This window comes from Roseateles sp. (genome assembly GCF_044373315.1).
Taxonomy (GTDB): Bacteria; Pseudomonadota; Gammaproteobacteria; order Burkholderiales; family Burkholderiaceae_C; genus JACDQM01.
In genome coordinates, this window is sequence record NZ_JBILQK010000007.1 from 1 (window position 1) to 56,709 (window position 56,709).

Annotated in this window: 48 protein-coding genes and 2 tRNA genes (1 of these 50 only partly in view); 24 read left to right on the top strand and 26 right to left on the bottom strand. The window is 65.6% G+C overall.

What is annotated here, in order from left to right:
• Positions 1-167: 167 nt before the first annotated feature.
• From ACIQ67_RS03120 to uvrC, 7 genes are all read right to left on the bottom strand, one after another.
• A tRNA-His gene (locus tag ACIQ67_RS03120) sits at positions 168-243 on the bottom strand.
• A gap of 67 nt (positions 244-310) precedes the next feature.
• Complete coding sequence (locus tag ACIQ67_RS03125) at positions 311-2,218, bottom strand: SurA N-terminal domain-containing protein (RefSeq protein ID WP_397532894.1); 1,908 nt, start codon at positions 2,216-2,218, stop codon at positions 311-313.
• A 177-nt stretch (positions 2,219-2,395) separates the two neighbouring features.
• A tRNA-Val gene (locus ACIQ67_RS03130) sits at positions 2,396-2,471 on the bottom strand.
• 16 nt (positions 2,472-2,487) lie between these two features.
• Positions 2,488-2,760 carry an HU family DNA-binding protein gene (locus ACIQ67_RS03135; RefSeq protein WP_397532895.1) on the bottom strand — a complete coding sequence of 91 codons (273 nt, stop codon included), beginning with the start codon at positions 2,758-2,760 and terminating at the stop codon, positions 2,488-2,490.
• Positions 2,761-2,966: 206 nt separating this feature from the next.
• Complete coding sequence (pgsA, locus tag ACIQ67_RS03140; RefSeq protein WP_397532896.1) at positions 2,967-3,533, bottom strand: CDP-diacylglycerol--glycerol-3-phosphate 3-phosphatidyltransferase; 567 nt, start codon at positions 3,531-3,533, stop codon at positions 2,967-2,969.
• 75 nt (positions 3,534-3,608) lie between these two features.
• A complete protein-coding gene (locus ACIQ67_RS03145; protein ID WP_397532897.1) occupies positions 3,609-3,893 on the bottom strand; it encodes an energy transducer TonB in 285 nt (94 codons plus the stop codon).
• Positions 3,894-4,158: 265 nt separating this feature from the next.
• Complete coding sequence (gene uvrC / locus ACIQ67_RS03150; protein WP_397532898.1) at positions 4,159-6,210, bottom strand: excinuclease ABC subunit UvrC; 2,052 nt, start codon at positions 6,208-6,210, stop codon at positions 4,159-4,161.
• 40 nt (positions 6,211-6,250) lie between these two features.
• Here uvrC and earP point away from each other — a divergent pair, with 40 nt between their 5' ends.
• Together earP and efp are read left to right on the top strand one after the other, a co-directional pair.
• Positions 6,251-7,309: an elongation factor P maturation arginine rhamnosyltransferase EarP gene (earP, locus tag ACIQ67_RS03155; protein ID WP_397532899.1), complete on the top strand. Its 1,059-nt coding sequence runs from the start codon at positions 6,251-6,253 to the stop codon at positions 7,307-7,309.
• 171 nt (positions 7,310-7,480) lie between these two features.
• Complete coding sequence (efp, locus tag ACIQ67_RS03160; protein WP_397532900.1) at positions 7,481-8,035, top strand: elongation factor P; 555 nt, start codon at positions 7,481-7,483, stop codon at positions 8,033-8,035.
• Between the two features lie 81 nt (positions 8,036-8,116).
• Here the strand turns inward: efp and ilvB are convergent, their stop codons facing one another.
• Entirely contained in the window at positions 8,117-9,841 is a 1,725-nt protein-coding gene (gene ilvB, locus ACIQ67_RS03165; RefSeq protein WP_397532901.1) for a biosynthetic-type acetolactate synthase large subunit, read from the bottom strand.
• Positions 9,842-9,971: 130 nt separating this feature from the next.
• Here ilvB and ACIQ67_RS03170 point away from each other — a divergent pair, with 130 nt between their 5' ends.
• Positions 9,972-10,433 (top strand): Lrp/AsnC family transcriptional regulator, encoded by a 462-nt coding sequence (locus tag ACIQ67_RS03170; RefSeq protein WP_397532902.1) that lies wholly within the window; start codon positions 9,972-9,974, stop codon positions 10,431-10,433.
• Positions 10,434-10,459: 26 nt separating this feature from the next.
• Here the strand turns inward: ACIQ67_RS03170 and ACIQ67_RS03175 are convergent, their stop codons facing one another.
• The 10 genes from ACIQ67_RS03175 to dnaE all read right to left on the bottom strand — a co-directional run bounded on the left by ACIQ67_RS03175 (position 10,460) and on the right by dnaE (position 24,771).
• The gene (locus ACIQ67_RS03175) at positions 10,460-11,311 is read right to left on the bottom strand and encodes a 2OG-Fe(II) oxygenase (protein ID WP_397532903.1); all 852 of its coding nucleotides are present in this window, start codon (positions 11,309-11,311) and stop codon (positions 10,460-10,462) included.
• Between the two features lie 16 nt (positions 11,312-11,327).
• On the bottom strand, positions 11,328-12,110 hold the full coding sequence (gene yaaA, locus ACIQ67_RS03180; protein WP_397532904.1) for a peroxide stress protein YaaA: 783 nt from the start codon (positions 12,108-12,110) through the stop codon (positions 11,328-11,330).
• Between the two features lie 114 nt (positions 12,111-12,224).
• A complete protein-coding gene (locus tag ACIQ67_RS03185) occupies positions 12,225-13,580 on the bottom strand; it encodes a TolC family outer membrane protein (protein WP_397532905.1) in 1,356 nt (451 codons plus the stop codon).
• Positions 13,581-13,625: 45 nt separating this feature from the next.
• On the bottom strand, positions 13,626-13,967 hold the full coding sequence (locus ACIQ67_RS03190; protein ID WP_397532906.1) for a rhodanese-like domain-containing protein: 342 nt from the start codon (positions 13,965-13,967) through the stop codon (positions 13,626-13,628).
• Positions 13,968-13,980: 13 nt separating this feature from the next.
• Complete coding sequence (locus ACIQ67_RS03195) at positions 13,981-14,634, bottom strand: protein-L-isoaspartate O-methyltransferase (RefSeq protein ID WP_397532907.1); 654 nt, start codon at positions 14,632-14,634, stop codon at positions 13,981-13,983.
• 66 nt (positions 14,635-14,700) lie between these two features.
• A complete protein-coding gene (locus tag ACIQ67_RS03200; protein ID WP_397532908.1) occupies positions 14,701-17,883 on the bottom strand; it encodes an efflux RND transporter permease subunit in 3,183 nt (1,060 codons plus the stop codon).
• Between the two features lie 18 nt (positions 17,884-17,901).
• A complete protein-coding gene (locus ACIQ67_RS03205; RefSeq protein ID WP_397532909.1) occupies positions 17,902-19,059 on the bottom strand; it encodes an efflux RND transporter periplasmic adaptor subunit in 1,158 nt (385 codons plus the stop codon).
• A 13-nt stretch (positions 19,060-19,072) separates the two neighbouring features.
• The gene (locus ACIQ67_RS03210) at positions 19,073-19,864 is read right to left on the bottom strand and encodes a TetR/AcrR family transcriptional regulator (protein ID WP_397532910.1); all 792 of its coding nucleotides are present in this window, start codon (positions 19,862-19,864) and stop codon (positions 19,073-19,075) included.
• A complete protein-coding gene (locus ACIQ67_RS03215) occupies positions 19,861-21,120 on the bottom strand; it encodes a patatin-like phospholipase family protein (RefSeq protein WP_397532911.1) in 1,260 nt (419 codons plus the stop codon). Before ACIQ67_RS03215 ends, ACIQ67_RS03210 begins: the two co-directional genes overlap by 4 nt.
• Before the next feature lie 141 nt (positions 21,121-21,261).
• Positions 21,262-24,771, bottom strand: coding sequence for a DNA polymerase III subunit alpha (gene dnaE / locus ACIQ67_RS03220; RefSeq protein ID WP_397532912.1), 3,510 nt, complete (start codon positions 24,769-24,771; stop codon positions 21,262-21,264).
• Positions 24,772-24,854: 83 nt separating this feature from the next.
• On the opposite strand from dnaE, the gene ACIQ67_RS03225 reads away from it, so the two are divergent.
• From ACIQ67_RS03225 to ACIQ67_RS03265, 9 genes are all read left to right on the top strand, one after another.
• Positions 24,855-25,835 (top strand): peptidylprolyl isomerase, encoded by a 981-nt coding sequence (locus tag ACIQ67_RS03225; protein ID WP_397532913.1) that lies wholly within the window; start codon positions 24,855-24,857, stop codon positions 25,833-25,835.
• The gene (locus ACIQ67_RS03230; RefSeq protein WP_397532914.1) at positions 25,832-27,793 is read left to right on the top strand and encodes a DUF1631 family protein; all 1,962 of its coding nucleotides are present in this window, start codon (positions 25,832-25,834) and stop codon (positions 27,791-27,793) included. The genes ACIQ67_RS03225 and ACIQ67_RS03230 overlap by 4 nt, the downstream gene beginning before the upstream one ends.
• Before the next feature lie 27 nt (positions 27,794-27,820).
• A complete protein-coding gene (locus tag ACIQ67_RS03235; RefSeq protein ID WP_397532915.1) occupies positions 27,821-28,615 on the top strand; it encodes a sulfurtransferase in 795 nt (264 codons plus the stop codon).
• Positions 28,612-29,583 (top strand): alpha/beta fold hydrolase, encoded by a 972-nt coding sequence (locus tag ACIQ67_RS03240; RefSeq protein WP_397532916.1) that lies wholly within the window; start codon positions 28,612-28,614, stop codon positions 29,581-29,583. The genes ACIQ67_RS03235 and ACIQ67_RS03240 overlap by 4 nt, the downstream gene beginning before the upstream one ends.
• Positions 29,584-29,660: 77 nt before the next feature.
• Complete coding sequence (locus ACIQ67_RS03245) at positions 29,661-30,446, top strand: ABC transporter substrate-binding protein (RefSeq protein WP_397532917.1); 786 nt, start codon at positions 29,661-29,663, stop codon at positions 30,444-30,446.
• Positions 30,447-30,575: 129 nt separating this feature from the next.
• Positions 30,576-31,268, top strand: a complete 693-nt coding sequence (locus ACIQ67_RS03250) for an ABC transporter permease (RefSeq protein WP_397532918.1) — start codon at positions 30,576-30,578, stop codon at positions 31,266-31,268.
• Positions 31,265-31,951 carry an ABC transporter permease gene (locus ACIQ67_RS03255; RefSeq protein ID WP_397532919.1) on the top strand — a complete coding sequence of 229 codons (687 nt, stop codon included), beginning with the start codon at positions 31,265-31,267 and terminating at the stop codon, positions 31,949-31,951. Before ACIQ67_RS03250 ends, ACIQ67_RS03255 begins: the two co-directional genes overlap by 4 nt.
• A gap of 6 nt (positions 31,952-31,957) precedes the next feature.
• The gene (locus ACIQ67_RS03260) at positions 31,958-33,085 is read left to right on the top strand and encodes a succinylglutamate desuccinylase/aspartoacylase family protein (protein WP_397532920.1); all 1,128 of its coding nucleotides are present in this window, start codon (positions 31,958-31,960) and stop codon (positions 33,083-33,085) included.
• Between the two features lies 1 nt (position 33,086).
• Positions 33,087-33,857: an ABC transporter ATP-binding protein gene (locus ACIQ67_RS03265; protein ID WP_397532921.1), complete on the top strand. Its 771-nt coding sequence runs from the start codon at positions 33,087-33,089 to the stop codon at positions 33,855-33,857.
• Positions 33,858-33,866: 9 nt separating this feature from the next.
• Here the strand turns inward: ACIQ67_RS03265 and ACIQ67_RS03270 are convergent, their stop codons facing one another.
• Complete coding sequence (locus ACIQ67_RS03270) at positions 33,867-34,556, bottom strand: DJ-1/PfpI family protein (RefSeq protein WP_397532922.1); 690 nt, start codon at positions 34,554-34,556, stop codon at positions 33,867-33,869.
• A gap of 129 nt (positions 34,557-34,685) precedes the next feature.
• Between ACIQ67_RS03270 and mfd the strand changes: the two genes are divergently transcribed.
• The 4 genes from mfd to ACIQ67_RS03290 all read left to right on the top strand — a co-directional run bounded on the left by mfd (position 34,686) and on the right by ACIQ67_RS03290 (position 41,704).
• The gene (gene mfd / locus ACIQ67_RS03275; protein ID WP_397532923.1) at positions 34,686-38,150 is read left to right on the top strand and encodes a transcription-repair coupling factor; all 3,465 of its coding nucleotides are present in this window, start codon (positions 34,686-34,688) and stop codon (positions 38,148-38,150) included.
• Between the two features lie 16 nt (positions 38,151-38,166).
• Positions 38,167-38,874, top strand: coding sequence for a phosphoserine phosphatase SerB (gene serB / locus ACIQ67_RS03280; RefSeq protein ID WP_397532924.1), 708 nt, complete (start codon positions 38,167-38,169; stop codon positions 38,872-38,874).
• Positions 38,871-39,440, top strand: coding sequence for a flavin reductase family protein (locus ACIQ67_RS03285; protein WP_397532925.1), 570 nt, complete (start codon positions 38,871-38,873; stop codon positions 39,438-39,440). The genes serB and ACIQ67_RS03285 overlap by 4 nt, the downstream gene beginning before the upstream one ends.
• A gap of 80 nt (positions 39,441-39,520) precedes the next feature.
• Positions 39,521-41,704 (top strand): putative bifunctional diguanylate cyclase/phosphodiesterase, encoded by a 2,184-nt coding sequence (locus tag ACIQ67_RS03290; RefSeq protein ID WP_397532926.1) that lies wholly within the window; start codon positions 39,521-39,523, stop codon positions 41,702-41,704.
• Here the strand turns inward: ACIQ67_RS03290 and rraA are convergent.
• The 5 genes from rraA to ACIQ67_RS03315 all read right to left on the bottom strand — a co-directional run bounded on the left by rraA (position 41,664) and on the right by ACIQ67_RS03315 (position 46,069).
• On the bottom strand, positions 41,664-42,176 hold the full coding sequence (rraA, locus tag ACIQ67_RS03295; protein WP_397532927.1) for a ribonuclease E activity regulator RraA: 513 nt from the start codon (positions 42,174-42,176) through the stop codon (positions 41,664-41,666). The genes ACIQ67_RS03290 and rraA overlap by 41 nt on opposite strands.
• 7 nt (positions 42,177-42,183) lie before the next feature.
• Entirely contained in the window at positions 42,184-42,414 is a 231-nt protein-coding gene (locus tag ACIQ67_RS03300; protein WP_397532928.1) for an RNA-binding S4 domain-containing protein, read from the bottom strand.
• A complete protein-coding gene (locus ACIQ67_RS03305) occupies positions 42,401-44,152 on the bottom strand; it encodes a thiamine pyrophosphate-binding protein (RefSeq protein ID WP_397532929.1) in 1,752 nt (583 codons plus the stop codon). The genes ACIQ67_RS03300 and ACIQ67_RS03305 overlap by 14 nt, the downstream gene beginning before the upstream one ends.
• A gap of 28 nt (positions 44,153-44,180) precedes the next feature.
• Positions 44,181-45,413 carry an MFS transporter gene (locus ACIQ67_RS03310; protein ID WP_397532930.1) on the bottom strand — a complete coding sequence of 411 codons (1,233 nt, stop codon included), beginning with the start codon at positions 45,411-45,413 and terminating at the stop codon, positions 44,181-44,183.
• 131 nt (positions 45,414-45,544) lie between these two features.
• Positions 45,545-46,069, bottom strand: a complete 525-nt coding sequence (locus ACIQ67_RS03315; protein WP_397532931.1) for a hypothetical protein — start codon at positions 46,067-46,069, stop codon at positions 45,545-45,547.
• Positions 46,070-46,240: 171 nt separating this feature from the next.
• On the opposite strand from ACIQ67_RS03315, the gene nadA reads away from it, so the two are divergent.
• Both nadA and ACIQ67_RS03325 read left to right on the top strand, forming a co-directional pair.
• Positions 46,241-47,341: a quinolinate synthase NadA gene (gene nadA / locus ACIQ67_RS03320; protein ID WP_397532932.1), complete on the top strand. Its 1,101-nt coding sequence runs from the start codon at positions 46,241-46,243 to the stop codon at positions 47,339-47,341.
• Between the two features lie 94 nt (positions 47,342-47,435).
• The gene (locus ACIQ67_RS03325) at positions 47,436-47,720 is read left to right on the top strand and encodes a late competence development ComFB family protein (RefSeq protein ID WP_397532933.1); all 285 of its coding nucleotides are present in this window, start codon (positions 47,436-47,438) and stop codon (positions 47,718-47,720) included.
• An 11-nt stretch (positions 47,721-47,731) separates the two neighbouring features.
• Here the strand turns inward: ACIQ67_RS03325 and ACIQ67_RS03330 are convergent, their stop codons facing one another.
• Entirely contained in the window at positions 47,732-48,433 is a 702-nt protein-coding gene (locus ACIQ67_RS03330; protein WP_397532934.1) for a hypothetical protein, read from the bottom strand.
• A 93-nt stretch (positions 48,434-48,526) separates the two neighbouring features.
• Complete coding sequence (gene nadB, locus ACIQ67_RS03335; RefSeq protein WP_397532935.1) at positions 48,527-50,152, bottom strand: L-aspartate oxidase; 1,626 nt, start codon at positions 50,150-50,152, stop codon at positions 48,527-48,529.
• Positions 50,153-50,293: 141 nt separating this feature from the next.
• Here nadB and ACIQ67_RS03340 point away from each other — a divergent pair, with 141 nt between their 5' ends.
• The 6 genes in view from ACIQ67_RS03340 to ACIQ67_RS03365 are tightly spaced (at most 54 nt apart) and all read left to right on the top strand, a layout consistent with a single transcriptional unit that may run on beyond the window.
• On the top strand, positions 50,294-51,118 hold the full coding sequence (locus tag ACIQ67_RS03340) for an undecaprenyl-diphosphate phosphatase (protein WP_397532936.1): 825 nt from the start codon (positions 50,294-50,296) through the stop codon (positions 51,116-51,118).
• Between the two features lie 54 nt (positions 51,119-51,172).
• Positions 51,173-51,976 carry a type I methionyl aminopeptidase gene (gene map, locus ACIQ67_RS03345; protein ID WP_397532937.1) on the top strand — a complete coding sequence of 268 codons (804 nt, stop codon included), beginning with the start codon at positions 51,173-51,175 and terminating at the stop codon, positions 51,974-51,976.
• 7 nt (positions 51,977-51,983) lie between these two features.
• Positions 51,984-54,581, top strand: coding sequence for a [protein-PII] uridylyltransferase (locus ACIQ67_RS03350; RefSeq protein ID WP_397532938.1), 2,598 nt, complete (start codon positions 51,984-51,986; stop codon positions 54,579-54,581).
• A 34-nt stretch (positions 54,582-54,615) separates the two neighbouring features.
• Positions 54,616-55,680, top strand: coding sequence for a tRNA 2-selenouridine(34) synthase MnmH (mnmH, locus tag ACIQ67_RS03355; RefSeq protein WP_397532939.1), 1,065 nt, complete (start codon positions 54,616-54,618; stop codon positions 55,678-55,680).
• A gap of 48 nt (positions 55,681-55,728) precedes the next feature.
• Positions 55,729-56,508 carry a DUF2189 domain-containing protein gene (locus ACIQ67_RS03360; RefSeq protein WP_397532940.1) on the top strand — a complete coding sequence of 260 codons (780 nt, stop codon included), beginning with the start codon at positions 55,729-55,731 and terminating at the stop codon, positions 56,506-56,508.
• Positions 56,509-56,533: 25 nt separating this feature from the next.
• Positions 56,534-56,709, top strand: partial view of a DUF2788 domain-containing protein gene (locus ACIQ67_RS03365; protein ID WP_397532941.1) — the 5' portion only. Its footprint extends 43 nt past the window's final position; 176 of the gene's 219 nt are visible here — the first part of the coding sequence; it begins with the start codon at positions 56,534-56,536; its stop codon lies beyond the right edge, outside the window.

Sequence of the window (56,709 nt, forward strand, 5' to 3'; positions counted from 1 at the left end):
GCTCCACGCTTCCTCCCCACATTCGGTCGCCCTCGTGCAGTTGCGCTTCGCTTCGTTCGCTGTGATCAACTTACGGCGGGACTTGCACCCGCAAGAGTGCGCTCATGCTGAGCGCACATGAAAAAAGCCCAGAGGCTTGCGCCTCTGGGCTTTTGATCAATGTTTTTTGGGGTGGCTGATGGGACTCGAACCCACGACAACAGGAATCACAATCCTGGACTCTACCAACTGAGCTACAACCACCGCAGAGCCATAGATTATAGACAGGATTTTTAGCAGGCGCTACAGAAATTCAACGCCGCCTGAAAAATCATTGGGTAACGGCCGACGCCGCCACGCCGACCTTGATAACGGCCTTGTGCCGCGCCTTCAGCGCCTCATAGTAAGCTTGTGACTCGGCCGACGTCCAAGCCTGCGCATACTGCACAGCAGCGCGCTTGGCATCAATGATCGCAGGGTCGCGCGGCATCAGCTTGCTGATGCGGGCGACCACGTAGCCACCTTCATCACTCTTTGCACCAACGTACGCCGGCAGCTTAGAGGCGTCCGCACTCAGGATCGCCTTCACCACCGTGGGGGAAAGTCCGCCAAGCGCTGCGCGCGACACGACCAGGGAAGCGCTCAACCCATCACCTGAGTCGGAGGTCTTGAGGGCCTCCAAACGTTCCTGACCCTTCTTGATGGCCATCTCACCGGCGAGCTTCTGAATCAGTTGAGCGCGCACCTGGGCTTGCACATCCGCCAACTCAGGCAGGCGCGCTGGCATGTGTTTGATGACTCGAGCCGCCACCAACTGATTCGCACCCACCTCGACCGCTTCGGTGTTGCGCTTGTTGCGAACAGACTCTTCGCTGAACACCAATTCAAGAAGCTTGGGCGAAGCCAGTGCACCACTGATGCCCGGCGCCGGCTGGCGCTGGACGCTAGCCGTTTGAACCTTCAGCTTGGCCAGGTCTGCGGCTGGCTTGAGGCTGTCAGATTGCTCGTAGACGGTATTGCTGAACTGCTCGGCAAGCTCGGTATAGCGCTTCTGGGCCAGTTGCCGGCGCACTTCCTGCTCGATCTGCGGCCGCACACTCTCAAAGGTCTTGCGTTCGCCACCGCGCACGCCAGTGACCTGGATCACGTGGTATCCGAAATCAGACTCGACCACGTTGCTGATCTCACCTGCCTTCAGCGCGAAGGCAGCGTCTTCGAAGGGCTTCACCATCGCACCGCGGGCAAAGAAATCCAGATCGCCACCGTTGGCAGCCGAGCCTTCATCCTGCGAATGCTGGCGAGCCAACTCGGCAAAGCCGGCCGGGCTCTTCCGCGCCTGTATCAACAGTTCTTCAGCCTTGGCACGCGCCTTTGCACGAGCATCAGCAGAGCTGTCCTTCTCTGCCTTGATCAGAATGTGGCTTGCACGGCGCTCCTCGGCAACCGTGTAGCGCGACTCGTTCTCGCTATAGTACTTGCGGAGCTCTTCTTCGCCCATCTTGATGTCGCCTAGCAGCGCATCCAGATTCAACTGCACATATTCAATCTCAGCCGATTCGGGCAGTTGGAAGCGAGCAGAATTGGCTGGCACCTTGTAGAAGGCTTCCAGATCAGCCTGACTCGGGTTGATCTGAGCCAGATAGTCCCTCGGATCGAAGCGCTGCAGCTGCAATTCACGACGCTGCAGGAGCGCATCAAAGGCCACGCCTGAAACCGCTTCGACCGACAGCGCAGATTCGCTCACGCCAGCCATCACCTGACGGAGCGTCAGGTCCTGACGCAAGCGGCGCACAAACATTTCCGAACTCATGCCCTGAGCGGTCAGCAAAGCCTTGTTCACCGTGCCGTCCGGATTGCGCAGGAAGGCGAACTCCGGATCAGCCCTGAACAGGGCCTGGAGACGCTCATCGCTCACCACCAGGTGCTGCTTGACGGCTGTGGTCTGCATCACACGCTCACGCAGCAGCCCTTCGAGCGACTCACGCTTGACCTCCGGCGTGTCAAACTGCTTGAGATCGGCGGTCGGCATTTGGGCCCGCATGCGATCGACCTGCTCACGATGCACCGCGTCCCATTCGGCCTGAGTGATCTTCTGCCCATCAACACTGGCAACACTGGTCTTGCCTTCAGCCATGAAGCTGCTGTACCCCTCAACGCCAACCAGCACGAAGGCCGGCAGCACCAGGAGCAACAAGACGATCATGAAAAGTCGGTTGTGCTTGCGAACGAATTCAAACATGAATAACCTCTGACAGGCGGTACACCGCCGGGCGGCTCTGAGCCAAGCGCGCCAACCAAACAGGCTGTGCGCCAAGCGCAGTTGCAAACAAGACAAAGGCGAACCGGGGTTCGCCTTTGCTCTGGCTCATTGTAGCCAAAGGCTGGGTGCCGCCTCGCGACAGGACCAAGCCAAAACTGGTGGGTGCTAACGGGCTCGAACCGCTGACCTACTCCGTGTAAGGGAGCCGCTCTACCAACTGAGCTAAGCACCCGGATAAACCGGGGAAATCAGTTCACTGCGTCCTTCAAAGCCTTGCCTGGCTTGAACTTGGGCACCTTTGCCGACTTGATCTTGATCGTATCGCCCGTGCGGGGGTTGCGGCCGCTGCGTGCTGCCCGCTTGGTGACGCTGAAGGTACCAAAACCCACCAGCGACACTGTGCCGTTCTTCTTGAGCGTGGTCTTCACACCACCCACCAGGGCCTCCAAAGCGCGGCCGGCCGCCGCCTTGGAGATGTCAGCCTGCTTGGCGATGTGCTCGATCAGTTCGGACTTGTTCACAAAATACTCCCTGACATGAATGCAAGATGCCGCTCGGGCCGAAGTGCGGGAATTCGTCCCGGGTAGACCAGTGGCGCAAGCCAAGGTAGACACCGCGGGGATCGGATTCTAGATGCAATCCTGCCGTGCTCTGGGACAGGAAAAATCCTGATACATCTCGCCGGCAAATAGGGTCGCGACGCGCTCGGGACTGGCTGCCCTCTGAGCTACTTGGCGCGCGCCTTGATTTCCGGCACGGCCTTCTGCAGGTAGTAGACCATCGACCAGATCGTCAGGATGACTGCGGCAAAGATCAGCCAGGAGCCCCAAAGGCGGGTCGAGACAAAGCCAAACAGTTGACCATCAAACAGCAGGAACGGGATGGCGACCATCTGGACGGTTGTCTTGAGCTTTCCAACCATATGAACCGCAACACTGCGCGAGGCACCGATCTGGGCCATCCACTCACGAAGGGCAGAAATGGTGATTTCCCGCCCGATGATGACCAGCGCCACCAGTGCATTTACCCGCCCAAGTTCAAGCAAGACCAGTAGGGACGCACAAACCAGGATCTTGTCCGCCACCGGATCAAGAAAGGCACCGAAGGCCGATGTCTGATTGAGCTTGCGAGCGAGGTAGCCGTCCAACCAATCGGTCAGTGCAACAACGATAAAGAGCACAGTCGCGAATAGGTTCTGATGGGCCGGCGCCAGATCCAGGTAGAACACCCCGACGATCAATGGAATCGCCACGATGCGGGCCCAGGTGAACAGTGTTGGCAGCGTGAAGAACATCCGGGCATTGTGCCCAAATCCGCAGCACCGGCTGCATTGCTTGCGTGCCGGTGTCGTCTATTTGCCGAGGTCAGCTTAAAGGTCTAGCGTCATCGGCTTGAAGAGACGCTGATCGTTGAACAGAAAGGTCTCGCTGAATTTCCACGGCCGAGGCATGGCAGTGACATCACCAAACGGTGCCGCACGCCGCACCGCCGCGATAGCCAGGTCCAAGGTATCGAGGGCCTGTCCAGGCTTGCGAAGCACACCGATCTTCTTGATGCTGCCGTCGGCATTGAGCTCCACTTCAAGCACTGGAATCGCCAGCAACACCTGCGGCACCTCACCGGTGTAGACGCGGCCTGGATTGGCGGCAATCAAGCGCTGAGCAGCCTGCAGCCGCAACTCCGTCGCATTGCGAATTGGCTTGGGTGGCCCCAGCCTGGCATCAGCGGCGGGACGAGCAGGTTCGTTCGGCTTCGGCAGCGCTGGGCGAACGGCGCTTGTGCGGTCCGCAGCGCTTGCATCAGGCGTCTGCGCCGGCGGTGGAGCCGGCGGCAGGGAGCAGCCGGTAAGGCCCGCCATCAACCCCAGACTCAACCACGCAGCAAGGCGCCACCGGCCGGGCGAAGCAGCCGTCTGTCTTTCAATGCAGGACACGATAGATCTCCTCAGCCAGTTCTCTTGAAATACCTTTGACGCTGCACAGTTCGTCGACGCTAGCGGAAGCCACGCCGCGCACACCTCCAAAGCGTTGCAGCAGCTGCGCTCGTTTCTTTGGTCCCACACCCGGCACCTCTTCGAGCTTGGACCCACCTGTACGGACTGCGGCCCGCTTCGCCCGCATGCCTGTGATCGCGAATCGATGCGCCTCATCACGAATCTGAGCCACAAGCATCAATGCTGCCGAATCGCGCCCAAGATAGACCTTCTCGCGTCCATCGGCAAAAACCAGCTCTTCCAGGCCGACCTTGCGCCCCTCGCCCTTCTCGACACCGACGATCAGACCCAGGTCCAAGCCCAACTCCTCAAAGACACTTTTGGCCATGGAGACCTGCCCCTTGCCCCCGTCCACCAGCACCAGGTCGGGCATGCGCCCTGTGCCCAAAGTGGCGGCCTCGGCCAGTTTGCTGTAGCGCCGCGTAAGCACCTGCCGCATCGCGGCGTAGTCATCACCACCAACGATGCCTTCGATGTTGTAGCGCCGGTACTGGCTGCTTTGCATCTGATGCGCCTCGAAAACCACGCACGATGCCATCGTCGCCTCGCCGGCGGTATGGCTGATGTCGAAACACTCGATACGAAACTTGTCGAGCTCGGCCGCGCTGAGATCCAGCGCTTCCACCAGGGCGCGCGTGCGCGCCTGCTGCGAACCTTCCTCGGACAAGAGCCTGGCCAGCGCCAACTCCGCACCCTTGATGCACATCTCCTGCCAGATGCGACGCTGGCCACGAGGCTGGGCCTGCACCGTCACCTTGCCCCCAGCCTGGGCGCTGAGCGCCTCGGCCAGCCCCTCACCCACAGCATCGCTGACCACGATCAGGGACGGCAGCTGCGAGTCCAGGTAGTGCTGCGCCATGAAGGCCTCCAGCACCTGCTGCTCAATCGACACCGGCAAGGCCACGGTCTCGCCATCACCGTCGTCATCCGGCAACTGCACGGCAGCCGCATCTTCGACATGCTTGGGGAAGTAGGCGCGATCGCCCAGATGGCGACCGCCACGGACCATGGCGAGGTTGACACATGCACGCCCGCCCTTCACCCTCACCGCCAGAACATCAACATCGCGATCTCGCCCGGTCGCGCTGCTTTCATCGACAGCCTGCTGCTGAAGCACCTTAGACAGGGCCTGAATCTGGTTGCGAACCTCGGCCGCCAGTTCGTACTGGTAGGCCTCGGCATAGGCCATCATCTGCGCCTGCAGGCCTGCCATCACCTCATCCGTTTCACCAAGCAGGAAGCGCTCTGCATTGCTGACGTCGCGGCGGTATTCCTCGGTCTGCCCCTCGGGCACGCAAGGCCCGGAGCAGCGACGGATCTGATACAGCAAGCAAGGTCGGCTGCGGTTGTTGAACACCGTGTCCTCGCAGGTGCGCAGCCTGAAAACTTTTTGAATCAGCTGGATCGACTCCTTGACCGCCCAGCCACTGGGAAACGGCCCGAAGTAGCGATGCCGCTTGTCGACTGCGCCGCGGTAGTAGCTGACACGCGGCCAGGCGTGGCCCGACAGGCGCAGGTACGGATAGCTTTTGTCGTCCCGGAACAGGATGTTGAACTTGGGGTTCAGCGCCTTGATCAGGTTGTTTTCCAGCAGCAGCGCCTCGGCCTCGGTGCGCACCACCGTGGTCTCCAGACGCGCGATGCGGGCCACCATCATCCCGATGCGGGTGCCGCCATGGTCCTTCTGGAAATAGCTGGAGACCCGTTTCTTCAGGCTTTTCGCCTTGCCGACGTAGAGCACATGATCCTGCGCGTCGAAATAGCGATAGACGCCCGGCAGACCGGGCAATGCCGCCACCTCGGCCAACACCGCCTCGCGACGGGCCAGCGCGATCTGCTCGACCTCGGCCACCCGCTGGCGTTCTGCCGCCTCGCTGGCCGCACGCTCGGCCGCCCATTCGGCCTCCTTTTGAGCGCCCACTGCGGCGGCATCGCCCGCGAGCGCGGGCGCCGAATTGGACGAATCAGCTTCATGCATGGGGCGCGATTGTGCCGCGTGCCCCGGTCGATAATGAGCCATGGAACTGCGCTGGGACGTGTTTTGCCGGGTCATCGACAACTTTGGAGACATCGGCGTCAGCTGGCGCTTGGCACGCAATCTGGCCTTGCGCGGCCAGCATGTCAGGCTGTGGATCGATGACGCTTCAGCGCTGCGGTGGATGGCGCCTGAGGGAATTCCTGCGCGGATTGAAGTGCTGGAGTGGCAACAGAGCGTTCATGCCAGCTCAGTTGGGGACGTGGTCATCGAGACCTTCGGCTGCGAGCTACCCGAGGCCTTCATTGCCCGCATGGCTGCGAGGCAGCCCGCACCACGCTGGATCAACCTTGAGTACCTGAGCGCTGAGCCCTATGTCGAGCGAAGTCATGGCCTGACATCTCCTCAGTTCAGCGGCCCTGGCCAAGGCTTGAAGAAGCGTTTCTTCTATCCCGGCTTCACGGCCCGCACCGGCGGATTGCTTCGTGAGCCAGGGTTGCTGGCCAGCCAGGCGACGTTTGACCGCGAACACTGGTTGGCAGCGCAGGGCATTGAGGCGCAGCCTGGTGAGCGCCTCGTCAGCCTGTTCGCCTACCCCAATCCCAGCCTGCCGCAGCTCCTCGAAAAGCTCGCCGCCACACCCACTCTCTTGCTGGCCTGCCCCGGCTCAGCGCAGGATGCCCTGCCCTCGCTGAAGCTGCCAGAGTTCATCCGCTGGCGGCCCCTGCCCTACCTGAGCCAAGACGACTACGACCACCTCTTGTGGGCGTGCGACCTGAACCTGGTTCGAGGCGAAGATTCCTTCGTCCGGGCCCAGTGGGCGGCACAGCCCATGGTCTGGCAGCTCTACCCGCAGTCAGATGGCGCACACGCCCACAAGCTCGACGCCTTCCTCGATCTGTGGCTCACCGGCACCGCACCTGAACTCGCAGGGCCGCTGCGGGGCCTTTGGAAGGCCTGGAATGGCCTGGGAAGCTGGGCCGACCTTACGCCGCCCGAGCTGCGCCGTATGCGGGCACATGCCAAATCCTGGCGGGACCGACTCACCCAGCAGGCTGATTTATGCGAGCAGCTGCTGGGCTTTGTCAGGGAAAACAGCTAAAATAGCCGGCTTTGCCGCGCCGAGGGGAAGTCAACAGGGATTTCGGGCGCGTGCCCGGACGGGTGTTTGACGCCGAACGACGCCAAGCTGCGAGTTTTGTGCCGAACTCTGGGGTTCACCTCTCACCGCCCGCCAACAGACACCTCTCCCGACACCTTTGACGGAACACCTATGAAGATTGCTCAAGAAATCCGCGCCGGCAACGTGATCATGCACGGCAAGGACCCGATGGTCGTGTTGAAGACCGAATACAGCCGCGGTGGCCGCAACGCAGCCACGGTCCGCATGAAGCTGAAGAGCCTGCTGAACAATTCGGGCACCGAAGTCGTCTTCAAGGCCGACGACAAGATGGACCAGATCATTCTGGAAAAGAAAGAGTGCACGTACACCTACTTCGCTGACCCGATGTATGTGTTCATGGACACCGAGTACAACCAGTTCGAAGTCGAAGCCGAGAACATGGGCGACGCGCTGTCCTACCTGGAAGACTCCATGCCCGTGGAAGTGGTGTTCTATGACGGCAAGGCCATCTCGGTCGAACTGCCGACCTCCCTGGTGCGCGAAGTCACCTGGACCGAGCCGGCCGTCAAGGGCGACACCTCGGGCAAGGTGCTGAAGCCCGCCAAGATCTCCACAGGTTTTGAAATCCCCGTGCCCATCTTCGTGGCCCAGGGCGACAAGATCGAAATCGACACCCGCACGCACGAGTACCGCAAGCGCGTCTGAGCTTGGCTTTCGGCTCAACCAAGAAAGGCAGCTTCAGCTGCCTTTTCTCATTTCAGGACCGCTTGAGCGCCTGCTGCCGGATCAGCCAGTTTCCGACAGCGCGAGATAGGGCCGGTCCCGCGCCAGCCAGATCTCGTTGTGAGCAGCGCCGGCCGGCATCATCGGAAAGCAGTTCTCCTGCGCCGCGACGGCCACATCCAGGAAGAAGGGGCCGGCACTGCTCAAGCACTCCTGGATCGCGGCATCCAGTTCGGCACGGTGCTCCACACGTCGCGCCTGCCACCCGAAAGCTCTGGCCAAGGCGACAAAGTCCGGCAAGGCCTCGGTATAGCTGTGGCTCAGCCGGCCACCATGGATCAGCTCCTGCCATTGCCTGACCATGCCCATACGGCCGTTGTTGCAAAGCACCAGCTTGACGGCCGTCCGATGCTGCATGGCGGTGGACATCTCCTGGATATTCATCAGCACCGAAGCATCGCCGCTGACGCAGACCGTCAGCGCCTCGGGATGCGCGATCTGAGCGCCGATCGCAGCCGGCAGCCCATAGCCCATGGTGCCGGCACCGCCCGAACTCAGCCAGCGCCCCGGCCGCCGCTGTTTCAGATACTGGGCAGCCCACATCTGATGCTGGCCGACATCGGTGGACACAATGGCATCGCGGCCGGCCAGGGCCAGATCCAGGCGGCTCATCAGGGCCTGCGGCAGGATGCAGTCCGTTCGATCTTCAAAGTCCAGGCAACGCTCCTGGCGCCAGCCATCGATGCGCTGCCACCAGGCCGCAAGATCCTGACCGCCGCGCCAGCCCTGCAGCAGCCCTTGCAGGCTGGCGAGGCAATCGCCCAGTAGCCCGACTTGCGTCTTGCACACCTTGCCGATCGAACGCGGATCGACATCCAGATGCACGATCTGCGCCTGCGGGCTGAAGCCGTCCAGGCGTCCGGTCACGCGATCATCGAATCGCGCGCCCACGCAGACGATCAGGTCAGCCTCATGCATGGCAAGGTTCGCTTCCAGCGTACCGTGCATGCCCAGCATGCCCAGGCACTGCGGATCGTCAGATGGAAAGGCCCCGAGGCCCATCAGCGTCAAGGTGCATGGCGCGCCTGTGGCGCGCACCAATTCGGCGAAGGCACGGCAGGCCTCGGACCCGGAGCTGATCAAGCCGCCGCCGCCGTAGAGCACTGGGCGCCGGGCCGCATGCATCAGGTCGAGCGCAGCGCAGATCTGATCCGCCGGTGGCGGCGGGCCGCCCGCGACCGAAAGCATTGGCGGCACCCAGGTACCCACCGGCGCCAGCTGCACATCTTTCGGGAAGTCGAGCAGCACCGGCCCCGGCCGCCCTCCGGCACATCGTCGCAGCGCTTCGGCCACACCGGCCGGGACAGCGTCGGCGTCCCTCAGCTGCATGTTCCACTTGGTCACCGGCCTGGAAATGCCTAGCGCATCGCACTCCTGAAAGGCATCCGTCCCGATGACGGCCGTGGCCACCTGGCCGCTGATGCACAGCACCGGGATCGAATCACACAGCGCATCAAGCAAGCCGGTGGTGGTGTTGCTCATGCCTGGGCCTGATGTCACGAAAACGACGCCAACCTTTCCGGTGCTGCGCGCATACCCCTGAGCGGCATGGACCGCCGCCTGCTCATGCCGAACCAGCACATGGCGCAGCCTTGGCTCGGCGTGCAGGGCGTCATACAGCGGCAGCACGGCTCCGCCGGGATAGCCGAACACCGTATCGACCCCGAGTGCCAGCAGAGTGGCAATCAGGGCCTGCGCACCGTTGCGCGGCGTCGCCTGGGCGGGCATTTCAGGTGTTTCAGAAGCAGCTTGTGACATGAGCGTCACTGTGCCCAAGAGCACTCAGCAAAGGCTTTCGCACTTGCTGCATATTTTTCAATCGGCAGAAAAGTTTTCCGCCAAACTAGAATCTGTCGGAATGAAGCTCGATAAATTCGATATCGCCATCTTGGAAGTGCTGCAGCGCGATGCCCGCACCAGCCTCCAGGAGATCAGCCAGCAGGTGGGTTTGACCAGTTCCCCTTGCTGGACGCGCATCAAGCGCATGGAAGAGGCTGGCGTGATCGAGGGCTACTCGGTTCGGGTCAACGCCGCCAAGCTGGGTCTGGCCGACACCGTCATCGTCCATGTCACGCTGGACAACCATTCAGACGAGGCCCTGTTCGAGTTCGGCCGAGCGCTGGAGCAGATCCCGGAAGTGATCGAAGCCTTCCTGGTCTCAGGAGACTACGACTACTACGTGCGCATTGCCGTCGCGGATACGCGAGACTACGAGCGCCTGCTGCGTGAGCGGCTCTACAAGATCCCGGGGATCCGCCATAGCAAGAGCAGCTTCGTGCTGCGCCAGCTCAAGCAGAGCCAGTTGCCGCTCAGGCGCTGAAGGCGGCTGGAGACCGTGCGGACGCTTCAGTCGAACTCGCGCCAGCGCAGCCATTTGGTGGCCACCCACTTCTCGCCCTCCAGCACCGGCGAGCCGCCATGCAGGCTCAGGCTGCTGGGATGCGGCTGGGCATAGCTGAAGAACACCGCATTGCCCTTGATCGGCGCCACTTCCAGGCCCACATCCGGAAACACGGTGCCGCCGCCACGTGTAGGGGAGTTCAAATACATCACTAGGGTTGCCACACGTTGGCCGCCGCGCTGGATGATGGCCTCGGTGCTGGCCAGCGCGGGATCGAAGTAGTCATAGTGCGGTAGATACTCGGCGCCGGGGGCATAACGCAGAACCTGAAGGCCTTCGCCATTCTCGACCGGCCAGTTGAGCAGGTGGGCTATGCGCGCTTCGATGCGGGCACAGATGTCGTTCTCGGAGCGCCCGAAGAACATGCCCTGGCTGGTGCGTGCGGCATTCACCTCGCTGCCGTCGCTGCGCTCGGCCACCGTCTCGGACCGCGAAAGCCGCGGCGCAGCAGCCGCGCGCAACTCCTCGCACTCCTCGTCAGACAGCAGGCCGCCAAAGACCACCAGACGAGGCTTGCGCGCGGTGAGCAGGATCTTGACCTCACGGTCACCCGCCCAAATGCGCGAAGGCTGGCCGCTCAAGGCAGGTTCAGGCAGGGTTTGCTCCGGAATTCCCCGGCTCCCTGGCACCTGCTCCTGCACGACACCAGCCAGCACCTGCTCCAGCGCGCGCTGCGCCACCGTCTCATCCCAGCCGCTGGCCCGCATCGAGGCCATTACCTTTTCCGGAGCAACGCCAGCCCGGTTCTGCTCAACGATCCAGTGCCGAAGTTCCGGCGTGATCACTTGGGTATTCATGCCGGATATTCTGCCTTCAGACCAGCTTGCGCCGGAACAGCAGGCGCTCGGGCGTGGACAACTCGGGCTGGTAGCGGTAGCCCTCCAGGTCAAAGCGCTGCAGACCGGCCGGCGTGTCGATCTGGTGTTCGATGCAGAAACGTGCCATCAGACCGCGGGCGCGCTTGGCGAAGAAGCTGATGATCTTGTACTGCCCGTTCTTCCAGTCCTCGAACTGGCACTCGATCACGCGCGGCTGCAAGGCCTTGCGGTCGGCAGCCTTGAAGTATTCCTGCGAGGCGAGGTTGACAATCACCGGCACCTGGCTGGAGGCAGCGCGCGCATTCAGGTGCTCGGCCAGTGCGTCACCCCAATAGGCGTAGAGCGTGGCACCTCGCACTGTGGCCAGGCGGGTGCCCATCTCCAGGCGGTAGGGCTGCATCCGGTCCAGCGGACGCAGCACGCCATACAGGCCGGACAGGATAAGCAGATGCTGTTGCGCCCACTTCAGCTGCGCCAGGCTCAGCGAACCCGCATCCAGGCCTTCGTAGACATCGCCATTGAAGGCCAGTACCGCCGGCTTGCTGTTGGCCTCGGTGAACTGCGGCTCCCAGGCCTGGTAGCGGCCCACGTTGAGGGCTGACAGCGCCTCGGACAGGTCCATCAACGTGGCGATCTCGGCCGGTGTCTTGCGCCGGAGCACCTCGATCAGTTCGGCCGATTGCGTCAGGAACTGTGGCTCGGTAGCGTGCTGGAGCACAGCGGGCGGTACGGCGGTTTCGTAGTCCAGGGACTTGGCAGGCGAAAGGAGATAAAGCATGAGGTCAGATTTTGCCCGCCCGCCCCACGGCATGTAGCAAGGCCCGAAAAAAACCAGGGCCGGCAACCGCTTCACGGTGCCGGCCCTGACGCACTGAGTGCGCGCCGAACAGCCTTACTTGACCAGCAGCTGGTTGACCGCTGCTACATCCTCGGGCTTGAGCTGGCCGCTGGCCTGGCGCAGCTTGAGGCTGGTCAGCACCACGTCATAGCGGGCCTTGGCCAGATCGCTCTGGGTCGAGAAGAGCTGGGTCTGAGCATTCAGCACATCCAGGTTGACGCGCACGCCCACCTTGTAGCCCAGCTGTGTGGCCTCAAGAGCCAGCCGGCTTGAGGACTCGGCCGCTTCCAGCGCCTTGACCTGAGCCAACCCGGACTGCACGCCAAAGAAGGCACGCTTGGTGTTCTCGGTCACGGCCCGGCGAGCGAACTCGAGATCATTGCGCGAGCGCTCCTCCAGAGCCACCGTTTCCTTAATGCGGTTGCCCGTGGCACCGCCGGTATACAGCGGCATGTTGAGGGCCACGCCAACGCTGGCCACGCCGGTGGTGCCAGGCATCGTGGCGCCGTTGCCGCGGGCATTGGTGCTGGCCAGCGTGCCGGTCAGGTCCACCGTCGGCGCTTCCGCCGCGCGGGCCTTGCCGGTCTCCAGCCGGGCCACTTCAAGCCCCAGCTTGGCCTTGCGCACCAGCGGGTGTTGCTCGTCAGCCAGACTGACCCAGGGGTCGACCGTCATCGGTGTCATGGCCGGCAAAGCCACAGGCTGGGCCAGCGGCTTAGGCGCCACGCCCAGACGGCCCACGATCTGGTCCAGCGACACGCGCTTGACGCGCAGGTCATTGTCGGCCGCGATCTCGCGCGCCGTGGCGCGGTCGAAGCTGGCCTGCGCCTCACGCGTATCGGTGATCGTGGCAGTGCCCACCTCGAAATTGCGCTTGGCTGAAGCCAGCTGTTCTGCAATGGCGGTCTTGTTGGCCTTGGTCGTGCCCAGCACGTCCTGTGCGGCCAGCACATCGAAATAGGCCTGGGCCACGCGCACGATCAGGTCCTGCTCCGCAGCTTCCAGATCGGCCTGCGCGATGCCCAGGCTGCGCTGCGCCTGGTCGATACTGAAGCGGTTGGCCCGGTTGTACAGGGCGTACTTGGCGGTCAGGCCGGCCTGCACGGTGGTGGAGTCCACCCGGTTCGGCGGGCGCGGCAGATCGGTTTCAGTCCGTGTCCCGGTCACACCGACGCCCACGCTCGGACGATTCAGCGCATCAGCCTGGGCTGCACGGTATTGGCTCGAATCGGCCTGCGAACGCGCTGCCAGGTAGGTCGCGTCATAGGCACGGGCAGCTTCATAGAGTTCCAGCAGGCTTTGCGCGCGCACCGCTGAGGCAGCGCCCAGGGTCAGCGCCAGCGCCAGGGAAAGACGGCTCATGCGCCACAGCGCATCCGGGCGCTTGGGCATCTTGTTGTCAGCAGGCATGAGGAATCCTCGCAGCAGGGGTAGTTGTGTTGTGGGTCTGGGTATTCAGTATCGAGGCAGAGCCGGGTCAATCTCGCACGACCAAGCGTCAATGCCGCCGGCGAGGTTATAGACCGATTCGAAGCCCTGGCGCTCGAGAAATGCGACGACCTGCAGACTTCGCACGCCGTGATGGCAATAGCAGACGACAGGCTGCAGCGGATCGAGCTCATCCAGACGCTGGACCAGCTCGCCCATCGGGATCAGGCGCTCGCTCACACCCTCAATGCGGATGCGGGCCAGCTCGGCTTCCCAAGGCTGGCGCACATCGAGCAGCAGCGGAGGCGGCAAGCCCGCCTCACCGGTGCAGCGGCTCAGAACCTCGGCGCAACTCAGCTGGGTCGGCATCGACGCTGTTATCTCAGAAGACAAAGCCCGAGCGCTGCTCGAAGCCCTGCAGGCGCGCCGCCACGGTATCGAACAGCACCGTCGAGCGGAACTCGCGCTCGGCGCTGCGGGTGTACAGCATCGCGCGCATCACCGGCTCTTCGCCGACGATGGCCGCCAGGCGACCGCCGACCTTGAGCTGATCCAGCAGCGTCTGAGGCACCTCGGCCACCGATCCAGACAACAGGATGACGTCAAATGGCGCTTCGCCCGCCAGGCCGTGCGCGCCATCGGCTTCACGCACCGTCACATTGGTGGCCCCGGCGCGCTTCAGGTTGTCGCTGGCAAAACGCGCCAGCTCGGCATTGCTCTCCAGCGTGATCACGCGCTGGGCACGGTGGCCCAGCAAGGCCGCCATATAGCCGGAGCCGGCGCCGATCTCGAGCACCTTCTCATGGCGTTGCACCTTCAACTCCTGCAACAGGCGCGCCTCGACGCGCGGCGCCAGCATCTGCTGGCCACCCGGCAGCGGCAGCTCGCAATCGGTGAAGGCCATGGCGCGGTAGGCCGCCGGCACGAAGTCCTCGCGCTTCACCACGGCCAACAGGGCCAGCACATCCGTATCAAGCACATCCCAGGGGCGGATCTGCTGCTCGATCATGTTGAAGCGGGCTTGTTCGACGTTCATCTCGATTCTTCCTCGGGTACGGGCGGCACGCTGTCCAGTTGCGGGCAGCCGAAAACTGGGGGGATTCTATTTCGCGCCAGGGCCTGCGGGCGCCTCGGCGGGCACGGCCGGCGCGAACTTGCGTTTCAGCCAGGCCGACAGGTCGTCAAGATAGCAATAGATCACCGGCACCACCACCAGAGTCAGCACGGAAGAGGTGATCACACCGCCGATCACCGCCTGCCCCATCGGCGCGCGCTGCTCAGAGCCTTCAGAGACGGCAAAGGCCAGCGGCACCATGCCGAAGATCATCGCCAGCGTCGTCATCAGGATGGGCCGCAGCCGCACGGCCGCCGCACGCAGCAGCGCGGCCTCCCGGCCCATCGGTTCGTTGTCAACGCCATGCCCATGCTCGCCTTCGCGAGCCCGGATCGCGAAGTCGATCAGCAGGATGGCGTTCTTGGTCACCAGGCCCATCAGCATCACGATGCCGATGATGGAGAACATGTTCAGCGTCGAGCGGAACGCCAGCAGCGCGCCCACCACACCGATCAAAGTCAGCGGCAGCGAACTCATCAGCGCCAGCGGCTGCAGAAAGCTCTTGAACTGGCTGGCCAGGATCATGTAGATGAAGACGATGGCCAAGGCCAGCGCGCCCACCGCATACTGGAAGGACTCAGTCATGTTCTTGGTCGAGCCGCCGAAGCTGTAGCGGTAGCCCGGCGGGAACGGCGTCTCGTCCAGCACATTCTTGATGTCGGCCGAAACCTCACCGGCGCTGCGGCCCAGCGCATTGCCGTCGATCTGAACTTCGCGGTTCAAGTCGCGGCGGTTGATCTGGTTGGCGCCGGTCGCCGCATGCACATCGGCCACCTGCGACAGCCGCACTACGCGCGGTGAGCCGTCGGCCGCAGCCGCCACATTGATCGGCAGATTCTGCAGATCGGCCAGGCTGTCGCGGGCCTGCGGCGCCAGACGCAGCAGCACGTCGTAGTTCTCGCCGTCCGGCGCGCGCCAGTTGCCCACCGTCGTGCCGGCCAGCAGCGTGCGCAGTGTGCCTGCCAGCGCATTGACGTTGAGCCCGGCGTCGGCCGCCGCCTCGCGCTTGACCTCGATGGCCACGGTTGGCTTGTCGGGCTTCAGCGTACTGTCCAGGTCGACCAGGCCAGGAATCTTCTCCAGCTTGGCCATCACCGTCTTGGACAGACGCTCCAGCTCCTTCAGGTCGGCGCCCTGGATGGAGAACTGCAGGCTCTTGGAGCCGCCCAGATCGGTCTGGCCGATATTGGTGATGGTGACGCCCGGGATCGTGGCCAGTTGCTCGCGCAGCGGCAGCACCAGATCGTTGACGCTGCGCTGCCGGTCCTTGCGGTCCGTCAGCCGCACATAGATTGAGCCATAGATCTTGCCGGCCGCGAAACCGCTGTTGATAGTGGTCACGGTGTAGCGCACCTCGGGCAGTGCGCGCAGCACCGCGTCGATCTGGCGCGCCCGCGCCTCGGTCACTTCCAGCGATGAGCCGACCGGAGTGTAGAAGTTGATCTGGGTCTCGGACAGATCGGCCTTGGGCACGAACTCCTTGCCCAGCGAGCCGGCCAGGCCGCAGCTGGCCACCAGCGTGGCCAGTGCGATCGCCAGCGTGGCCCCTTTGTGAACCAGCGACCAGGCCAGCACGCGCTGATACAGCGCCGACAGCCATTCGCTAAACCGGTCGAAGGACAGCGTCACGCGGCCCAGCGTCTTGTCGTACAGCGTCACTGGCGGACCGCGATGGGCCCCATGCGCCTGCGGGTCATGCCAGATGCTGGACAGCATCGGGTCCAACGTAAAGGAGACAAACATCGAGATCAGCACCGCGGCGACGATGGTGATGCCGAACTCGTGGAAAAACTTGCCGACGATGCCGCCCATGAAGCCGATCGGCAGGAACACCGCGACGATGGAGAAGGTGGTGGCCAACACCGCCAGCCCGATCTCCTCGGTGCCGTCCAGCGCTGCCTGGCGCGGGCTGGCGCCCATCTGGACATGGCGCACGATGTTCTCGCGCACCACGATGGCATCGTCGATTAAGAGGCCCACGCACAGGCTCAGCGCCATCAGCGTGATCATGTTGATCGTGAAGCCGAACACATACATGAACAGGAAGGTGCCGATCAGCGCGATCGGCAGCGTCAGTCCGGTGATCACGGTCGAGCGCCAACTGTTCAGGAACAGAAACACGATCAGGACCGTCAGCAGCGCGCCCTCGATCAGCGTCTGCTTGACGTTGGCCACCGAGACGCGGATGGCGCGCGAGTTGTCGCGGTTGACCTCTGTCTTCACGCCCTTGGGCAGCAGCACCTGCGCTTCCTTGAGGGCCGCCTGCAGGCCGTCGACCACGGCGATGGTGTTCTCGCCTTGGCTCTTCTGCACCGACAGCAACACCGTGCGTTGCCCGTTGTAGAGCGCCAGGCTTTCGACTTCCTGCGGCCCGTCCACCACATCCGCCACCTGCCACAGCTTGATCGATGCGCCGGCCTTGCGGGCCACCACGATGCCGCGGAAATCCTCCGGCCGCTTCAGGCGCGCATTGATCTGCACCACGCGCTCCTGCTGCGCCGAGTGCAGCGTGCCCAGCGGCAGCTCCTGGTTCTCGCTCTTCACGGCGGCCAGCACCTGGTCGACTGTGATACCCAAAGCCTCCATCGCGGCCGGGCGCAGCTGGATCTGGATCTGGCGCTGCAACCCGCCCACCACACTGACCGAGCCGACACCGCGCACGTTCTCCAGCCGCTTCTGCAGCACCTGGGTCGACCAGCGCGTCAGCTCCTGGGTGTCGATCTGCGCACCGGCATCGGCCAGCACGGCAACATTGAAGATCGGCTGGCTGGCGGGATCGAAGCGCGAGATGCGCGGCTCCTTCACCTCGTCGCGCAGCGTGGGGCGCATCAGCGCCACCTTCTCGCGCACATCCTCGGCGGCCTTACGGCCATCGATGTCAAGATTGAACTCGACGATCACCACCGAGCTGCCCTCGTAGGAGCGCGAATACAGCGAGCTGATGCCAGCCACCGTGTTGACGGCCTGCTCGACCTTCTTCGTGACCTCGGCCTCGACGATCTCGGGCGAGGCGCCCGGATAGTCCATCTGCACCACCACGGTGGGGAAGTCGATGTTCGGGAACTGGTCGACCGACAGGCGCTGGTAGCTGAACAGACCCAGCACCACAAAGGCCAACATGACCATCACGGCCATCACCGGGTTCTGAATCGAAACGCGGGTGAACCACATGGCGTCGCGCTCCGGGCTTCAGCGCGAGGCTGCGGAAGCGGCCGGCATGACCTGCTGGGACGCCGCCATCCTGACCCGAGCGCCTTCGGGCACCTGGCCCGAGGCCCCGGTCAAGACCCGGTCGCCCAGGGCCAGGCCGCTGCGGATCTCGATCACGCCCTGGCGCTGCCCGTCGACCAGCGCCTCGCCGCTGATGCCGGTCTCCACCGTCACCGTCTTGATCTGCCCGTCCTGCACCTTCAGCACATAGGGGCGCGCCTTCTCGATGCGCAGTGTGTGCACAGGCAAGGCCAGCGCATCGCGGGACTCGAGCGCAAGCGTGCCGCGGGCAAACATGCCGTGCCGCAGGCCCTGTGGGTGGTCCAGACGCAGATACACCAGCACAGAGCGCGATCCTGCCTGCGCGGATGGATTGACGCGAACCAGCGTGGCCGCCAGCGCCTGCCCGTCGACGTCGAGCCGCGCCTGGGCGCCGATGCGCAAGGCCGCGGCCTGCTCGGCCGGCAAGGCGGCCTCAAGCTCCAATTTAGCCAGATCAACGATCTCGAGGATGCGACCATCCAACGGCACGCGCTCGCCCGGCTGCGCCAGACGCTGCGAGACCTGGCCGGAAATCGGTGCAATCAGCCGGGCATCCGCCAGCGCCTTGCGAGCCAGCTCCACGGCAGCCTGGGCCGCCTGCAAATTGGCCTGGGCCGCTGCATCGCTGGATTGCGCGGCTTCCAGTGCCGTGCTCGAAATGAAGCCCTGACCGACCAGTGCACGGTTGTTGTCAAGCGTGCGACGCGTGATCTCGGCCTGTGCCTTGGACGCCGCAGCCGACTGCTCGGCTTGGCGCAAGCGCCACACCAGCTCGGTACTGTCCAGCTCACCGAGCAACTGGCCAGCACGGACCGTGTCGCCTTCGCGCACTGACAGCGTTTTGAGCTCGGCCGCCACCTTGGCCTTGATCAGGGCCTGATCGACAGCCTTGATCCCACCGGAGAGCTCGACCTGACGCTCCACACGCAGGCTCTGTACCTGGGCCAGATCCAGCGGCCCCAGCTGCAACACCGCACTTGCGGCTGCTGAGGGTGCCACGGGTGCAGGCGCTTTGGCGCGTTTCAACAGCAGACCGCCAGCGGCGCCAAGTGCAAGCAGAACAAGCAGGGAAACCAGGGCAGTCTTGCGCTTCATGCGTCGGGTCGTCTCAGTTGGTTTTTTCGGAGGGCGCGAGCAGGCCGTTCAACATCAGATCCAGCTGCACCTGCAGCACTGCCTCCGGATCGACGGTACGGCCGCCCACCGAACAGGCACCGAATGAATGCTGGTGCATCACCATGTGCAGCATCGGCGCAATCAGCACCTCCACCGCCGCGTCGGCCGGCACCGGGCGGAATTCACCCGCGGCGATGCCGCGCCGGATCACCTCGGCCAGCTGATCATTCGAGGGGTTGATCACCTCGTCAACGAAAAAGCTTGCCAGCTCCGGGAAGTTGCGCGCTTCGGCCATCATGATCTTGCTGATGCCGCCCGCTGCTGTTTGCCCCATGTGCGCCCACCACTCCCGCAGCAGAATCGCCAGCAACTCGGTCATGCTGCCTTCGAACTGCGCCGCCATCGCACGCGCCTCGGCGATCGGGGAACCCAGGCAATCACGCACCATGGCCTTGAAGAGCTCTTCCTTCGATGCGTAGTACAGGTACAGCGTGCCCTTGGATACACCGGCGCGCGCAGCGACTTCTTCAGAGCGTGTCGCCGCGTAGCCCTTTTCCACAAACAGCTCGAGGGCGGCGGCCAGCAACTCCTGCGGACGCGCCTCCTTGCGACGACGGCGAGCACCGCCGGCTTGCGCGGCCAAGGTTTCGCTGCTCAAGGAATCGGTGTCCGGGCGGCTGGACATGGTGTTTGACAGGAATCGTACTGACTGACTGGTCAGTAATGTAAACACCGGCGCACGCCTGGTCAACCGCCGGCCGGGCTTGTGCCCCTGGCGGTTCAAGCTGCGGCCGTTGAGTCGGCGAAGCCGGCTGATCGACGCCGCATCGATGCGGGATCGACACTCGGCGCCTGTGCCGGCCAGCCGAAGAAACGCTGCACCTCGGCCCGCCGCGCCAAGGTATCCGACATGCCCAGCATGATCAATTCCCCCGTGAACGAGGGCTCAAACAGCAGATAGCTGGTCAGCGCCGAACCGCTGGCGCCCTTGCCCTCGCCCTGCACACCCACGCTGCGCAGCAAGCCGCGCATCGTCGGCGGCAGGCTGCCCTGGTGTTCGGCCGCCAGATCATCAAGGCGCCGGCTTGGCGCAATCACCAGCACATCGATAGGCCGCAAAGCGGTATTGCGCCGCGCTTCCTCGGGCAGCAGGGACAGCGTGTTGTTGATGCGTTGCAGACGCTCGACATCCACCGCCAGCGCATCCAGAAAGATGTTCGACAGGGCATGGCCGGCAATCTGCGCCATGCTCGGATGGCCAGTCACCTGCACGTGGCGCGGGCCGGTTGGCTCGTGCATGCGTCCGGCGCCGATCACCAACACGCGCTCGGCGCCCAGGTGCACGGCCGGCGAGATCGGCGCGCTCTGACGCATCGAACCATCACCGAACCACTCCAGCTGGCCATCGAGTTCCAACTGCTCCGCCGGAAAGATGAAAGGGATGGCCGACGAGGCCATCAGGTGCGCAATCGTCATCCGCGCCCGCGTGGCGATGCGCTGCGAGCGCAGCCAGGGCTCGACCGGCTTGTGCGTCTGATAGAAGGTCACATGCTGGCCCGAGGTGTAGCTGGAGCCACTGATGGCCAGGGCCTGCAGATGGCCCTGCTCCAGCATGGCGTCCAAACGATCCAGCCTCACCCAGCGGCGCAGCAGAGCGCCCAGCGGTTCGTTGTCCAGCAGGCTGCGCGGGCGTGAGCGCTTCCAGCGGGCCAGCGCCCAGCCCAGGCTCATCATCGTCATCCAGCGGGCGCCGGTGCGGATCACACCGAAGGAATCCGCCCGGTAGACCTGGTCGACATGGATGTTCTGCCAGATGTGCACCAGGCCATCGACCGCCGAATCAAAGTCGTCCGCCAGGCAGGCCAGCGTCGACGCATTGATCGCCCCGGCCGATGTCCCGGCAATGATGGGAAAGGGGCTGCTGCCGCTGACGCCGGCATCGCGGCGCAACTGCGCCAGGGCGGCGAGCACGCCGACCTGATAGGCGGCGCGCGCGCCGCCCCCGGTCAGGATCAGTCCGGTCGAAGGCGTCGTGCTCATCCGCCTAGCTTAAGGCCTGTGGGAAGTCAGCTTGGCGTTGAACAAGCCTCTGTTGTGCCCTCAGCTCTGCACCGGCCCGTGCGGCAGCGCATGCCACGGACGGCGCCCACCACCTTGCGACAGGCACCATGCCCCGATCACTCAGTCGTAGCTGACCTGCGGCACCTCATCATGCGCGCCTGCGAAACGGGCGAGCGCCTCGTCGCAGGGCCAGAACTTGGCCGCCTCGCCCAAGTCCAGTTCACCTGAAGCGCCCTCGCGCTTGATCGACAGACGCAGCGACAGCCCCTGCAGCAGCGGGCCTTGCTCGGATTCAATACGGCGCGGGGGCCAGGTCTTGACCACTTCGGCCACAGGCGGCGCGACGCCGTTGGCCGTCAGCCGGAGGAATTTGCCGAAGCGCGCCCGCGCGCCAGCGAGATCCCAGACCTGCTGCACATTCATACGCAGGCCGCCCGAGAAGCGGTCGTTCTGCACCTTGCCCGAGCAGATGATCAGCTCATCCTCAGCCAGTGTCTCGCGGGCGCTGTTGAGCAGTTCCTCATTGGCGACCGCCTCGATGGCGTCGGTCTTGTCGTCGAGCTTGAAGATGGCCACGCGGCCACGCTGGCCATTGATGATGCGCATCTCGCCCACGATGCCGGCCACCATCACCGGCTCACGGCTGTCCTGCAGGTCGACGATGCGCCGACGCACCATGCGGCGCACCTCCTCGCCGCTCTGGTCGAACAGGTGGCCGGAAAGATAGAAGCCGATGGCCGTCTTCTCCAGTGACAGTCGTTCCTTGATGCTCCACGGCGCTGCCTCGACCAGATCCGGCTCGGCAGTTGAGGAGCCATGCGTGTCGTCGAAGTCGAACAAGCCGCCCTGGTCGGCGTTCTGCACCAGCTTGTCGGCAAAGGTGTAGCCCAGCGCCACGCTGGCCAGCAGGCTGGCACGATCGGGCTCGATGCTATCGAAGGCACCGGCCTTGACCAGTGCCTCCACCACGCGCTTGTTGACCGACTTGCGGTCCACGCGGGCGCAGAAGTCGAAGAAGCTCTTGAACGGACCACCCTCTTCACGCGCCGCCACGATGGCCTCGATGGCACCACGACCCGTGCCCTTGACCGCGCCCAGGCCGTAGTTCACCAGCTTGTTGTCCAGCGGCTCGAAGCGATACGTGCCCTTGTTGACGCAAGGCGGCTGGAAGGCGATGCCGAAGATCTTCGCGTCATTGAGCAACACCTTGAGCTTGTCGGTGTCGTCCATTTCAATGGTCATGTTCGCGGCGTAGAACTCGGCCGTGTAATGCGTCTTCAGCCAGGCCGTGTGATAGCTCAGCAGCGCATAGGCGGCAGCGTGCGACTTGTTGAAGCCGTAGCCCGCGAACTTCTCCATCAGGTCGAAGACCTCGTCGGCCTTGGCCTGGTCGATGCCCTTCTCCGCGGCGCCCTTGCGGAAGATCTCGCGGTGCATGGCCATCTCTTCGGCCTTCTTCTTGCCCATCGCGCGGCGCAGCATGTCGGCGCCGCCCAGGCTATAGCCGCCCAGCACCTGGGCTGCCTGCATCACCTGCTCCTGGTAGACGAAGACGCCGTAGGTTTCCTCCAGCACCTGGCCCAGCAGCGGGTGCGGGTACTCGATGGTTTCCTTGCCGTGCTTGCGCGCAACGAAGGACGGGATCAGGTCCATAGGCCCCGGCCGGTACAGCGACACCAGCGCGATCAGGTCCTCGAAGCGCGAGGGCTTGGCGTCCTTCAGCAGGCGCTGCATGCCAGGCGATTCAAACTGGAAAACGCTCTCCGAGTAACCATCGCCGAACAGCTTGAACACCTTGCGGTCGTCCAGCGGCACATTGGCAAAGTCAAAGCCCTGGCGATCGGCGTGGCGGGCGACGATGAAATCCTTGGCCAGCTCCAGGATGGTCAGCGTCGCCAGACCTAGAAAGTCGAACTTCACCAGACCGATGGCCTCGACGTCGTCCTTGTCGTACATGCTCACCGCGCTGGTCGAGCCCGGCTGCTGGTACATGGGGCAGAAGTCGGTGATCTTGCCCGGTGCGATCAGCACGCCGCCGGCATGCATGCCGATATTGCGGACCATGCCCTCGACGCGCGCGGCCAGCTTCAGCAACTCGGCCACTTCCTCTTCCTGCGCCTCGCGTTCCTCGATCTCGGGCGCCTCGTGGCGGGCGTAGATCACCTTGGCCTTGTCCGGGTCGAAGTCCGGCGGCAGCTTGGCCAGCGTCACGGTCTTGCCCGGCGGCGCCGGGATCAGCTTGGCGATCGAATCCACATGGCCGAACCCCATACCCAGCACGCGGCCGATGTCGCGCAGCGCCGCCTTGGCGGCCATGGTGCCGAAGGTCGCAATCTGGCTGACCGCCGGGCGCCCATACTTGTCCTTGACGTAGTCGATGACGCGGTCGCGATTGCCCTGGCAGAAGTCGATGTCGAAGTCGGGCATCGAGACCCGCTCGGGGTTCAGGAAGCGCTCGAACAGCAGGTTGTAGCGCAGCGGGTCCAGATCGGTGATCGACAGCACATAGGCCACCAGCGAGCCCGCACCCGAGCCCCGGCCCGGGCCCACCGGGCAGCCATTGGCCTTGGCCCAGCGGATGAAGTCCGACACGATCAGGAAGTAGCCCGGGAAGCCCATCTTGACGATGGTGACCAGCTCGAACTCCAGGCGTTCGACATAGCGCGGCCGTTCGGCCTCGCGCTTCTCAGGGTCCGGATAGAGCTGTGCCAGGCGCTGATTCAAGCCCTCGAAAGAAAGCTCGCGGAAGTACTGCTCCATCGGCATCGGCGTGCCGTCGTCCTGGATGGGCGTGGGGAAGTTGGGCAGCTGCGGCTTGCCCAGCACCAGCTTGAGGCTGCAGCGCCGCGCGATCTCCACCGTGTTGGCGATGGCCGACGGGATGTCGGCGAACAGCGCCTCCATTTCGGCCTGGCTCTTGAAGAACTGGCCGGGCAGGAAGCGCTTGATGCGCTTGGGATTGGCCAGGGTTTCGCCCTCGGCCACACAGACGCGCGCCTCATGCGCCTCAAAATCCTCCTCGGCAAGGAACTGCACCGGATGCGTCGCCACAACTGGCAGGCCCAGCTTGGCCGCAAACGGCACCGAGGCGCGCACCAGCGCCTCCTGGCCCGGCAGGCCGGCGCGCTGCAACTCGATGTAGAAGCGCTTCGGGTAGACGGCCGCCAGGCGCTGGGCCCAATCCGTGGCGCGCACCTTGTCGCCATTCATCAGCGCCTGGCCGACGGCGCCGAACTGCGCGCCCGACAGGCAGATCAGTCCTTCGCTGAGTTCCTGCATCCACTCCAGCTTCAGGCAGGCCTGGTTGCGGTGCACGTTCTGTATCCAGGCACGCGACAGCAGCTCGCTGATGTTCAGATAGCCCTGGGTGTTCTGCACCAGCAGAAGTACGCGGGTGGGCTGGCGATCGGCGCTCTCGGGCTCGATCCAGCAGTCGGCACCCAGCACCGGCTTGACGCCCTTGCCTCGGCATGCGTTGTAGAACTTCACCGCGCCAAACATATTGGCCAGATCGCTCAGGCCCAGGGCCACTTGGCCGTCCGCGGCCGCGGCCTTGGCGGCGTCATCGATGGTCAGGGTGCCGTCAACGACGGAGTACTCGGTATGGGTGCGCAGATGGACAAAAGACATGGCCGGATTGTAGAGAGCCGCCTGCCTCCTCCCGGGTTTGGCCTGCCCGGCAGCCGCGGCCGGCGCAGCTATGCTCACAGCCCATGCAAACACGCCCATCCCGCCCTCGATTCATCGGCGCCCCGATCGCCACCGCGCTGCTGCTCAGCGGCCTGCTCGGCATGGCAGGCGCCGCCAGTGCCAAGGACGCCGAGCCTGCGGCCAAGCCGCAGCCGCCCCGCAGCGCCGCCGAGATCCTGGCGCAGTCGCCCGCCAGTGACTGGCAGGCGCTCGATCCCGAGAACACCCTGCAGATGGACCTGCCGCAAGGGCCGGTCGTGATCGCGCTGGCCGCACGCTTCGCGCCCCGGCATGCTGCCAACATCCGCGCCCTGGTGCGCGGCGGCTATTTCGACGGCCTGGCCGTTCTGCGCGTGCAGGATGGCTTCGTCACGCAATGGGGCGACCCGAATGCCGGCGCGCCTGAACGTGCCCGTGCCCTGCCCGCCGCCGCCAGCGCCAAGCTGCCGGCCGAGTTCTCGGCAGCGCTGGCCGGCCTGCCCTTCACAGCGCTGAAGGAAACCGACGGCTGGGCGCCAGTCAACGGCTATGTAGATGCGTTCCCTGTCGGCGCCGATCCAAAGACCGGCCGCGCCTGGCTGGCGCATTGCTACGGCATGGTCGGTGCGGGCCGCGGCAACGAGGCGGATTCCAGCAACGGCAGTTCGCTCTATGCGGTGATCGGCCATGCACCCCGCGCTCTGGACCTCAACATCACCACGGTCGGCCGTGTTCTCAAGGGCATCGAAAACCTGTCCAGCCTGCCGCGCGGCGGCGCCAATATGGGTTTCTATGACAAGCCCGATCAAGGGCTGGGCATCCAGCGCGTGCGCATGTTGGCCGAGATGCCCGAGGCCGAGCGCCCGGCGCTTGAACTGCTGCGCCCTGACAGCACAACCTTTGCCGCGCTGCAGGATGCGCGACGCAACCGCACGGGCTGGTCGGTCTACAACCCGGGCCGCATCGAGCTGTGCACCGGCCTGCCCCCCACGCGCGCGGCGGGCTCCACACGCCGCAGCCCATGAGCGAGGCGATCGACCTGAAGCTTCGCCAGGTGCTGGCGGAACGGCTGCCGGAGCTCAGCCGTCAGCTCTTGCTCAGCGCAGAGCAGAAGCTGCGGGAGCCTGGCAAGAACCCAGCCGCCCAATCGAGCGCGGCCAAGGCGCTGCAGGCGACTCAACCGGGCTTGCAGCTCTCCTGCGAGCGTGCCTTTCTCGAAGCCTTGAAGCCGGAACCGCCGGCCCGCGCCCTGACGCGCCACAGCGGCCCGCTGAATCTGGACGAGCTGACCCTGGTGGACGAAGCGCAGGCTGAGCGCGACATCGAAATCTCCCGCAGCATCCAGCAGATCGAACTGCGAGCCGAGTGGGAGCTGCGAGACCTGTCAGCCCTGCACGCCAGCCTGAGCGCCGAGGACCACGCCCATCCGCTTCGATCCGCCGCCTTTGGTCGTGCCCTGAGCGCGGCCAGCCAGGGCATGACCTTGGATGCAACAACGCGCCAGGCGCTGATGGCGGCGCTCTCCGCTGCCCTGGCCGAGCAGATGCAAGCACTGGCTGCGTTCGCCTGCGAGCAGTTGCAGGCCTGGGGCGTGAAGCCCAAGCCCTTTGCACGCCCCAGCACCAGCAGCAGGACTGGTCACGGCCCAGCCGCCGCAGGGCCGGCGCAGGATCCCGGCCTGGACATCGACCGTCCGGGTGCACTGGAAACGCTGCGCGGTCGCCTCGGCCCTTCGGAGGTGGGCACGCCTGAGCTGCTGGGCCGGCTGTTTCAGCAGTTTCTGGCTGATGCGGAACTGCATGCTTCGGTCAAGCAGCACCTGAGTCAGATGCAATCGGCGGTGCTGGCCCTGAGCCAGCGCGAGCCCACGCTGCTGGACTCGCAACGCCACCCCACCTGGACCCTGATCAACCAGATCGCGGCACACGCCGCCGACCACCCGGCCGACACGGATCCGCGCGGCAGCGCCTTCCTGGTCTTTGTGTCGGAGCTGGTGCACAAGCTCAGCGCACTGCCGCAGCCCGACCGCGCCGCCTTCGACACCGCCTTGACTGACCTGCAAGGCTATATCGCGCAGGAACAGCGCGAGCAGCTTCAACAGTCCGAAGCCGCCGTTGACGCACTGAGCCGGCAGGAGCGCCATCTTGAGCTGCTGGGCCTGCTCAGACCGCAGGTGCTCCAGCAGGCTCAGGCTTCGAGCCATCTGACACCGGCTTTGCTGGAGTTCCTGCTCGGACCGTGGACGGAAGTGCTGGCGCGAGCGATTGCGGACGAAGGGGCAGACGCAGCGCATGTGCAGGAGCTGATGGTCTGCGTCGACGACTTGCTCAGCTCGCTGGAACCCACGGCAGACAACGCTGCCCGTTTGCAGCTGCGCGAGCGGCTGCCCTCCTTGATCCAGCGCCTGCAGCAGGGCATGGACCTGATCGAGCTAGGCGCCGACAGCCGCAACGCCTTTCTCGATGAACTGATGTCCATCCATCGCGAGCGCCTGCTGCCGCCGGCACGCAAGCCGGTACCTGTGGCGCCACCGCCCGCAGAGGCTCGGCAGGCCGCGGCGACCCCGGCCCTCAGCGACGAACAGGCCTTGCTGCGCGAACTGCTGCAGCCTGAAACCGACCAGGACCGCTGGAGCCCGCCCTCACAGATCGACACCAGCATCGGCCATCTGCCGACCGTACCGATGGGGCTGGACGACGGCGAACAAGACACGGCGACCAGCCCCTCGGCCTGGGTCGGCAGCCTGCGGCCCGGCACCCGCTGCAAAATGTTCCTGCAGGGGCACTGGGCCTCGGCGCAGCTGCTGTGGCGCAGCGACAGCGCCAGCTTCTTCATGTTCAGCAGCCAGATGGCCGGCGGCATGCACACCATGACGCGGCGCGCCCTGGAGCGGCTGCGCGCGGAAGGCCTGGCCACCGAGGTGGCCGAACCCAGCCTGATGCAAAGAGCGGTCAACCGTCTGCTGCGCCCAGGGCTTGGCTGAGGGCCAGCCTACAATCCTGACCCTCTTATGCAAGCCAGCGCCCCCGCCCCTGTCCTGAACATCTCGGCCTATCTGTTCGTCGGGCTGGACGATGCCCCCGCCCTGCGAGAGCGCCTGCACGAACGAGCCCTCGCGCTGCAACTCAAGGGCACCGTGCTGATCGCCGAGGAAGGCATCAATCTGTTCCTGGCCGGCCCGCCGGACGAAGTGCGCGCCTGGGTGGCCACCTTGCGCGAGGACGCGCGCTTCGCCGCGCTGGAGCCCAAGGAGAGCTGGTCGACCGCGGTGCCTTTCAAGAAGCTGCTGGTCAAGGTCAAGCCGGAGATCATCCGCATGAACTTCCCGGCGATACGGCCCGACCAGGCTGAGCGCGCGCCCGCGGTGCTGCCCACCACGCTGGCCCGCTGGCTGGACCAGGGGCACGACGACGACGGGCGCCCGGTGGTGACGCTGGACACCCGCAATGCCTTCGAGGTGGACTACGGCACTTTCGATGGCGCGATCGACTGGCGCATCAGCAAGTTCAGCGAGTTCCCCGACGCGGTACAGCAGCATCTGGAGGAGCTCAAGGGCAAGACGGTGGTCAGCTTCTGCACCGGCGGCATCCGCTGCGAGAAGGCCGCCATCTACCTGCAACAGCAGGGGCTGGACGGCCCGGTCTACCAGCTCGAGGGCGGCATCCTGAAATACTTCGAGCAGGCCGGCGGCGCGCATTACCACGGCAGCTGCTTCGTGTTCGACCAGCGGGAAGCGCTGGATGCCGGGCTGGAGCCGTCAAGCACGATCCAGCGCCCGGCCAGCGAGGCCCATCGCGCAAAATGAGCCAAGAGCGCATCGGCGTGCTGGGCTGGCTGCTGCGCGTGGCAGGCATTGCCCTGCTGGGTCTGGCACTGCTGATGGCCGCCTTCCGCGCGCCCGAGCGTCCGCTGGAAAGCCTGGTGGCGCGCTGGGCGCCGCCGCCGTCAGACTTTCTGGACTTGGGCGGCCAGCTGGTGCATTACCGGGACGAGGGCCCGCGCGGCGACCCGCTGCCCATCGTGCTGATGCATGGCACCGCCTCCAGCCTCCACACCTGGGAGGCCTGGGCCAAGGCGCTGAAAGCCGAGAACCGGCGCGTCATCACCTTCGACCTGCCGGGTTTTGGCCTCACCGGCCCCAGCATCAAGGACGACTACAGCGATGAGGCTTACCTCGCCTTCGTGCTGGCCCTGCTGGACCAGTTGAAGCTGCCGAAGGTGGTGCTGGGGGGCAATTCCTTGGGTGGCCAGATCGCCTGGCAGCTGGCGGCTGAGCGGCCCGAGCGGGTGGCCGCCCTGGTGCTGGTGGACCCTGCGGGCCTGGCGGTCAACCCCGAGTCCGTGCCGCTGGGTTTCCGCGTGGCGCGCCTGCCGGGCGTGCAGACCCTGGCCGAGGGCCTGTTGCCGCGCCGCATGGTCGAGTCCAGCGTGCACAACGTCTATGGCAACCCGGGGCGCATCAAACCCGGCGTGGTCGACCGCTATTTCGAGCTGACCCTGCGCGAAGGCAACCGCGCCGCGCTGGTGCAGCGCTTCCGGCAACTGCGTCCGGGCTACTATGCGGACCGACTGCCCACGCTGCGGCAACCGACGCTGATTCTCTGGGGCGCGCGAGATCGACTGATTCCTCCCGCAAATGCCGAAATCTTCGCCAAGGCCATCGCGGGCAGCCAGCTGGTGATGTTCGACAGCCTGGGCAATGTCCCGCACGAAGAAGATCCCAAGGCCACCGTGACCGCCTTGACCCAGTTTTTGCAATCGCTCAAACCCTGATGACTGCCCAGGCCCAGGCATAGGAACATGCCGGTTTCATCGCGTCTCACCTCTGTTTCCCACCAAGGAGTGTTTTCATGCAACGTCGTTCCCTGATCGCCCTGGCCGCACTGGCCTGCGCCGCCGTCACCGCCCATGCCCAGGCTCCGGACTGGAAGAAGATCCGCATCGGTGTGGAAGGCGCCTACCCGCCCTTCTCTGAAGTCGACAAGGACGGCAAGCTCAAGGGCTTCGAGATCGAGTACGCGCAAGCCCTGTGCGCCGAGATGAAGGCTGAGTGCACGCTGGTGCAGCAGGATTTCGACGGCCTGATTCCGGCCCTGCAGGCGCGCAAGGTCGACGCCATCATCGCGTCGATGTCCATCACCGAAGAGCGCAAGAAGGCCATCGCCTTCTCCAAGGCCTACTACAACACGCCGGCCCGCTTCGCTGCCAAGGCTGACGCCAAGCTGGACATCTCCCCTGCCGGCCTGAAGGGCAAGAAGATCGGCGTGCAGCGCGCCACCATCCACGAGAAGTTCGCCGCCGACACCTTCAAGCAAAGCGAGATCGTGCGCTACGCTACCCAGGACCAGGCCTTCCTGGACCTGAAGAGCGGCCGCATCGACGCCACCGTGGCCGACATGGTCGCCATCGACATGGGCTTCCTGAAGACCGACGCCGGCAAGGGCTTCGCCTTCACCGGCCCGAGCTTTGACGATGTGAAGTACTTCGGCGTCGGCTCAGGCGTGGGCATGCGCAAGGCCGACGAGAAGGCCCTGGGCAAGAAGTTCAACGACGCCATCGACGCGCTGCGCGCCAACGGCACCTTCAAGAAGCTCAACGACAAGTACTTCGCGTACGACATCTCGCCGAAGAAGTAATCCACCCCCGTACCGGCTGCGCCGGCCGGAGCCTCAGGCTCCGGCGCTGTCCAGGCACCAACAGTCCTGAGGACTGTTGGTTTCCGGGACAGCCCCCCGTCAGGGGCGTGTGGCGGCAATGGATAGAGCATGTTTCTGCACGGTTTTCTTCCCAGCCTGCTGGAAGGCGCGATGGTCACGCTGAGCGTGGCCCTGGCTTCGATGGCGCTGGCCATGGTGCTGGGCCTGGCGGGAGCGATGGCCAAGCTGTCGCGCTGGGCCTTCGCCCGCGGTCTGGCCCATGTCTACACCACGCTGATCCGCGGCGTGCCGGATCTGGTCCTGATGCTGCTGATCTTTTATGGCGGCCAGGTGGCGATCAACGAGATCGCACTGCGCCTGGGCCATGAGGACTACATCGACATCAACCCCTATGTGGCCGGTGTGGCCACCATCGGCTTCATCTTCGGCGCCTACCTGACCGAGGCCTTCCGCGGCGCCTTCATGGCGGTGCCGCCGGGACAGCGCGAAGCCGGCCTTGCCTTTGGCATGAGCCCCTGGCAGGTCAGCTGGCGCATCACCTTCCCGCAGATGTTCCGCCATGTGCTGCCGGGCCTGTCCAACAACTGGCTGGTGCTGATCAAGAGCACGGCCATCGTCTCGGTGATCGGCCTGCACGATCTGATGACACGCGGCTCGCAGGCCGCCGGCACCACGCGCGAACCCTTCTCCTTCTACCTGGCCGTAGCGGTGATCTACCTGGCCTTCACGACGCTATCTGAACTGCTGTTCGACCAATTGCAGCGGCGCTTCTCGATCGGCGTGCGCAAGGGTTCGCTATGAACTTCGAAGCCATCGTCGAGAACCTGCCGCTCTACCTGAGCGGCGCCTGGACCACGCTGCAGCTGCTGCTGATCTCGCTGTCGCTGGGCCTGCTGCTGGCGATTCCGCTGGCGGTGCTGCGCAGCCTGCCGTCGCCGTGGATCTCGCGGCCAATCTGGTTCTACACCTATGTGTTCCGCGGCACACCAATGCTGGTGCAGCTGTTCCTGATCTATTACGGCCTGGCCCAGTTCGAGTGGGTGCGCGAGAGCCTGCTGTGGCCCTGGTTCAGCTCGGCCTGGTTCTGCGTCTGCCTGGCCTTCGTGCTGAACACCTGCGCCTACACGGTGGAGATCATCGCCGGCGCGATCCGGGCCTTGCCGCATGGCGAGATCGAGGCCGCCAAGTCGCTGGGCATGAGCCGCTGGGTGATGCTGCGCCGAATCGTGCTGCCCAGCGCGCTGCGGCGCGCGCTACCGGCCTACAGCAACGAGGCCATCTTCATGCTGCACGGCACCGCGCTGGCAAGCATCGTGACTCTGATGGACCTGACCGGCGCAGCGCGCCAGGTCAATGCCACTTACTACATCCCTTTCGAGGCCTTCATCACCGCCGCCGTCTTCTACTTCCTGATGACGCTGGTGCTGGTGGGCCTGTTCCACAAGGCCGAGGCGCGCTGGCTCAAGCCACTGATGCCGCGCTGAGCACCCATGCAACAACGCAAACACCTCCTGACTTCCCCGGCGCCGGGCACGCAGCGCGAGCTCGTTTCGCTGCATTACGGCCAGTCCGTCGAGCCGGGCCAAGGCCCCAAGTGCTATATCCAGGCCTCGCTGCACGCCGACGAACTGCCGGGCATGCTGGTAGCCCACCACCTGCGCAAACGCCTGGATGCGCTCGAAGCCGAGGGCCGCCTCCGCGGCGAAATCGTGCTGGTCCCGATGGCCAACCCGATCGGCCTGTCGCAGTTCCTGCTGCACGGCCACCTGGGCCGTTTCGAGAGCTGCAGCGGCGAGAACTTCAACCGCCACTACCCCGACCTGGCCGCCATCGCCGGTGCGGTGGTCGAGTCCGAACTCGGGCCCGATCTTGAACACAATGTGCGCGTCGTCAAGCGCGCCCTGCACGCTGCGGCCAAGGCCGCGCCGGCCGACACCGAGCTGCAGTCGCTGCGCCGGACGCTGCTGAGCCTGTCGGCCGACGCCGACATCGTGCTGGACCTGCACTGCGACGCGCAGGCCACCATGCACCTCTACACCGAGACGCCCTGCTGGCCCGAATGCGAGCCGCTGGCGGCCTACCTGGGCGCGCAGGTGACGCTGCTGGCCCAGGACTCCGGCGACCAGCCCTTCGACGAGGCCTGCTCGCAGCCCTGGTGGAAGCTGGCAAAGCGCTTCGGCGAGCGCTTCCCGCTGCGCCAGGCCTGCCTGTCGGTGACCGTGGAATTGCGCGGCCAGGCCGATGTGGAGCATGCCCAGGCCGAAGCCGACGCGCGCCATCTGATCGATTTCCTGACGCTGCGCGGCTTCATCAGCGGCGAGGTACCGCCACTGCCCGCGCCGCTGGGCGACGCCCGCCCGCTCGCCGGCTGCATGCCGCTGAAGACACCGGTGGCCGGCGTGCTGACCTTTGTGCGTCATGTCGGCGAGATGGTCAGTGCCGGCGAGGTGCTGGCCCATGTGATCGACCCGATCAGCAATGCCGTCACCGAGCTGAAGAGCCCCGTCGACGGCCTGTTCTTCGCCCGCGACTGCGTGCGTTATGCACATGCCGGCATGAAGGTCGGCAAGGTGGCCGGAACAACCGCCCTGCGCACCGGCAAGCTGCTTGGGGACTGAGATGAGCACCAGCAGCCTCACCGTCGAAAATCTGCACAAGCGCTATGGCGAGCGCGAGGTGCTCAAGGGCGTCTCGCTGTCGGCGAACCAGGGCGATGTGATCACGCTGATCGGTTCCTCCGGCTCAGGCAAGAGCACCTTTCTGCGCTGCCTGAACCTGCTGGAACAGCCCTGGGAAGGCCGGCTCACACTGACCGGCGAGGAACTGAAGCTGGTGCGCGACCGCGACGGCAGCCTCAAGGCCGCCGATGCCAAGCAGCTGCAGCGCTGGCGCGCGCGCCTTGCCATGGTGTTCCAGAACTTCAATCTCTGGGGCCACCGCACGGTGCTGGAAAACGTCATCGAGGCGCCGGTCCATGTGCTCGGCGTGCCCAAGGCCGAAGCATTGGAAAAGGCCGAGGCGCTGCTGGCCCGCGTGGGCGTGGCGCACCGCAAGGACGTCTACCCGGCCCAGCTCTCTGGCGGCGAGCAGCAGCGCGTGGCGATCGCCCGCGCGCTGGCCGTCGAGCCCGAGGTGATGCTGTTCGACGAGCCGACCTCCGCGCTGGACCCTGAGCTGGTGGGCGAAGTGCTTAAGGTGATGCGCGACCTGGCCGCCGAGGGCCGCACGATGATCGTGGTCACGCATGAGATGGGTTTTGCGCGCGAGGTGTCCACGCACACGATGTTCCTGCACCAGGGCCGTGTCGAGGAAGAGGGCCATCCGCGCGAAGTGCTGGCCCGGCCGCAGAGCCAGCGCCTGCAGCAGTTCCTCAGCGGCGGGCTGAAGTAAGGTCGGGGCCTACAGGCCTGCCGGGCCGAAGCCGGAATTGCCGAAGCCCGAGGCCACGAAGGCGCTGCCCACATCGCGCCAGTCATAGTCCATCTGCCGCGCGGTACGCAAGGCCAGTTCCATCGACGCCAGCTCGGCCACCAGATGCAGGCTCAGGTCGATGCCGGCGGAAATACCCGCCGATGTGAACATGCGGCAGCGCCCGCCCTTGTGCACCCAGGGCCTTGCCTCGACCCAGCGCTGCGGGCTGGGCAGCACCGTCAGCAGCGAGCCCGAGGCCAGAGAGGCGGCGCGCAGATCGTCCAGGTCTTCCCAATGCGTGATGGCCTGGCGCTCGTTCAGCAGGCCGGCCTTCTCCAGCAGAAACGCGCCGGTGCAGATCGAGGCGAGCACCTTGGTCTGAAGGCTCTGCGCGGTCAGCCAATCGTCCAGGCCCGGGCGGTTCAGCTCGGCGCTCACGACGCCGCCTGGAATGATCAGCACGTCCAGGCCCTGGGCCTGCTCACGTGCCATCACCGGCGTCACCAGCAGACCTCCACGCGCGCGCACCGGTCCAGGCGCTGAACCCAGCGTCAACACCTCGAAAGGCGCCGCCAGGCCGTCGCGCTCAGCCAAGCGCGAGGCGGTCGAGAACACCTCGAACGGGCCAGCGAAATCCAGCACCTCGACCTCGTCAAACAGATAGATTCCGACCTTCATTCGCAGATGCTCCAAGCTGACGCAGGCGCGAAGCATGCCACGTGAAGCGCCGGCCGAGGTCTGGGTCTATCCCCTGCCTCTCTACAATGCCGGTAGCCCCCGACTGGGGCTGTTGTCGTTTCTGAAGCCATGCACCTGCCTCCCATCCTCCCCGGCAAGAAATTCAACCAGCCGCGCCCCACCGGCTCGGCCGACGCGCTGCTGCTGGCGCGCTTTGCGCAAGCGCAGGCAGCGGCCGGCCGCCTGTGCGCTGTGATCACCGCCGAGCCCGGCGACACGCAGCGCCTGGAAGACGAGCTGAAGTTCTTCGCGCCCGAGTTGCGCGTGGCTGTCTTTCCCGACTGGGAAACCCTGCCCTACGACAGCTTCAGCCCGCACCAGGACCTGATTTCCGAGCGCCTGGCCACGCTGTGGCGGCTGCTGCAAGCCCAAGGCAAGAAGCACGAGGACCGGGATGTCGACGTGGTGCTGCTGCCGGCCACCACGGCGTTGACGCGTCTGGCGCCACCCGCCTTTCTGGCCGCCACCACCTTCAACTTCAAAACCAAGCAGCGCCTGGACGAGACCAGCCTGAAGTCGCAGCTCACGCTGGGCGGCTACCAGCATGTCTCGCAGGTGGTGTCGCCCGGCGAATACGCGGTGCGCGGCGGCCTGATCGACCTGTTCCCGATGGGTTCGCTGGTGCCCTACCGCGTCGACCTGTTCGGCGACGAGGTGGATTCCATCCGCACCTTCGACCCCGACAGCCAGCGCAGCCTCTACCCCGTGCCCGAGGTGCGCCTGCTGCCCGGCCGCGAATTCCCGCTGGATGAGTCGGCGCGCAAGGCCTTTCGCGCCCGCTGGCGCGAGAAGATGGAAGGCGACCCGACCAAGGCGCGCATCTACAAGGACATCGACCAGGGCATTGCCACTGGCGGTATCGAGTACTTTCTGCCGATCTTCTTCGAGCAGACTGCCAGCATCTTCGACTTCCTCGGCAGCGAGGCCGCACTGGCCCTGCACGGCGAGATCGACGAGGCGCTGAACCGCTTCTGGACCGATACACGCGAACGCCACCGCTTCCTGCAGCACGACCCCGAGCGGCCCATTCTGCCGCCGGAAGAGATCTTCCTGAAGGTCGAGGAGTTCTTCGCCGCCACGCACCCGCATGCGGTGCTGGCGGTGCGCGGCAACGAGCCGGTGGAGTGGGCGCGCCCGCTGCCCGACGTCAGCGTGGAGCGCGGCGCGCAGGAGCCGCTGGCCCGCCTGGCCACTCACCTGCAGAGCACGCCGCACCGCGTGCTGCTACTGGCTGAGAGCGAGGGCCGGCGCGAGAGCCTGCTGGAATTGCTGCGCGACAACAAGATCGACCCGCCCTCGGTGAAGGACCTGACCGAGTTCGAGGCCGGCGACGAGAAATTCGCAATCACCGCAGCGCCGCTGGCATCGGGTTTCTTCTGGTTTGAGCCAGAAGACGGGCGGACGATCCAGTTGTTCACCGAGACCGAGCTCTTCGCCACGACGCCGACCACACGCCGGCGCCGCAAGCAGGAGCAGGTCAGCGACGTCAATGCGCTGATCAAGGATCTCAGCGAACTGAAGGTCGGCGACCCGGTGGTGCATGTAAACCACGGTATCGGCCGCTACCAGGGCCTGATCCACATCGACCTGGGCGATGGCCCTTCGGAGTTCCTGCACCTCGAATACGCCGACAAGGCCACGCTTTATGTGCCGGTGGCACAGCTGCACCTGATCAGCCGCTACACCGGCGTGTCAGCTGAAGAAGCACCGCTGCACCGGCTGGGCTCGGGTCAGTGGGAAAAGGCCAAGCGCCGCGCTGCCGAGCAGGTACGCGACACCGCGGCCGAGCTGCTGAATCTCTACGCCCGCCGCGCGGCCCGCGAAGGCCATGCCTTCCGCTATTCGGGCCACGACTACGAGGCCTTCGCGGCCAGCTTCGGCTTCGAGGAAACACCCGACCAGCGCGCCGCCATCCATGCGGTGATCCAGGACATGATTTCGCCCAAGCCGATGGACCGCCTGGTCTGCGGCGATGTGGGTTTCGGCAAGACGGAAGTCGCGCTGCGCGCCGCTTTTGTTGCTGTCATGGGTGGCAAGCAGGTGGCGCTTCTGGCACCCACCACGCTGCTGGCCGAGCAGCATTACCAGAACATCGCCGACCGCTTCGGCAAATGGCCCGTCAAGGTGGCCGAGATGAGCCGTTTCCGCTCAGCCAAGGAAATCAAGGCCGCGATGGAAGGCCTGGCGGACGGCACCATCGACATCGTTATCGGCACGCACAAGCTGCTCTCGGCCGACGTGAAGTTCGCGCGCCTTGGCCTCTTGATCATCGACGAGGAGCACCGTTTCGGCGTACGGCACAAGGAGGCGATGAAGGCCATGCGCGCCGAGGTGGACGTGCTGACGCTGACCGCCACCCCGATTCCGCGCACGCTTGGTATGGCGCTGGAAGGCCTGCGTGACCTGAGCGTGATCGCCACCGCGCCGCAGCGGCGCCTGGCCATCAAGACCTTTGTGCGCAGCGAGACCAGCGGCACCATCCGCGAGGCGGTGCTGCGCGAATTGAAGCGCGGCGGCCAGGTCTACTTCCTGCACAACGAGGTGGAGACCATCGAGAACCGACGCCAGAAGCTCGAAGAGCTGGTGCCGGAGGCGCGCATCGTCATCGCCCACGGCCAGATGCCCGAGCGCGAGCTGGAGCGCGTGATGCGCGAGTTCGTGCAGGGCAAGCACAACCTGCTGCTGTGCTCAACCATCATCGAGACCGGCATCGACGTGCCCAGCGCCAACACCATCATCATGAGCCGCGCCGACAAGTTCGGCCTGGCCCAGCTGCACCAGCTACGCGGCCGCGTCGGCCGCTCGCACCACCAAGCCTATGCCTACCTGATGGTGCCGGACGTGGAAGGCCTGAGCAAGCAGGCGGCACAGCGGCTGGAGGCGATCCAGGCGATGGAAGAGCTGGGCTCGGGCTTCTATCTGGCGATGCACGACCTGGAGATCCGCGGCGCCGGCGAGGTGCTGGGCGAGAACCAGAGCGGCAACATGATGGAAGTGGGCTTCCAGCTCTACAACGAGATGCTGTCGGAAGCGGTGCGCTGCCTGAAGGCCGGCAAGGAACCCGACCTGCTGAGCCCGCTGGGCGCCACCACCGAGATCAATCTGCACGCGCCTGCGCTGCTGCCCGATGCCTACTGCGGCGACGTGCACGTACGGCTCTCGCTCTACAAGCGCCTGGCCACGGCCGAGAAGCCCGAGCAAATCGACGCAATGCTGGAAGAGATCACCGACCGCTTCGGCAAGCTGCCGGCCCAGGGCCAGACCCTGTTCGACACGCACCGCCTGCGCGTGCTGGCCAAGCCCTATGGCGTCGCCAAGATCGACGCCGCACCCACGGTGATGAACATCAACTTCCGCCCCAACCCGCCGATCGACGCGATGCGTGTGATCGAACTGGTGCAGAAGAACCGGACCATCAAGCTGGTCGGCAACGACAAGCTGCGCATCGACAAGCAGCTCTCCGATCCCAAGGACCGGGCGCAGGCGATCCGCGAAGTGCTGCGCCTGCTGGGACAACCGATCAAGCAAGACTGAAGACAGAAGCTCCACCATGCAAGACCTAACTCTGCCCGCCCTGGTGACCCAAGGCTTCACCCCGCCGCTGTCGCTGGCTGAATTCAAGCTGGCGGCCTTTGACATGGACTCGACGCTGATCACCATAGAGTGCATCGACGAGATCGCCGACGCCGCTGGCCGCAAGGCCGAGGTGGCCGCGATCACCGAGGCGGCGATGCGCGGCGAGATCACCGACTTCAAGGACAGCCTGCGCCGCCGCCTGGCCCTGCTGCAAGGCGTGCCGGCCACGGCGCTGGACGGCGTGCTGAATGACCGCCTGCGCTTCAACCCCGGCGCGCGCGAGCTGTGCGCCGCGCTGAAGGCCGCCGGGCTCAAGCTGGTGCTGGTGTCGGGCGGTTTCACTTTCTTCACCCGCTATGTCGCGGCCCAGCTGGGCATGGACTATGTGCGCAGCAACGAGCTAGAGATTGTTGACGACGCCCTTACCGGCCGGCTAATCCCACAGCCCTGGGGCGAGATCTGCGACGGCGCCGAGAAGCGCCGCATGCTGCAGGAGTGCTGCGACAAGATCGGCTGCACGCCCAAGCAGGCCATCGCGGTGGGCGACGGCGCCAATGATCTGCTGATGATGGGCGAGGCCGGCCTGTCGGTCGCCTTCCACGCCAAGCCCAAGGTGCGTGAACAGGCCATGGTGGCGATCAACAGCGGCGGGCTGGAACAGCTGCTGCAGATCCTGCGATGACACGCGTCGCCGTCGATCTGGCCAAAGCCAGCCGTCTACTCAACCACGGCCCCACGGTGCTGGTCGCCAGCGCGCATGGCGCGCAGCGCGATGTGATGGCCGCGGCCTGGAACATGCCGTTGGACTTCAGCCCGCCCAAGGTGGCGGTGGTGATCGACAAGAACACCTTCACACGTGGCCTGGTAGAGGCCTCGGGCGAGTTCGTGCTGGCCGTGCCCTGCGCGGCGCAGATCGAAATGGTGGTCGGAGTGGGCAACAGCTCAGGGCGCGAGCTTGACAAGTACGCGCACTGGCAGATCGGCACCGAAACCGCATCGCAGGTCGGCGCGCCCCTGATCCAGGGCTGTCTGGCCTGGCTGGAGTGCCGCATCTACCCCGAGCCGCACAACCAGCAGACTTACGACCTCTTTCTCGCCGAAGTGGTGGCTGCCTGGGCCGAGGACTGGGCCTTCAAGGAGGGGCACTGGCAAGACCTGCCCGAGCCGCAACGCGCCATGCACCATCTGGGCGGTGGCAATTTCTTCACCAGCGGCGGGCTGTTGCCGGGAAACCCGCCTACGGCCTGAGACGGATTCCAGAGCTTGCCGGCAGGCGCCATCTGGCGCGATGATGACGCTAGAGCTGCAAACCTGCAGCGGGAGCGCCGATGTCTGCCTTGCCCACCTTTGCCCCGCAGGAACTGGCACTGCTATGCGACTCCCTGGACCAGACCGAACTGGGGCTGCTGTGGGTCGATGCGCAGGCGCGGATCCGGCATGCCAACAGCCGCTTCCAGCAATGGAGCGTCCCTGCAGCCCATCTGCATGAGTGCTTTGCCGAGTTAAGCCAGCAGCGCTGGCAGAGCCTGCTGCGCCAACCGGGCGGTCGCCAGCAAGTCATGAACGTCAGCCTGCTTATGGCCAGCGGCGCGTTGCGCACCTTCGAGCTTCGCTTCATGCCCGCCGCGGCTGCCAACGAGGCCTTGACCCTGATGGTGCTCACCCCGCTGGAGGAGCGCAGCGGACAAGCGGCCATCGGCGCCGTGCAGCGCGAGGTGCTGGAGGCTGTCGCGCTGGGGCGCCCGCTGGCCGCGGTGATGGACCTGCTGTGCCGGCGCGTCGAGGCCATGGCGCCGGAGTTGATGTGCTCGGTGCTGGAGGTCGATCAGCAGGGCCGGCTGCATCCGCTGGCTGCGCCCAGTCTGCCGGCCAGCTACAGCCAGGCATTGGATGGTCTGCAGATCGGCCCCAGCGTCGGCTCTTGTGGCACGGCCGCCTGGCGCCGCAGCCCGGTCGAGGTGCAGGACATCGCCACCGACCCACTTTGGGCGGATTTCAGCGCACTGGCCCTGTCCTACGGTCTCGCGGCCTGCTGGTCCACACCCATCCTGCTGACGCCGGAACGTGTCGGCGCGACCTTCGCGCTGTACTACCGCGAGCCGCGTGCGGTCGCCATCTTCCATCGCCGCATGGTCGAGGCCTGCACCCAGCTGTGCCGCGTGGCGCTGATGCACCAGGAGAACCAGCGCCAGATCGAGCGCCTGGCCTATTACGACGGCGTCACCGGCCTGGCCAACCGCACACTCTTCGGCGAGCGCGCACGGCAGTCGCTGCAGATGGCCGCGCGCATGGACACGCCCGTGGCGATGCTGCTGTTGGATATCGACCGCTTCAAGACCATCAACGACTCGCTGGGCCATCAGGCCGGCGACGAGGTGCTGGCTGAAGTGGCGCGACGCCTGGGCGCCTGCCTGCGCGACACCGACACGCTGGCGCGCCTGGGCGGCGACGAGTTCGTGGCCCTGCTGCCCAGTTGCGGTGCCAGCGATGCTGCGCAGGTGGCAGACAAGCTGATCGAATCGCTGAAGCCAGCACTCAAGCTCAGCAGCGAGGTGATGGCCAGCCTGTCTGCCAGCATCGGCATCAGCATCTACCCGGACGACGGTCAGGACCTGGAGCAATTGCTCAAGCATGCCGACATCGCGATGTACGAGGCCAAGCGGGCGGGCCGTGCATGCGCCCGCTTCTTCTTGCGGGCCATGAATCAGGCGCTGGCCGAGCGGCTGACGCTGGAGACGGCGCTGCGGCGGGCGCTGTCCAGCCAGGGCTTGAGCCTGCATTTCCAACCCAAGCTGCGCCTGATCGATGAGGCCTTGGTGGGTGTCGAGGCCTTGCTGCGCTGGACCGATGCGGAACTGGGCGCCGTACCCCCAGACCGTTTCATCCCGGTGGCCGAGGAATGCGGCCTGATCAATGCGCTGGATGCCTGGGTACTGGAGGCCGCCTGCACCCAGCTGGCGGCATGGCAGCGGGCTGGGCTGGCGGTGCCTGGCGTGGCAGTCAATGTGTCGCCAATGCGCTTCTATCAGGACGATGTGGCGGCCCATGTCCGTCACCTGTTGCACCTGCATGAACTCGATGCGAAACAGCTGACACTGGAGGTCACCGAACGCCTGATGCTGGACGACAATCAGCGCAGCCTTCGGCAACTGGCCGCGCTGCACGCGATGGGCGTGCAGCTTTCGGTGGACGATTTCGGCACCGGCTACTCCAGCCTGAGCTACCTCAAACGGCTGCCGGTTTCCGAGTTGAAGCTCGACAAGAGCTTTGTTCGTGATCTCGAAATCGACCCGGACGACCGCGCACTGGCCAGCGCCGTGATTGGCATCGGCCGCTCACTGGGCCTGGCCGTGGTCGCTGAAGGTGTGGAAACGACAGGGCAGCGCCAGGTGCTGATGGACGCCGGCTGCCCGATTGCCCAGGGCTACGGTCTGGCCCGGCCAATGTCGGCGGAAGCCCTCGAGGTTTGGCTCAGCTCGCGTCCTGCCGCTCGTGCAGAGGCTGCGCGCTGATCACCACGCCATCTTCATCAGCATAGAGCCAGTCTCCCGGACGGATGGTCTGGCCGTGCATCTGCAGCACCAGATCGACGGCACCCTGGCCGCGCCGCTCGGTCGGCATCGGCACATGGCCCAGCGCCAGAATGCCCAGCTGCGCGGCGGCCAGCTCGGCCAGGTCGCGCACGCAGCCGTGAATCAGCAGGCCGGCCCAGCCGTTCTTCGCGGCAGCAGCCGCCAGGTTGCCGCCCAGCAGCGCGCGTCGCATCGAGCCCGCCCCGTCGACCACCAGCACGCGGCCATGGCCGGCGGACTCCACCAGCGACTTCACCATGCTGTTGTCTTCCAGGCAGCGCACCGTCGTCACCGGGCCGGCAAAGCGCGGCAAGGCGCCATAGCGGGCGTATAGCCCGCCGGGCAGCACACGGAAGGCGCCGGTGTCGTCGCTCTTGTGGGCGTCGCAGAAATCGCAGGTGGAGAAAATCATCAGCAGCTCAGTCCTGTGAAGGGGCGGCGAGCACCGTGATGCGGGCGCCGTGCAGGCCGACCACCTGGCCGGCGCGGATCTTGGCCGTCTTGCGGGACTCGTCGCGGCCATCCACCTGCACCAGCCCTTCGGTGATCATCATGCGCGCAGCACCACCGCTCTCGGCCAGGCCGGTGGCCTTCAGCAGCTTGTCCAGCTCGATGAAGTCGCCACGCAGTTCGAAATCAATCTTTTCCATGCGCCGATTGTCCCAGACGCTGACGCGCCGCCTCGCGGATCGCGCTCAGCGTGCTGCGGCTGGTGGAGACATCGGTGGACAGGCGCAGGTGGATCAGCGTGGGCTTGTCAGCGGCCAGTGCGGCCTGCAGAGCCGGGCCGAACTCCTCGGTGTGGTCCACCCTATGCGCGGCCCAGCCATAGGCCAGGGCCAGCTGCACGAAATCCGGATTGAACAGATCGCTGCCAGACACGCGGCCCGGGTATTCGCGCTCCTGGTGCATGCGGATGGTGCCGTAGGTGCCGTTGTCCACCACCACCGAAATCAGCCGATGCGCGCCGTAGCCGGTGGCAGTGGCCAACTCCTGGCCGTTCATCAGGAAGTCGCCATCGCCGGCGATATTGACCACCCAGCGCTGCGGCTGCAGCAGGCTGGCGGCCACTGCGGCGGGCAGGCCGTAGCCCATCGCGCCGCTGGTCGGCGCCAGCTGGGTGCGGCCATGGTGCTGCAGCCCCGGGTACTGGTGGAAGCGGTGCAGCCAGCCGCTGTAGTTGCCGGCGCCGTTGGTGAAAATGGTGCCGTCCGGACATTGCGCCGACAGGGTCTTCACCACCTCGGCCATGTCCAGCGGGCTCACGGCTTCCGCCACCAGATTGGCCAGATAGTCCTGGTGCGCGGCTTCCGCCCAGGCGGACCAGGCCACAGTGTCAGGAGCGGCCAAGGTCTCCAATGCCTGCGCAGCGCAGGACATGCTGGCATTGATCATCAGCTCGGCCTCGTAGACCCGGCCCAGCTCCTCGGCGCCGGCATGGATATGCACCAGGCTCTGAGTCGGGCGCGGCGCCCGCAGGAGGGTGTAGCCGCTGGTGGTCATTTCACCCAGGCGGGGACCGATCGCGAGAATCAGGTCGGCCTCCTTCACCCGCGCTGCCAGCTTGGGATTGATGCCGATGCCCACATCGCCGGCATACAGCGAATGGCGGTTGTCGAACAGGTCCTGGAAGCGGAAGGCGCAGCCCACCGGCAATTGCCAGGCTTCGGCGAAGCGCTGCAGCGCGGCGCAGCTCTCGCGGGTCCAGCCGCCGCCGCCAGCGATGACCAGGGGCTTCTTGGCTTCCAGCAGGCGCTCGCGCAACTCCTCCAGCGCTGCCGGCGCTGGCCAGGCCTGGGCCGGGCGCACCTGCGGCAGCACCGGCGCCGTGGTGTCGCGGGTCAGCATGTCCTCGGGCAGCACAACGACCACCGGGCCGGGACGGCCCTGCAAGGCGGTATGGAAGGCGCACGCCACGTATTCGGGCAGGCGGTCGGCGTCATGCACCTCGCCCACCCACTTGGCCATGCCCAGGGTGCCGGGGCCGAACATCTGGCGGTAGTCGACCTCCTGGAAGGCCTCGCGGTCGCGCTGGTCGCTGGCCACCTGGCCGATGAACAAGACCATCGGCGTGCTGTCCTGAAAGGCCGTGTGCAGGCCGATGCTGGCGTTGGTGGCACCCGGGCCGCGCGTGACGAAGCAGACGCCGGGTCGGCCAGTGAGCTTGCCCTGGGCCTCCGCCATGAAAGCCGCGCCACCTTCCTGGCGGCAGGCGATGAAGCGGATCTGCTCGCGGTGCTCATGAAAGCCGTCCAACACCGCCAGATAGCTTTCGCCGGGCACGCCGAAGACGGTATCAACCCCTTGGGCCACCAGGGCCTCCACCAGCACATGGCCGGCGAGTCGGGCGTCGGAAGAATGGGCGGCGGCGTTGTGTGGGGTCGTCATGAGCACCAATGTAGCGGCGCAGCCGCCCTCAGCGTTTGCGGAAAAGCCCCACCAGCGCGGCGGCGCTCACCCCCAGCAGCAGCGCCAGCGCCGCGCCATAGAACACGCCCGCCGGATGCCCGCCATCCAGTAACGCCCCAAACACGGGCGCCGCCACGGCAAAGCCCACGTCGAGCCCCGAATAGACCGTGCCGTAGACCCGGCCGGTGGCGCCGGGCGGCGCAGCGCGCTTGATCAGCATGTCGCGCGACGGCCCGGCCAGGCCGGTGCCGAAGCCGGCGGCAGCCGCCAGCCCGGCGGCGAACAGGGGCGGCAACAGGCCGCTGGCCACCAGCGCCAGCATCAGCGCTGCACCGCTCATCGCCAAACCGATATTGCGTTCCAGCGTGGCCGAGCGCGCCACCCAGAAACCGCCGATCACCATGCCCAGAGCACCGGCCAGCATGTAGCCGGTGACGACAAAGGCGGTCGCCTTCAGGGGCAGGCCGTAGAGGCTGGTCAGCGCCGGGCTGGCAAAGCTCTGGATGGCACTGAGCGCGGCGGTCGAAAAGAAGAAAAACGAGAAGCACAACCACACCGAGGGAAGGCGCAGGAACGCCAGCGGGTGCTCCTCTTTCAAGGCGGCGGCGCCGGGCTTCTCATGCGCCCAGCTGCCGTCACGATCATCGATAGCGTGGCGCTTCAGCGCCAGCAGCGCCAGCACGCCCAGCGCCACCAGAGCCGTGCCCAGATACGCGAAGCGCCAGTTGCCGCTGAGCTCGCTGATGCCGATCAGAAACACCGGCGCCACCGCCCAACCCAGGTTGCCCGAGATGCCATGCACCGAGAAGGCGTGCCCCAGCCTCGCCTGCGACACGCGTTTATTCAGGATGGTGAAGTCGACCGGATGGAACGGCGAATTGCCCAGCCCCGCCAAGGCCGCGGCCAGCATCAGGCCGGCAAATCCATCGGCCAGCCCCGCGGCCAGCGAGGCCAGCACGAAGCAACTCAAGGCTGCAAACAAGACCGGTCGCGCTCCCCGGCGGTCCACCAGAAAACCAGCCAGCGCCTGCCCGATGCCCGAGATCACGAAGAAGGTGGTGACCAGCAGGCCCAACTCCGAATAGCTCAGGCCGAAGTCCCGGATGAAGGCCGGGAACAATGGCGGCAGCAGCATGTGGAAGAAATGCGAGCAGCCATGCGCCAGGCCAATCAGGCTGATGGTGCTGAAGTCGCGACGGGCCTGGGCGCGGGTCTCCAGCGCAAAGGTGACGGTATTCATGCGGCCATGGTACGCCGCGACGCGCCGGCCCGACGCCGCTGCAGGCCCGTCCGGGCGACAGGCGTTCCACGCGGGCCACAGACCCGCTGCGGCCCCTTGTGCGGCCCCCTAGGCGGCCTCTATGCGGCCCTTTAACCGGGAAGCACCCAGCGCGGTTGGACCTCCTCACGGGATGCGGGCCGGCGCCGGTCCAGCAAGCCCACTCCCAGTTCGGGCCGCGCCACCAGCAAGGCCTCAGGCTCCTGCTGCCACTGACCGCCAGCGGCCATCAGCAACTTGGATTCGCCGCGGCTGAGCACCCCGTCCGCCAGACCCGCAGCGAAGCCGACACTGAGTGCCAGGCGTTGCAGACCCGGATCCTTGATGCACGCCAACCAACGGCGCCACAGCGCCATGTCCGGCTGCCCGCCCTGCGGACACAGTGCCTGGGCATGCGGCTGCATCGAGAGAACGCCTTCAGTGATGACGTCCATGCCCAGGCCCAGGCGCTGCGGCAGGCCCACCTGCTCGATTAAGGCCAGCTCCGCAGCGTGAACCTTGCCATCCACGCCCAGCAGCAGCGCCAGCACCGCGAGCAGGGCTGAGGGGCTGTCGGGCACGAGGTCTTCGGGGGCGGCAGGCGGTAGTTCAAGTGCAGGGACTGATTCGCTGAGCATGGGAACGTTCCATTCAACACAAGAGTGTGTGATGCAGACGATAGCCAAACCGACACCAACCGAAAAAGCAGCATGATTCGACAAATGACTTCTTAAAAACGGAAGCTTCAGAAGATAGTGGTCGAGTCCGGCCAGCGGCACGCCGTCGTGGCCTGCGCTACGATGCCACCCATGAATGAGGTTCTGTTCGACTACACCCGCCAGGACGCCGCCGGCGAAAGCTGCACCGCCCACGCCTGGGCCAAGGTTCCGGTGCCACTGAAGGCGCATGAGCGGCAAGCGCTCAAGGCGCGCGCCGCCGAACTGCTGAAGGCACGCGGCGCCGTGCTGGTGGCGCATTACTACGTCGACGGCGATCTACAGGATCTAGCGCTGGAGACGGGCGGTGTCGTGTCCGACTCGCTGGAAATGGCCCGCTTCGGCCGCGACCATGACGCGCAGACGCTGATCGTGGCCGGCGTGCGCTTCATGGGCGAGACCGCCAAGATCCTGAGCCCCGAGAAGACCGTGCTGATGCCGGATCTGGATGCGACCTGCTCGCTCGATCTCGGCTGCCCGGCCGATGAGTTTTCAGCCTTCTGCGATGCCCATCCGGACCGCACCGTGGTGGTCTATGCCAACACCAGCGCGGCCGTGAAGGCGCGCGCCGACTGGATGGTCACCAGCTCCTGCGCGCTGGACATCGTCAGCGAGCTCAAGGCACAGGGCAAGAAGATCCTGTGGGCGCCCGACAAGCATCTGGGCCACTACATCCAGACCCAGACCGGTGCCGACATGCTGATGTGGCAAGGCGCCTGTATCGTGCATGACGAGTTCAAGGGGCTGGAGCTGGAGCTGATGCGCAAGGCACACCCGGACGCGATGATCCTGGTCCACCCCGAATCGCCGCAGAGCGTGGTGGCGCAGGCCGATGTGGTGGGTTCCACTTCCGCGCTGATCAAGGCCGTGGTGGACGGCACAGCCAAGGAATACGTCGTCGCCACCGACAAGGGCATCCTGCACCGCATGCGTCAGCTGGCGCCGGGCAAGACCCTGATCGAAGCGCCGACGGCCGGCAACAGCGCCACCTGCAAGAGCTGCGCGCACTGCCCCTGGATGGCCATGAACGGTCTGCAGGGCGTGGTCGATTGCCTCGAGCAAGGCTTGGGTGCCATTACGGTCGAGGAAGGCACGCGGCTGAAGGCCCTGGGTTGCATCACGCGCATGCTGGACTTCACTGCGGCGCACAAGGCCCGTGCCGCTGGCCTGGTGCCAGGCATGGGCGCCGCCTGATCCCCGAATTGCGGGCCGGCATGCTTTCTATTCCGGCACTGGCGGCGCTATAAATGCGCATACGCTCACGGCATCCCATGAAAGAGACGGCACCATGACCGACTTCACCTCGCTCTACAACCACCACGAACGCGAAGTCTTCGCCGTCGTGGCCGATATGGCTGCGGAGTTCCCCGCCGTCCGCAGCGACGATCTGCTGGTGGACGTGGCCTGCGTGGCTTTGAACCGCCTGCCGCCGCGCTACATCCGCCACGCGGTCGATTACTCCTTCTACCTGACCGAGCCTGAGCGTCTCGAGATCGACGCCGCCATCCGCGAAGCCGTTACCTACGCCTTTAACTTCGTGCAGGCCCGCGCCGCGCTGCGCGCAAGGCGCTAGGGACGTTGGCTTCAGGCCGGAAGCCCGGCCACGGCGAGCCAAAGCAGCGCGCTGATCGCAATCACCCCCAGCAAGAGGCCCAGGAACAGCCCAGCTCTGAATGGCTGCCCGCGGGGCGCGTGCTGCACCGACTCGCTGCGGTCGCGCAGCGGTCGGCCCAACAAGCGGCTGGCAGTCTTGAGTTCGGCCAGCAGCTTGCCGCGCTCGTGAAATGCGGCCAGATGCAGATGCAGGGGTGGTGCGCCCGGCGTCACGACGACCAGATAGGCCACAAAGGTTTCATGCGCGTCATAGCGCGTCGTGCCACTGTTCTGGTCAAGGACATCGCGCTGGACCTGATGCGAAATCAAGCGCCCTTCGACGCTGTCGATCTGACTCGCCGGATAGCAACGCCAGAACTGGCAATAGCCCATGCCCCAGCCCGCCCACACGTCGCGGCGCTGCGGGTACACCGCCCAGCGGCGCACCAACAGCGCCTGGGCCAGGCCGCTCGCCAGCAGCAGGATGGCAGCCCAGGCCAGCACCAGACGCGCTGCCGGATCGAGCTCGCGGTCGACGTCGAAAGCCGCCAGCGAGGCCGCCACAGCCCCCAGACTCAGCAGCACGCCCAGCGAGAGCTTCAGCGGCCCAAGCGGCTTGCCGAAGTCGCCAAGGTCCTGCAAGTGGCTGCGCGGCGGACGTTTGTAGGATGGATCGGATGGGACTGTCGGCAAGCTCGGCACTCGGGATGGTTTGCTCAGGGCTCACGCTTTGTAGCGCATGCCCCATGAGCCATCAAGACTTGACCCCCAGCCTTCGTCCCATCTTCAGCTGCCGCGCAGACCGCGCTCGGCGATCAGCACTGTCGGGAAGCTTACCGGTAAGGTGCGCGGATAGTCGCGACTGAAGTGCAGGCCGCGGCTCTCGTGGCGCAGCAGGGCCGAGCGCACGATCAGCTCGGCGCAATCGACCAGGTTGCGCAGTTCCAGCAGGTCGCGGGTGACGCGGAAATTCGAGTAATAGTCGTCGATCTCGCCACGCAGCAGATCGATGCGGTGCAACGCACGCTCCAGTCGCTTGGTGGTGCGCACGATGCCGACATAGTTCCACATCAGCAGGCGCAACTCGTCCCAGTTGTGCGAGATCACGACCTGTTCGTCCGCGTCCTCGACCTGGCTTTCGTCCCAGGCTGGCAACGGCGCGCGGTCGGGCTGGGGCTGCCGCAGGATATGGTCGGCACAGGTCTGCCCCAGCACCACGCACTCCAGCAGCGAGTTGCTGGCCAGGCGGTTGGCGCCATGCAGGCCGGTGTAGGTGGTCTCGCCCACCGCATACAGGCCCGGCAGGTCCGAGCAGCCCTGCAGGTCCGTGACCACGCCGCCGCAGGTGAAGTGCACCGCCGGCACCACCGGAATCGGCTGCTTGGCGATATCGATGCCCAGCTGCAGGCAGCGCGCATGGATGGTTGGGAAATGCTCCTTCAGGAAGGCCTCGCCCAGATGGGTCGCATCCAGCCACACATGGTCCAAGCCATGCTTCTTCATCTCGAAGTCGATGGCACGCGCCACGATATCGCGTGGCGCCAGCTCCATGCGCTCGTCATGATCGGCCATGAAGCGACCTCCACCCAGATGCTCCGGCAGCTTGAGGTGACCGCCCTCCCCGCGCAGCGCCTCGGTGATCAGGAAACTGCGCTCCTGCGGGTGGTAGAGGCAGGTGGGGTGGAACTGGATGAACTCCATGTTCGCCACCCGGCAGCCGGCACGCCAGGCCATCGCAATGCCGTCGCCGGTGGATGTGTCCGGGTTTGTGGTGTAGCGGTAGACCTTGCCGGCACCGCCGGTGGCCATCACCACCGCCTGGGCCGGCAGGGCCTCGACGCGCCGCGCATCGATGTCCAGCGCATAGATGCCGTAGCAGCGTGAGGCTTCCTCGCGCTGCACATGGCGCGAGGTGATCAGATCCAGTGCCATCCAGCGCTCGCGCAACTCGATGTTGGGGTGCGCATGGGCCGCCGCCAGCAGTTGGTCGTGGATGGCCTTGCCGGTGGCATCGGCCGCATGCGCGATGCGGCGCACCGCATGGCCGCCTTCACGCGTCAGGTGCAGGCCCAGCGGGCCGCTGTCATCCGGTGTGAAGGGCACGCCCTGCTCGACCAGCCAGGCCACCGCCTGCGCACTGCGCTCGGCAATGAAGCGCGCCGTGGCCTCGTCGACCAGGCCGGCGCCGGCATCCTGGGTGTCCCGCACATGGCTCTCGATGCTGTCGTCACTGCCCAGCACGCCGACGATGCCCCCTTGAGCCCAGGCCGTGGCCGACTCGCCGAGCCCGCGCTTGGCCAGCACGATGACGGGCACCTGGTCGGCCAGATGAAGAGCCACCGTCAGACCGGCCAGGCCAGCACCCACGATCACCACAGGAAGAACAGCAGCAGCACCAGAAGCAGCGGTCATTGAAAAGAAGCCAGCGACGCCGTCATCACGGCGTCATCAAAGGCAGATTCGAGCAGGGAGCACGATTCTAAGGACGACGCAGCCTCTGCGCCCTCCAGCGGCGCCGCTATCATCCCGGCCAGTTCAAACCGGGAGTTGATGTTGGACCTTGTTTTGCTGGCGAAAGCCGCCGTGATGGGCGTGGTCGAAGGGTTGACCGAGTTCCTGCCCATTTCCTCGACCGGCCACCTGATCCTGGCCGGCGCGCTGCTGGGCTTCGATGACGCCAAGAGCAAGGTCTTCGACATCGCCATCCAGACCGGCGCCATCCTGGCGGTCATCATCGTCTACTGGCAAAAGCTGCGCGATACCGCCGCTGGCATTGCCAGTGATGCGGCCGCGCGCCGCTTCGTGATCAACGTCGCCATCGGCTTCCTGCCGGCCGTCATCCTGGGCCTGCTGTTCGGCAAGGCGATCAAGGCGCACCTGTTCACGCCCACGGTGGTGGCCAGCGCCTTCATCATCGGCGGCTTCATCATCCTGTGGGCCGAGCGCCGGCCGGCCTCGGCTGTGCGTGTCCAGGATGTGGACCAGATGACGCCGCTGGACGCACTCAAGGTGGGCCTGGTGCAGTGCCTGGCGATGGTGCCGGGCACCAGCCGCTCCGGGGCCACCATCATCGGCGGCATGCTGCTGGGCTTGTCGCGCAAGGCGGCCACCGACTACTCCTTCTTCCTGGCCATCCCGACCCTGATCGGTGCTGGCCTCTACAGCCTCTACAAGGAGCGCGCGCTGCTCAGCGTCGCCGATCTGCCGATGTTCGGTGTCGGCCTGCTGTTCTCCTTCATCAGCGCCTGGATCTGCGTGCGCTGGCTGCTGCGCTACATCTCCACCCACAACTTCGTGCCCTTCGCCTGGTACCGGATCGTGTTCGGCCTGGTGGTGCTGGGCACCTCCTGGAGCGGCCTGGTCGTCTGGTCCGCCTGAGTGCCAAGCAGCCGGCCGGCAACTCGACCGGGCCGGCTTTGAGATAATCGCGCCATGACGATCACCATCAAATCCGCGGCCGACATCGCCGCGATGCGCATCGCGGGCCGCCTGACCTCCGAGGTGCTGGACATGCTGGGCCAGCATGTGAAGCCCGGCATCACCACCGAGCAGCTCGACAAGATCGCGCATGACCACATCGTCCATGTGCAGAAGGCCATTCCCGCACCGCTGAACTACCAGCCGGCCGGCTACACGCCCTACCCCAAGTCGATCTGCACCTCGATCAATCACCAGGTCTGCCACGGCATCCCGAACGACCGCCCGCTGAAGAACGGCGACATCGTCAATATCGACGTCACCGTGATCAAGGACGGCTGGCATGGCGACAGCAGCCGCATGTTCGTGGTCGGTGAAGGCTCCATCGCGGCCAAGCGCCTGTGCAGCTTCACCTACGAGGCAATGTGGAAGGGCATCCAGAAGGTCAAGCCCGGTGCACGCCTGGGCGATATCGGCCATGCCATCCAGACCTTCGCCGAGAACGCCGGTTTTTCGGTGGTGCGCGAGTTCTGCGGCCATGGCATCGGACAGGTCTTTCATGAAGAGCCGCAGGTGCTGCACTACGGCCGCCCCGGCACGCTGGATGAGCTGGTGCCCGGCATGGTGTTCACCATCGAGCCGATGATCAACGCCGGCCGGCGCGAGATCAAGGAAATGGGCGACGGCTGGACCATCGTCACCAAGGACCGCTCGCTGTCCGCGCAGTGGGAACACACCATCGTCGTGACCGACACCGGCTACGAGGTGCTGACCGTGTCGGACGGCAGCCCGCCGCCGCCGGCCTTCATCACCGGCTAAGCCGTCGATGAGCAGCGTGCAGGTGATCGACAGCGCCATACTGCGCCAGCAATTCAAGACCGGCAAGCAGGAACTGCTGCAAGCCTTCCGCGAAGCCCGGCCGACGATTGCCGCCGCTTCAGCGCTGATGCGCAAGCTGGCGCGCCACGTCGATGCAACGCTGCAGACCCTGTGGCGCCAGGCCGGCCTTCCGGAAGCCGCCGCGCTGGCAGCCGTCGGAGGCTACGGACGCGGTGAGCTGTTTCCCTACTCCGACGTCGATGTGCTGGTGCTGCTGCCCGACGGCATGGAAGCACACCAGCCCGGCGCGCTGAAGTCCAGCATCGAGGCCTTCATCACCGCCTGCTGGGATGTGGGGCTGGAGATCGGCTCCTCGGTGCGCACGCTGGGTGAATGCCTGGGCGAGGCCGCTGGGGACGTGACCGTGCAGACCGCGATGCTGGAGTCGCGCTGCCTGGCCGGCTCCAAGCCGCTGTACAAGCGTTTCGAGCAGAAGTTGGCCGCAGCGATGGACGCACGCGCATTCTTCCGGGCCAAGACGCTGGAGATGCGCCAGCGCCATACCAAGTACGCCGACACGCCTTATGCGCTGGAGCCCAACTGCAAGGAAAGCCCCGGTGGACTGCGTGATCTGCAAGTACTGATCTGGATTGCCCGCGCCGCCGGCCTGGGCAAGACGTGGCCCCAACTGGCGGCCAAGGGGCTGATCACGCCCTTCGAGAGCCGGCAGTTGCAGCGCAACGAAGGCTTGCTGAGCCTGATCCGCTGCCGCCTGCACGCGGTGGCCGGCCGGCGCGAAGACCGTCTGGTGTTCGACCTGCAGACCGCTGTGGCCGAGAGTTTCGGCTACCAGCCCAAGGGCAGTCAGCGCACCTCGGAAGTGCTGATGCGGCGCTACTACTGGGCAGCCAAGGCGGTGAGCCAGCTCAACCAGATCCTGATGCTGAATCTGGAAGAGCGCATCAACGGCTCGGCCGATGCGCCTATGCGCCGCATCAACGCCCACTTCCTGGACCGCGCCGGCATGCTGGAGGTGGATGGCGATGACCTGTTCGAGCGCGAGCCGCATGCCATCCTGGAAACCTTCCTGGTCTACCAGCAGACACCGGGTATCAAGGGCCTGTCGGCACGCACGCTGCGGGCGCTCTACAACGCACGTGGACTGATGAACAGCGCCTTCCGGCGCGACCCGGCCAACCGCGCGCTGTTCATGCAGATCCTGCAGCAGCGCGAGGGCCAGACCCACGCCTTCCGGCTGATGAACCAAACCTCGGTGCTGGGCCGCTATCTGTGGGTGTTCCGGCGCATCGTCGGCCAGATGCAGCACGACCTGTTCCACGTCTACACGGTGGACCAGCACATCCTGATGGTCCTGCGCAATGTACGGCGCTTCTTCATCCCCGAGCACGCCCACGAGTACCCGTTCTGCAGCCAGCTGGCGGCCCAGTTCGACAAGCCGCATCTGCTCTATATCGCCGCGCTGTTCCACGATGTGGCCAAGGGGCGCGGCGGCGACCATTCCGATCTGGGTGCGGTCGAGGCACGGCGTTTCTGCCGCGACCATGGCCTCAGCAAGGATGAGGCTGAACTGGTGGTGTTCCTGGTCCAGCATCACCTGACGCTGTCGCGCGTGGCGCAGAAGGAAGACCTGTCCGACCCCGAGGTGATCGCCGCCTTTGCGCGCCAGATGCGTGATGCGCGCCACCTCACCGCGCTCTACCTGCTGACGGTGGCCGACATCCGCGGCACCAGCCCCAAGGTCTGGAATGCCTGGAAGGGCAAGCTGCTGGAAGACCTGTATCGCCTGACGCTGCGCGCCCTGGGCGGCGCCAAGCCCAATCTGGAGGCCGATATCGAGGCCCGCAAGCAGGAGGCTCGGCAGATCCTGGCGCTGCACTCGATGCTGCCGGACACCGAGACCCCGCTGTGGGCCACGCTGGCGCTGAGCTATTTCGCCCGCCACGACGCCGGCGATCTGGCCTGGCATGCACGCTCGCTGTGGCGCCATGTCGAGTCCGGCCAGCCCATCGTGCAGGCCCGGCCTTCGCCGGTTGGCGAGGGCTTGCAGGTGCTGGTCTACGCCCCCGATCAGCGCGACCTGTTCGCGCGCATCTGCGGCTATTTCGACAGTGCCGGCTTCAACATCCTGGATGCCAAGGTCCACACCACGCGCAGCGGCTATGCACTGGACACCTTCCAGGTGATCAGTGCCGACAGCGACCAGCATCACCGCGACCTGGTGTCGTTGGTGGAAGCCAAGCTGGGCCAGGCCCTGACAGCGCAAGGCGCGCTGCCCGAGCCGCGTCGCGGGCGCCTGTCGCGCCGCGTCAAGTCCTTCCCGTTCACGCCACGCATTTCCTTGCATCCGGACGAGCGCGCCACCGCGTGGCTGCTGTCCATCAGCACCAGCGACCGCACCGGTCTGCTTTACGCGATTGCGCGCGTGCTGGCCCGACATGGCATCAATCTGCAGCTCGCCAAGATCTCGACGCTGGGCGAGCGCGTGGAAGACACCTTCTTGCTGGACGGCGCAGCGCTGCAGCAGAACCGCAGCCAGCTTCAGATCGAAACCGAGTTGCTGGACGCGGTTTCGCTGCCGGCATGAGCCTCCGGCCCCCTGGCCCCCTCGCCCCTTTGCGATGACATCCGCCCACACCATAGAAGTCAGCGACGCGCTGGCCGAGCTGAGCCGCTTTGACGCCGTCATCGATGTGCGCTCGCCGTCCGAGTTCGCCGAGGATCATCTGCCCGGCGCGCTGAACTGGCCGGTGCTCGACGACGAGCAGCGCCGCCTTGTCGGCACGCTCTACAAGAGCTCGCCCTTCGAGGCGCGCAAGATCGGTGCCGCCCTGGTGGCGCGCAATATCGCCAAGCATCTGGATGCCCACGCGCAGGAACTGCCCAAGAGCTGGCGACCGCTGGTGTATTGCTGGCGCGGTGGCCAGCGCTCCGGCGCGATGAGCTGGTTTCTGGGTCAGATCGGCTTCCGCTCGCGCCAGTTGCAAGGCGGGTACAAGGCTTACCGGGCGCAGGTTCGCCTCGACCTGGAGAACCTGCCCGCACGCCTGCGCTATCGCGTGATCTGCGGCCGCACCGGCAGCGGCAAGACCCGCCTGCTGAAGGCGCTGGAAGTCGAAGGCGCGCAAGTACTGGACCTTGAGGGCCTCGCCTGCCACCGCGGCTCCGTGCTGGGCGCCCTGCCTGAGCAGCCGCAGCCCAGCCAGAAGCGCTTCGACAGCCTTTTGTGGAGCCGCATGCGCAGCCTCGATCCTGAGCGGCCGGTCTTTGTCGAGAGCGAGAGCCGCAAGATCGGACAACTGCGCGTGCCCGAATCGCTGCACGAGCGCATGCGCGCCAGCAGCACCTGCATCTGGGTGGATCTGCCCGAGGCTGAGCGTGTGACGCTGCTGCTGCAGGACTATGCGCACTTCATCGCCAATCCGCAGGCCTTCTGTCAGCAGCTCGACGCACTGACCACGTTGCGTGGTCGCGACCGGGTGCACGGCTGGCAGACCATGGCACGCGCTGGCGAGTGGCCAACCGTCTTTGCCGAGCTGATGCGTGAGCATTACGACCCGGGCTACGAACGCTCGCTTCGCAATCACTATCCCCAGCTTGATGCGGCTCTGCAGCTGCCACTGGCCGGCGCCTCGGAACAAGAGATGCGAAGCGCCGCCCGGCAACTGCTGGCCAACGCGAATTGAGCACGATCAAGAACTATCGGAGACAAGACGGGCATGATGGAGATGACGATGCGCACCGACAAAGCCCTGCAGGAATCCCGCCGCTTCGGCGTCAAGCCCGTGCCCGTGTTGCGGCCGCTGGGCTGGCTGGCACGCGGCTGGCAGGATCTGCGGCGCTGCCCCGGCCCCTCGCTGCTGCACGGTCTGCTGATGACCCTGGGCGGTGCGCTGATTTTTTGGATCGCCCATGAACGCTTCTGGCTGCTGGCTGCTGCTTTCAGCGGCTTCCTGCTGGTGGCGCCGATTCTGGCCACCGGCCTGTACGCCCTGAGCCGCGATATCGAGCGCAACAAGCCGGTGGGCCTGGCCACCGTAATCGAGGCTTGGCGCCCGCACGATGGCCGGCTGATGGGCTTCGGCCTGCTGCTGGCCCTGGCCGGCACCGGCTGGGTGCTGTGCTCCGCCGCGTTGATCACGGGCTATGCCAGCGCACCGGTGGACAAGCCGATCGACTTCGCGCGCCACGTGGTGCTGGCCGAGCACTCGCTGCTGTTCGAGGCCTGGCTGGCGTTGGGCGCCTTGCTCGCCGCGCCGGTGTTCGCCTCCAGTGTGATCGCCATCCCCATGCTGCTGGACCGCCGCGACCAGTCACTCAGCATCCTGGGGGCCGTGTTCACCAGCTGGCGCGTGGTGATGGAACACCCGCAGGCCCTGGCCTTGTGGGCCTTCCTGCTGATGGCACTCACCGGCCTGGGCATGCTGTCGATGATCGGCCTGATCGTCGTGCTGCCCTGGCTGGGTCATGCCAGCTGGCATGCCTACCGCGACCTGGTCGGCACACGCGACTGATCGCCTACAAGCCCGCCACCCCACCATGTTCGGTTACAGCGAAGAGCAAATTGCGCAGTTCGGCCTGACCTTTGGCGTCAGCGCCTTCATGCTCTACATGGTGTTCATCATCCTGCAGCTGGCACGCGAGTCGAAGGCCGGGCGCTTCGGCACCTTCATCCTGCTGCTGGGTCTGGGCTTCGGCCTGTTGGGTTTCGCGGC

What these genes read in the sequence shown, in the direction of transcription:
- dnaE (WP_397532912.1), bottom strand. Translation starts at nt 24,771, where the DNA reads ATGTCTTTTGTCCATCTGCGCACCCATACCGAGTACTCCGTCGTTGAC.
- ACIQ67_RS03200 (WP_397532908.1), bottom strand. Translation starts at nt 17,883, where the DNA reads ATGTGGTTCACCCGCGTTTCGATTCAGAACCCGGTGATGGCCGTGATG.
- ACIQ67_RS03235 (WP_397532915.1), top strand. Translation starts at nt 27,821, where the DNA reads ATGCAAGCCAGCGCCCCCGCCCCTGTCCTGAACATCTCGGCCTATCTG.
- efp (WP_397532900.1), top strand. Translation starts at nt 7,481, where the DNA reads ATGAAGATTGCTCAAGAAATCCGCGCCGGCAACGTGATCATGCACGGC.
- uvrC (WP_397532898.1), bottom strand. Translation starts at nt 6,210, where the DNA reads ATGCATGAAGCTGATTCGTCCAATTCGGCGCCCGCGCTCGCGGGCGAT.
- ACIQ67_RS03315 (WP_397532931.1), bottom strand. Translation starts at nt 46,069, where the DNA reads ATGCTCAGCGAATCAGTCCCTGCACTTGAACTACCGCCTGCCGCCCCC.
- ACIQ67_RS03205 (WP_397532909.1), bottom strand. Translation starts at nt 19,059, where the DNA reads ATGAAGCGCAAGACTGCCCTGGTTTCCCTGCTTGTTCTGCTTGCACTT.
- ACIQ67_RS03310 (WP_397532930.1), bottom strand. Translation starts at nt 45,413, where the DNA reads ATGAATACCGTCACCTTTGCGCTGGAGACCCGCGCCCAGGCCCGTCGC.
- ACIQ67_RS03190 (WP_397532906.1), bottom strand. Translation starts at nt 13,967, where the DNA reads ATGCCGACCCAGCTGAGTTGCGCCGAGGTTCTGAGCCGCTGCACCGGT.
- ACIQ67_RS03175 (WP_397532903.1), bottom strand. Translation starts at nt 11,311, where the DNA reads ATGAATACCCAAGTGATCACGCCGGAACTTCGGCACTGGATCGTTGAG.
- ACIQ67_RS03230 (WP_397532914.1), top strand. Translation starts at nt 25,832, where the DNA reads ATGAGCGAGGCGATCGACCTGAAGCTTCGCCAGGTGCTGGCGGAACGG.
- ACIQ67_RS03240 (WP_397532916.1), top strand. Translation starts at nt 28,612, where the DNA reads ATGAGCCAAGAGCGCATCGGCGTGCTGGGCTGGCTGCTGCGCGTGGCA.
- mnmH (WP_397532939.1), top strand. Translation starts at nt 54,616, where the DNA reads ATGACATCCGCCCACACCATAGAAGTCAGCGACGCGCTGGCCGAGCTG.
- ACIQ67_RS03325 (WP_397532933.1), top strand. Translation starts at nt 47,436, where the DNA reads ATGACCGACTTCACCTCGCTCTACAACCACCACGAACGCGAAGTCTTC.
- nadA (WP_397532932.1), top strand. Translation starts at nt 46,241, where the DNA reads ATGAATGAGGTTCTGTTCGACTACACCCGCCAGGACGCCGCCGGCGAA.
- ACIQ67_RS03265 (WP_397532921.1), top strand. Translation starts at nt 33,087, where the DNA reads ATGAGCACCAGCAGCCTCACCGTCGAAAATCTGCACAAGCGCTATGGC.
- ACIQ67_RS03290 (WP_397532926.1), top strand. Translation starts at nt 39,521, where the DNA reads ATGTCTGCCTTGCCCACCTTTGCCCCGCAGGAACTGGCACTGCTATGC.
- ACIQ67_RS03300 (WP_397532928.1), bottom strand. Translation starts at nt 42,414, where the DNA reads ATGGAAAAGATTGATTTCGAACTGCGTGGCGACTTCATCGAGCTGGAC.
- ACIQ67_RS03260 (WP_397532920.1), top strand. Translation starts at nt 31,958, where the DNA reads ATGCAACAACGCAAACACCTCCTGACTTCCCCGGCGCCGGGCACGCAG.
- ACIQ67_RS03215 (WP_397532911.1), bottom strand. Translation starts at nt 21,120, where the DNA reads ATGAGCACGACGCCTTCGACCGGACTGATCCTGACCGGGGGCGGCGCG.
- yaaA (WP_397532904.1), bottom strand. Translation starts at nt 12,110, where the DNA reads ATGCTTTATCTCCTTTCGCCTGCCAAGTCCCTGGACTACGAAACCGCC.
- ACIQ67_RS03170 (WP_397532902.1), top strand. Translation starts at nt 9,972, where the DNA reads ATGAAGCTCGATAAATTCGATATCGCCATCTTGGAAGTGCTGCAGCGC.
- ACIQ67_RS03255 (WP_397532919.1), top strand. Translation starts at nt 31,265, where the DNA reads ATGAACTTCGAAGCCATCGTCGAGAACCTGCCGCTCTACCTGAGCGGC.
- ACIQ67_RS03305 (WP_397532929.1), bottom strand. Translation starts at nt 44,152, where the DNA reads ATGACGACCCCACACAACGCCGCCGCCCATTCTTCCGACGCCCGACTC.
- ACIQ67_RS03350 (WP_397532938.1), top strand. Translation starts at nt 51,984, where the DNA reads ATGAGCAGCGTGCAGGTGATCGACAGCGCCATACTGCGCCAGCAATTC.
- nadB (WP_397532935.1), bottom strand. Translation starts at nt 50,152, where the DNA reads ATGACCGCTGCTTCTGGTGCTGCTGCTGTTCTTCCTGTGGTGATCGTG.
- mfd (WP_397532923.1), top strand. Translation starts at nt 34,686, where the DNA reads ATGCACCTGCCTCCCATCCTCCCCGGCAAGAAATTCAACCAGCCGCGC.
- pgsA (WP_397532896.1), bottom strand. Translation starts at nt 3,533, where the DNA reads ATGTTCTTCACGCTGCCAACACTGTTCACCTGGGCCCGCATCGTGGCG.
- ilvB (WP_397532901.1), bottom strand. Translation starts at nt 9,841, where the DNA reads ATGCCCGCCCAGGCGACGCCGCGCAACGGTGCGCAGGCCCTGATTGCC.
- ACIQ67_RS03195 (WP_397532907.1), bottom strand. Translation starts at nt 14,634, where the DNA reads ATGAACGTCGAACAAGCCCGCTTCAACATGATCGAGCAGCAGATCCGC.
- earP (WP_397532899.1), top strand. Translation starts at nt 6,251, where the DNA reads ATGGAACTGCGCTGGGACGTGTTTTGCCGGGTCATCGACAACTTTGGA.
- rraA (WP_397532927.1), bottom strand. Translation starts at nt 42,176, where the DNA reads ATGATTTTCTCCACCTGCGATTTCTGCGACGCCCACAAGAGCGACGAC.
- ACIQ67_RS03125 (WP_397532894.1), bottom strand. Translation starts at nt 2,218, where the DNA reads ATGTTTGAATTCGTTCGCAAGCACAACCGACTTTTCATGATCGTCTTG.
- ACIQ67_RS03245 (WP_397532917.1), top strand. Translation starts at nt 29,661, where the DNA reads ATGCAACGTCGTTCCCTGATCGCCCTGGCCGCACTGGCCTGCGCCGCC.
- serB (WP_397532924.1), top strand. Translation starts at nt 38,167, where the DNA reads ATGCAAGACCTAACTCTGCCCGCCCTGGTGACCCAAGGCTTCACCCCG.
- map (WP_397532937.1), top strand. Translation starts at nt 51,173, where the DNA reads ATGACGATCACCATCAAATCCGCGGCCGACATCGCCGCGATGCGCATC.
- ACIQ67_RS03270 (WP_397532922.1), bottom strand. Translation starts at nt 34,556, where the DNA reads ATGAAGGTCGGAATCTATCTGTTTGACGAGGTCGAGGTGCTGGATTTC.
- ACIQ67_RS03185 (WP_397532905.1), bottom strand. Translation starts at nt 13,580, where the DNA reads ATGCCTGCTGACAACAAGATGCCCAAGCGCCCGGATGCGCTGTGGCGC.
- ACIQ67_RS03285 (WP_397532925.1), top strand. Translation starts at nt 38,871, where the DNA reads ATGACACGCGTCGCCGTCGATCTGGCCAAAGCCAGCCGTCTACTCAAC.
- ACIQ67_RS03250 (WP_397532918.1), top strand. Translation starts at nt 30,576, where the DNA reads ATGTTTCTGCACGGTTTTCTTCCCAGCCTGCTGGAAGGCGCGATGGTC.
- ACIQ67_RS03360 (WP_397532940.1), top strand. Translation starts at nt 55,729, where the DNA reads ATGCGCACCGACAAAGCCCTGCAGGAATCCCGCCGCTTCGGCGTCAAG.
- ACIQ67_RS03225 (WP_397532913.1), top strand. Translation starts at nt 24,855, where the DNA reads ATGCAAACACGCCCATCCCGCCCTCGATTCATCGGCGCCCCGATCGCC.